Genomic DNA, 57,671 nt, shown 5'->3' with positions numbered 1-57,671 from the left:
CAGCAACGCCGATCTGCTGATTGCCCAGGCGCTGGCTTTCAAGCCCAATGTGGTGGTTATCGCCCGCGAAGATCTGTACGAGCAGGTACGCGACGCGCTGCAGCACGAGGACATCAAAGTATACGCAGGTGCCAATGCGCTGAACTCGGTGGTGGAAATGAGCACTGTGGACATGGTGCTGACCGCTATGGTAGGCTATGCCGGTCTGCAGCCAACCATCCGCGCCATACAGGCAGGCAAGCAGATCGCGCTGGCCAATAAGGAAACGCTGGTGGTGGCAGGACAGCTGATCACAGAACTGGCCCGCGAAAAGGGTGTTAACATTTACCCGGTTGATTCGGAGCACAGCGCTATTTTCCAGTGCCTGGCAGGCGAATTCCACAACCCGATCGAGAAGATTATACTTACCGCTTCCGGCGGGCCTTTCCGTGGACGAAAAGCGGAAGAGCTGCGACTGGTAACAAAGGCGCAGGCCCTCAAGCACCCGAACTGGGACATGGGCGCCAAGATCACCATCGACTCAGCCAGCCTGATGAACAAGGGCTTAGAAGTGATCGAGGCGAAATGGCTGTTTGGGCTGCGTAATGACCAGATCGAAGTGGTGGTGCATCCGCAGTCTATCATCCACTCGTTGGTGCAGTTCGAGGATGGCTCTATTAAGGCGCAGCTTGGCCTGCCCGATATGAAACTTCCGATACAGTACGCGCTGGGCTACCCGCAGCGCCTGAAGTCCGATTTTCCCCGTTTTAATTTCCTGGATTACCCGCAGCTAACGTTCGAGCAGCCCGACCTGAAAACATTCCGTAACCTGCAACTGGCTTACAATGCCATGGAACAAGGCGGCAACATGCCGTGCATTCTGAATGCAGCTAACGAAGTAGCTGTCAGCGCGTTTCTTCGAGACGAGGTCGGATTTCTGGAGATGTCTGACATCATTGAGAGCTGTATGGCAAAAGTTATGTATATTGCGAATCCTTCTTACAACGACTATGTTGATACAGATAGAGAAGCCCGGTTACGCGCATTGGAATTAGTAAAGTAATGTGAGCATGAACAGGCTGCAAGGGAAAACCTGTGCAGCAGACAAACCTTAAAGTATAAAATATTAAATTTTTTTGATGGATATTGTAGTAATGGTGGGCCAGCTCATTCTGGGCCTTACGATTTTAGTAGGTTTGCATGAATTGGGCCACATGCTGACGGCGAAATGGTTCGGGATGCGGGTTGAGAAGTACGCGATCGGTTTTCCGCCGAAGCTTTTCAGCAAAAAGATAGGCGAAACTGAATACATGCTGGGCCTTATTCCGCTGGGAGGTTTCGTGAAGATTTCCGGTATGGTGGATGAGTCCATGGATACAGAGGCGCTGAAGGAAGAGCCGAAGCCATGGGAGTTCCGCGCCAAGCCAGCCTGGCAGCGCCTGATCGTGATGATGGGCGGTATCATTGTGAACGTGATCACGGGTATTGTGATCTACATTGCGCTTACCTATAACTATGGCGAAAGCTACCTGCCTGCCAGCGAAGCAAAGTATGGCGTAGTGGCCAACGAGATAGGTCAGGAAATTGGCTTCCAGACCGGTGATAAAGTGGTGGCTGTAAATGGCAAGCAACTGGAGAAGTTCGAGGATGTATACTCCATGGACATGCTGCTGGGCCGCGACTCTTACTATACGGTAGAGCGCAACGGGGAGCGTGTGGATATCAAAGTGCCGGCTAACCTGATGGACCGAGTGGCCGACAACAAGGAGCGTATGTTCTTTGTGCAGCCGCGCGAGCCGTTTAAGGTAGGAGAAGTGGTGCCGAATAGCGCTGCTGCCGAAGCCGGCCTGAAAACAGGCGACCTTATTACATCAGTAAATGGACAGGAGGTTAAGTTCTTCCATGAGTTCCAGAAAGCATTGCAGGCAAATGCCGCTAAAACAGTAGCCATGCACGTGGAACGCGATGGCAAGCCTGTTGAGCTGAAAGCAGAAGTAACGCCGGAAGGCACCATCGGTTTCCGTCCACAGCCTCTGTTACAGTACGCTACCCGCGACTACAGCATCGGAGAGGCAATTCCGCTGGGAACAGAGCAGGCTTTTGGCGTGATCACAGCAAACCTGAAAGGCTTTGGCAAGATCTTCCGGGGCGAGGTGTCGGCTTCTAAATCGCTGAGCGGCCCGATTGGTATTGCTCAGATCTTCGGCGATACCTTTAGCTGGTATAAATTCTGGTCTATTACAGCGATGCTGTCGATGGTGCTGGCCTTTATGAACTTCCTGCCGATACCGGCGCTGGATGGTGGCCACGTTGTATTTTTAACTTATGAAATGATCAGCGGGCGTAAACCTTCTGATAACTTTTTGGAAAATGCCCAGAAAGTAGGTATGGTGTTATTGTTAGGCTTAATGGCTTTTGCTATATTTAACGATGTGTTCAAGATAATCTTCTAACCAAAGATTCCGCCATGGCAACCATCGTAAAGTATGCTTTTTCCATTATCGCCCTTTTTATACTAAGTATAGCTCACAGAGCCGAAGCTGCGCCTGCAGGTTCGGCTCTGCTTTTATATACGAGCCAGCAAACTGCTGATTCTGACAGCGTGTACGTAGTGCAGCAGGGCGAAACCTTCTATGGGCTTTCCAGGAGGTTTGGTGTGCCTGTCGATTCGCTTCAGAAGTGGAATGGAACGCAGCTGCAGACAGGCCAGACGCTGTACCTGGTGAGCCCGGCCAAACGCAAAGCCACAGCTTCTAAGGCTACGGTCGCGGCAGAAACTTCCACAGCAGCGGCCTCTGCTAAACCTGCCACAACTACGCCTGCTGCAAAGCCTGAAGCAAGTGCACCGGTAAAAACACAGGCTAAACCGGTTGCGACAACACCATCCAAAGCAGCTCAGGCGGTTGCTTCTTTAAATGAAAGTACGTCTGCCTCGGCCACTAAAGTACCTTCTACTATCGAGGGCAAAACCAAGCAGCGCATCCTGGTGGTGCCTTTCGATCCGTACCTATACTTTTCTGACGCCGACGACGAGATCGCCCGCAAATCGAAGATACCCCGCCAGAACGTGCGCCAGGTATTCCGCGGAAGACTTAACGCCCTGCTCTCTCCGGAAGGGTATGAATCCATTAACCTGCTTGGTGGCGTGTACCGCGACAGCGTAAACGAACTACGCACCCTGTACAAATCGCTCAGCTATAGCTACCAGGATAACAAGCCATCGCGCTACAACAACCAGCCTACAGTAAAGAGCGAGGAGCGCAGCAATGCCCTTGCGTGGGTGCAACGGCAAAAAGATAAGATCAACCTGAAAACCGGGCAACTTGCAACTGTGCCGGTAGCGCAGGACGAAAACAAACATTATGGGGTGAAGGTGAAGAACCCGGAGTTCTTTAACCACTTCAACGGGCAGTATGGCATCGACTATTACGTGTTCATCAACCAGTTTGAAGTAAAAACCAACTACGAGCATTGCCTCGACCGGGCTGCCATGAACTATGAGCGCGATTTTCTGGTTCACTATTCGATCTATGACAGCAAAGGAGAACTGGTGTCCGGAAATAAAGTGAAGGTGCCGTACCACTCCAATATCAATGATGTGCAGCGTATCGTGAGCGACAACATGCCAGATATGGCACAGCGTGTGCTCGCCGACCTGCCACCTGCCGGAAAATAAGTATGAAGTATAAAAGTATAATTCTGGTGCTGGCGCTTTCTCTGACAAGCCTTTTTGTCAGCGCCCACGATTACCACACCAGCATCACGGATGTGAGCTACAACCCGCGCACCAAGTCGCTGGAGGTGGCTGTGAAAGTATTTACCGATGACCTCGAGGACGCGCTCTCACGGCGTAACAAGCGCAAGATCACCTACAGCAAATCAGGAGAGGTGCAGAGGTTCCTGGCCGATTACCTGCAGAGCTCGCTTACGTTTGAGGTGGCGCAGGGCAAACCGCTGAAGCATACGTTTGTGGGAGCCGAAGAAGATGCCGACGTTATCTGGGCTTATGTGGAAGTGCCGCTGCAAGCTACCGCTCTTTCCCAGCTTTACGTGCGTAACGCAGTACTCACAGAACTCTTCAGTGACCAGATGAACATTGTCAACATCAACTACAAAGGCAAAGTCAACAGCACGCTGTTCCAGAAAGACGATGGTGTGAAGAAGATCAGCTTTTAGGAGTTCAAGTATAGAATCGCAAAGTATAAAGTATAAAACCAGCTCTGTTAGGGGCTGGTTTTATACTTTATAGCTGGTACTTGAGTGATTGTTCGCCCTTGCTGCGTGTTTTCACCAGCAAGCATAACGGCTGAAGTAAAGTATAAAAGGGAAAGGTTGACAAGGCCAGAAGTATAGAGCTTTTTTTATTCTGCTGAAAGCCTGTTTAACCGGGGCTGAAGTACCCAATAGCCAATGATCGAAAACCACATCAGAAAGAACTCACCCGCGTAATCGCTGAATTTTGCTTCCCTACCTAATTCTACTGATTTCATGGTTTTAGCTGCAAACCGCATACCCATGAATATGAAGATCATCGACAACAGGTGAAATACAAGGATTACTGTTCCAAACGACACCATACTTGTGCTATCGCTTATACCGCTGGAAAAAGTGATCATGTATAAGCTTAATGCTGAAATATAAATTAAAGGAGTGGCAAAGTATAGCCTAAATCTTGCTGCGTTCAGGTTTACAGATACAGGTAGTTTATGATTAAGCTCTGTAGCAATTGCCCAGATCCATCCAAAGTTTCCAAAAGTAAAGAGAATCATTATTACTGGAAAAGTCAGGAACATTAACTCAGGTTGAGAAAATGTCAAGATATTTACCACTATCGGGAGCCCCCATGTTATAAGAAATAGCTGCCAGTGCTTAAGTCTGAGGAAAAGCTTCATTAATTTTTAATTAAGGGTTTGTCTAGACCTCATACAGATACCACTCTTTATGTATTTCCATTAAGTATACATTGGTCAAGTATAAACCTTATCAACATTTTCCCAGCCTTACTTCAATCCCCGCTCAGGCCTGTCCGGTTTTATCAACCTAAACTCTACGCGGCGGTTGATGCGGCGGTCTTCTTCGGTTTTTTCGGAGCGTAGGGGTTTGCTGCTGCCGTAGCCAACCGCGTCGATGCGGCCCTGCGGTATGTTTACTTTCCTTTCGATGTAGCTCCTGATCGCATCGGCCCGGTCTTGTGAGAGGGCCAGGTTAAACTCCTGGTCGCCGGCGCTGTCGGTGTGGCCTGCTATCTCCAGCCGGTAGGTCGGGTGGTCGATCAGGAAGAGCGCCACTTCGTCCAGGATCGGCTGCATGTCCGGTTTTATGGTAGATTCATTCTGATCGAATTCAATGTTTTTGAACACCATCGGTATGCTGTAGTCAATCACTGTGGTCCGTATCTGGAAGGTGGTGTCCTGCTCCAACGAAAGCTCCCGCTCAATGGTGAAAAAGTCGGGGCTCTGGATGATCATCATATAACGAGTCTGGTCAATGAGATCAAACTCAAAGGACCCGTCTGGGCGGATATACTTGGAGGATATTTCGATGCCGTTCTCCAGGTCGATGATGGAAATGATGCCCGATAGTGGCTTGCGTGTTACAGTATCTTTCACGGTCCCTTCTACTTTGGTCACGGCCAGCGGGTGTGCTTCCATGGGCAGCGGGAAGGAGTATAGGTCCAGGTTTTTGATATCGTTCTCTTCAGATCGGGCGTAGTACAGGTTCTTCGAACTGGCATCGATGGTGAAGTAATACTCGCTGCCCCGGCCGTTTACCAGCGGACCTATGTTGCGCGGCTCCTGCCAGTGGCCGTTCACGCGGTAAGTCTTGTAGATGTCGAAATCGCCGAAGTTGTACAGCTGGCCTCTGGAGCTGAAGTAGAGCACCTGGTATTTCGGATGGAAGAAGGGGCTCACCTCACTTTCGCGTGTATTTACCACCGGCCCCATGTTCTGTGCCTTCGACCATTCGCCGTTGCGGAGCTTGGTTGTATAGTATATGTCTGAAAGGCCAAAACCGCCCAGGCGGTCAGAGGCAAAGTATAACGTGTCTTCCTTGCTCGAAAACGTAGGTTGCGAATCCCAGCCTTTGCTGTTGACTTTAGCGCCCAGGTTTTTGATGTTGCCCCATTTGCCGTCTTCCTGCATGGTGGCCACGTACAGGTCGCAGTTGCCCATTCCGTCAGGAGAGAAGCAGCGTGCAAAGTATAGCGTTTTGCCGTCGCGGCTCAGGCAGGCAGATCCTTCGTTGTACAGGCTGTTGATGGGCTTGCCAAAAGATTGCGCCTCCTGCCAGAAACCGTCAACCTGCTTGGAATAGAACAGGTCCTCGTTCTGGCGCTCGTTCAATCCTGGCTGTATGTTGCGCTTGGAGGTGAAGATGAACGTTTCCTCCTCCGAGTTTATAGTTGGCCCGTAATCTTCGTACGGCGAGTTGATGGAGGTACCCATGTTCAGGTACACTCCTTTGGGCGGCTGAAACGTGGAAATAGACTTGCGGTACTCGACCAGCTCGTAATAATAGTGCAGCGGCACGTAATAGTCTTTGCTGTTCTGTTCCAGCGAATCGTAGTATGACTGAACCCGTCGAACATCGGTGCGGTGGTGCTTCAGCACGAGGCGGTAAAGGGCTTTGGCGTGTTCCAGCTTGCCTTGGCGCTCATACAGCTGGCCCAGTCGCCAGAGCAGCTGCGTATCTTTGTAAAAGTTATCAATCCCGAAGTTGCTCACATACGCTTCGAGCAAGGGTAGCGCCTGTTTGTACTGCTTGCGCTTCTCGAGTTTCTGAATAGCCGACAGCTTTTTTTTGTCGCGGTAGTAGGCTATTTTGTTTATATTAGGGAAGTCGAGGTGGAGCTCCGGATTTGGTGCCTTCTTGCGTGCTTTTAACCCGGAAGCAGCTTTGAGCGGGATATGCTTGTATTGCCCGTAGCCTGTAAAAGGAAGCAGGAAGAAAAGGAAAAGATACCCGATCAGGTACGTTCGTTTCATCGGCCCAATTTAGTTTACCTGAGTTTCAAAGATATCTATTTTATGCTATATTTTTGTGACGATTTCTTAATCAGGAGATAAATTTTTAAGTATAACAGCTGCAAAGGCTGCTTAAATAAGACAAAAGCGGAGTGAAAGAAGGGTTGGCACAGGTCTTGACAATACTACACGAATACAGAAATTTGCCCGCTTCGGAGGCAGTTTCTGTCAATATGGCACGAACTCATATTATGAACTATACATTGAAGAACTTTCTACACCAACTTTTACTCAGCGGCTCTGCTGAGGGCGATTCTGATGACCTGATTCCGATCATTACCACAGATGCCGAAGATGAGCTGACACCGGAGGAACTGCCCGAAGAACTGCCTATACTGGCTGTCAGAAACACGGTGCTGTTCCCGGGGGTAGTGTTGCCTATAACCGTTAGCCGCAAAAAATCGGTAAGGCTGGTGCGCAAAGCCCATAAGGGAGATAAGATTGTAGGGGTGGTTGCACAGAAGAATGTAAACAGCGACGACCCATCTGCCGAAGACCTGTTTAATGTAGGAACAGTTGCCAAGATCCTGAAGATGCTGGTGCTGCCCGACGGAAACACCACCATCATCATACAGGGGCAGAGCCGCTTTACAATTGATGAGGTTACGCAGGAAGACCCTTACCTGATGGCCAAGATCAGCTACTGTGCCGAAACGTTCCCGAACAAAAAGAGCAAAGAGGTAAAGGCGCTGGTGCAGTCGCTGAAAGATGCGGCGGCCAAAATGCTGAAGCTGAACCCGGAGATACCACAGGAAGCACAGGTGGCCCTCGATAACATCGACAGCCCGAGCTTCCTGACACACTTCCTGTCGTCGAACCTGAACGTGGAGGTGGCGCAGAAACAAAAACTGCTGGAGGTGAACGATGGTGCGGAGCGTGGTACGCAGTTGCTCGAGATCATGCTGCGCGAAATACAGCTATTGGAGCTGAAGCAGGAGATCCATACCAAAGTACATACCGACATCGATCAGCAGCAGCGCGACTATTTCCTGCGCCAGCAGATCAAAGTGTTGCAGGACGAACTGGGCCAGGAAGGGCCGGACCAGGAAATCGAGCGTTTCCGTGAGCGTGCCCTAAAGAAAAAATGGCCGGAGCAGGTAGCCAAGCATTTCAACAAAGAGATGGAACGACTGGCGCGCCTGAACCCGCAGGCAGCCGAATACCCGGTTGCGGTTAACTACCTGGAGTTCCTGCTCGACCTGCCCTGGAACGAGTACACTAAAGATAACTTCAACCTGAAGCGTACCAAGAAGATCCTCGACGCCGACCATTATGGCCTGGAGAAGGTGAAGGAACGCATATTGGAGTACCTGGCCGTGCTGAAGCTGAAGAACGATATGAAGGCGCCGATCCTTTGCCTGTACGGACCTCCGGGAGTTGGTAAAACCTCGCTGGGCCGTTCCATTGCCAAAGCACTGGGCCGTAACTACGTCAGGATGTCACTGGGTGGGGTGCGCGACGAGGCTGAGATACGTGGCCACCGCCGTACCTATGTGGGCGCTATGCCGGGCAAGATCATTACCCAGATCAAAAAAGTAGGATCTGCCAACCCGGTCATCATACTGGATGAGATCGATAAACTGGCTTCTGATTTCCGCGGTGATCCGTCTTCGGCTTTGCTGGAGGTGCTGGACCCGGAACAAAACCATACGTTCATGGACAATTACCTGGACGTGGAGTATGACCTCTCGAAGGTGTTGTTCATTGCAACGGCTAACTCCCTTGATACCATTCAGCCAGCCCTGCGCGACCGTATGGAGATCATCGAGCTGACAGGCTATACTTTAGAGGAGAAGACAGAAATTGCAAAGCGCCACCTGGTGCCGAAGCAGGTAAGCGAGCACGGCTTGAAAGAAGAGGATGTGAAGATCCCGAAAGCAACGCTCCACAAGGTGATCGAAGACTATACCCGCGAATCGGGGGTACGAAACCTGGAGCGGAAAATCGGGCAACTGGTACGCCAGACAGCCAAGCTGAAGGCGATGGAGGAGGAATTTGAGCCAACCATCAAGCCGGAAGATGCGGTGAAGATCCTTGGTCCGGAAACCTTCGACAAAGAAATTTACCAAGACATCGATACAGCAGGCGTTGTCACAGGCCTGGCCTGGACATCGGTTGGTGGCGACATCCTGTTCATCGAAAGTATACTGAGTAGAGGCAAAGGCAAACTAACGTTGTCAGGCCAGCTGGGCGATGTAATGAAAGAGTCAGCGATGACGGCTATTTCATACCTGAAGGCGCATGCCAACCTGCTCGATATTGATTACCGCCTGTTCGACCAGTACGATCTGCACATCCACTTCCCGGAAGGCGCGGTGCCGAAAGATGGTCCGTCGGCGGGTATTGCCATCTTTACTTCCATAGCCTCGGTGTTTACGCAGCGCAAAGTACGCTCACGCCTGGCCATGACCGGCGAGATCACGCTGCGCGGCAAGGTGCTTCCGGTTGGAGGTATCAAAGAGAAGATCCTGGCGGCCAAACGTGCCGGTATTACCGACATCATCCTTTGTCAGAAAAACCGCAAAGACATCAGCGAGATACCAGACCAGTACATCAAAGGCCTGAAGATACATTATGTAGACCGGGTAGACGAGGTGATCCAGATCGCTTTGCTGAAAGAGAAAGTGAAGAACCCGCTCGATCTGCGTGTGACGGAAAGTGTAATTGTGAATGATTGATTGAGCGAATGAGTGAATGTTATTCTGGCATTTCGAGCTTAGTGAGAAATCTGAAATACTGCGTAACCATGAATGTCCCAGATTTCTCACTAAGCTCGAAATGACAGATAGTACAAGAAAGCTCAATCATCAATATAAAATATTCACTCAATCACTCATCCGCTCATTCAATATTGCCCCATGAAAAAAGCCGTGGCTCTTGTACTTGGATCTTTGCTGGGCATTTCGCTTACGGCACAGGCACAAGTAGGAGGGCAGCGGGGCTTTCTTTTTCTGGAGTTGCCTGCTAATGCGAAGCTTGCTGCATTGGGTGGTGTAAATGTGAGTGCCGGAGCGCATGATGTGAACATGGTAGCCGCTAACCCGGCGCTGCTGAACCCGGACATGGACAACCAGCTGTCGCTGAGCTATACAGGTTACCTGGCAGACATCAAACAGAGCAACGTAGCCTATGCTTTTAACCATGAGAAGTATGGGCGCTGGGCGGCAAGTATAAATTACCTCAACTACGGTGACTTTGTGCAGCGCGACGCTACCGGCCTGGAGGAGGGGACGTTTTCAGTAAACGACTATACTTTTAACCTGAGCCACGCCCGCCAGGCAGAGGCTTTTACCATAGGGGCAACGGCCAAAGTGGCTGTATCAAGTATGGCGGGCAACAAGGCAGTGGGTGTGTTGGCTGATGTGGGCGGTGCTTTCAAACATCCGGAAAAAGACCTTACGGTAGGGCTGGCGTTTAAGAACATCGGCTACCAGGTGAAGGCTTATGACGGGGCAGAGCGGCAGGCTATGCCTTTCGATGCGCAGCTGGGAGTGAGTTACAAACCGGAGCACATGCCGCTGCGGCTTTCCCTTACGGCGCACCACCTCTACCAGTTCGACATCGTGTACCTTGACCCGAACGAAAAAGGCAGGTTGGACGAGAACGGCAACGAGATAAAAGAAGAGAAAAAACTGGGCGACAAGATAGCACGGCATTTTGCTGTCGGGGCAGAATTCCTGTTCAGCAAAAACTTTCAGGCCCGTGCGGGGTATAATCATTTGCGGAGAAAAGAACTCCGACTCGACACCAACTCAGGCGGTGCTGGCTTCTCGTTAGGGCTGATGCTGCGGGTGCGGGCTTTCGAACTGAACTATGGAAGCGCCTTTTATCACCCTTCGGGCGCCAGCCACTACGTAACCGTGAGCACCAGCACGCAGACTTTCCTGAAAAAGAAGAGCAGCTAATAAAGTATAGGCTGCAGCGTTTTAAGTATAGCTGTGGCAACCAAATTTCTGATTTTAAACATAACAAGTTAAAATGTTAGATTCAATCGAATACTTAACACCGGCCCAGATTGTAGAGGAGCTGGATAAATATATCATTGGGCAGAAGGATGCCAAACGCAACGTGGCCATTGCCTTGCGTAACCGCTGGCGCCGCATGAATGCTGACGAAAGCATCCGGAAGGAGATTGTGCCCAACAACATCCTAATGATCGGGGCTACAGGTGTGGGTAAAACAGAAATTGCCCGCCGTTTGGCTAAGATCGCTGATGCGCCTTTTACCAAAGTGGAGGCATCTAAGTTTACCGAAGTTGGCTACGTAGGCCGCGACGTGGAAAGTATGGTACGCGACCTGGTGGAGCAGGCCGTGAACATGGTGAAGACCCGTAAAAAAGAAGAGGTAAAGCAAAAAGCAGCCGAAGTGGTGGAAGACATCATCCTCGATGCCCTGATCCCGCCAATCCAAGGCCGTGCTTCAACGCCATACTCTACTACTGCGGATTCGAATGCCATGCCGGATAACGATTACGAACTCAATGAGCGTACGCGCGAGAAGTTCCGCGATAAGATCCGCAACGGCGAACTGGAAGATCGTAAAATCGAGATCAAGGTACAGCAGAGCAGCATGCCCGGCGTAGGCGTGATGGGTCCTGGCATGGACGAGGCTTCCATGATGAACATCCAGGAAATGATCAGCGGCATGATGCCGAAGAAAACCAAGAAGCGCAAAGTTACCATTGCCGAAGCCAGAAAGATCCTGTTGGAAGAAGAAGCAGCCAAGCTCATCGACATGGACGAGGTAAAAGAAGAAGCAATCCATAAAGCTGAAAACTCCGGCGTGATTTTTATTGATGAGATCGACAAAGTGGCCAGCTCCAGCAAAAAAGGCGGTGGCGGACCTGACGTAAGTCGCGAAGGCGTGCAGCGCGACCTGCTGCCGATCGTAGAAGGCTCGACGGTAAATACAAAGTATGGCATCATCAACACCGACCATATTCTGTTTATTGCTGCCGGTGCGTTTCACGTGGCCAAGCCATCCGATCTGATTCCGGAGCTACAGGGCCGTTTCCCGATCCGCGTGGAGCTGCAAAGCCTGACAAAAGAGGATTTTTACCAGATTCTGAAATTCCCGAAAAATGCGCTGACAAAGCAATATGTGGCTCTGTTGGCAGCAGAAGGCGTGGAGCTTTCGTTTGCCGATGAGGCCCTGGATGAGATTGCAGCCATTGCCTACGAAGTAAATGCTGAGATCGAGAACATTGGCGCCCGTCGCCTGCATACGGTCATGAGCCGCCTGCTTAACGACATCCTGTTTGATGTTCCGGACAAGATCAGTGCCAATGCCAAGATCGTGGTAACCCGTGAAATGGTGCTGGAGCGTCTGTCCGATATGGTCCGCAACCGCGACCTGAGCCAATACATTTTGTAGTTAGAGAGTTAGAGGGGGTAGAAAGTTAGAGCGTTTCTGGCAAGTATAAACTGGTGCGGAAATTATTTCTGTAACTCAGAATAAAGGTGAGTCTGCGACTTGCGAGACTGGAAAGCTGGTGTTTCTGTGAAAGCAGGAGCACCAGCTTTTTTGTTTAGAAAAGCTCTGGCAGAAGGAGCAAGTATAAGCACAACCCAAAACTATTTCGACCTGAGTTAAAAGCACCACTTTTTAACTTTCTAAACTTCTAATTTTCTAACTATCCTTTGCTTTGGCAGGGGCGCCATCTTTCTTTTTGCGGTTCCCGTAGTAATCTATACTTTAAGAGAAGCTCAGAAAGGCGATGGTAGCAGAAGGCTTTCATATTCTCTTCCATTCGTAATTCGTAATTTATAATTCGTAATTAAACAGATGGACTACTACTTCATAACCGGGGCCAGCAAAGGGATTGGCAAAGCAATAGCCGAAGAACTACTGAAAGATGAAAACAACTGCGTGATCGGTGTATGCAGGAGCAGCAGCATTCAGCACAAGAACTACCGCCACCAGCCTTTGGATTTCTCAGACATACCTGCCGTAGAGCATAACCTGCATAAAGTATTTTTGCCTTACAAAGATGCCGGGCGCCTTGTGCTGATAAACAATGCCGGTGTAGTTGGGGATATCGGGTATGTAGGAGAGGGCATGCCAAACGAGCGTTTCGAGTTTGTATTTGATGTGAATGTGATTGTGCCAGCCATGCTCATGAACACCTTTCTGCAGGTATACCAACCGCTGCAGGTACCCAAAGTGATCGTGAACATCAGTTCCGGAGCGGGTAAGTACCCGGTAGACGGCTGGGCTGCTTATTGCGCCTCCAAAGCGGCGTTGGACATGCTGTCGCTGACCGTGCAGCAGGAGCAGGACCTGCGGGGTTCTTCTGTACGAGTGTTTGCATTGTCACCAGGAGTTGTGGATACAGGTATGCAGGAGCATATCCGGGAGTCGGATGCGGGGCGGTTCAGCAATGTAGAGCGTTTCCGGGAGTATAAAGAAAAAGGGGAACTGGCTTCCCCGGAAGAGGTAGGACGTAAGATTGTGGATTTCCTGAACAGAACCAACGAGTACGACGAAGTGATCGTGTCGGTACGGGATATGAATTAAGAGCTATAGGTACATCGTAAACAGTAATGCCCGGCCAAATGGTCGGGCATTACTGTTTAGAGGGCTTTGTGCTTAAAATAGGTATATGGCTAAGTAAAATTGAGGAGATGAGGTACTGGTTGTTAAAACATTGACTCAGAAAGAGATACTGCTAAACAAAATTTGCTAATTTGTTATAGTTATGCTAACTTGATATAGCTATCTTATTTGTGTTTGTCTATAGTTCAGTAACTTATGAAAAATCCCCTTTGTCCCCGATGTAGTGCCTTGCAGGTGGTGAAAAGCGGCGTCACAAACGACAGGCAGCGTTACCGATGCAAAAAATGTGGCTATTACTTTACGGTAAACAAGCTCGGGAAGGGGATAGACAACTACTATGTAACGAAGGCGCTGCAGCTCTATATAGAAGGCATCAGCTACCGGGAGATAGAGCGGATTCTGGGCGTGAGTCATGTATCGGTGATGAACTGGGTGAAGAAGTATAAAGTAAAGGCTCCTGAACAAACCGAGTACCATCCTACCTATAAGATCCTGAACCACGCCGAATTAATAGAATACATCAAAAACGGCGGCAATCTTAAAGGTGCCGGCATGATGATCACAGAACTGGGCGATAAGTACATGATGATCAACTGGAAACGGTTCAAAGACTAGCGTAAAGTTATGAGTGCTGAGTTGTGAGTTGGTGCAAATACACCTTCATGTTGGTTTACCTTACTTTAGCTCTCTCCTAAATACATGAGAGGGAGTTCTATCAGTCGTTATGTTATCTCGAAAGGAGAGATCTGGTATAGCCTAAGTATAAACCCACCCCTGCGTCCCTCCGAGGAGGGGAATTTCTGCTCTTGCCACTTTGCAAGTATAAGTTTTATGGCTACTGTGGTCCAACCACCCCCAACCCCTCCTTGTCTAAGGAGGGGAGCTCGGACGTTGCTTTATTTACAGGTATGAGTTTCATTGCTGCAGGTATAACACGGACAGGTCGCCACCTGTCCCTACAATGGGTTCCAGTTGCATAGCCGCTTACGAAGCAGTGTTGTTTCCAGTCCTAGGGTTGAGCGCCTTTGATTTGTTGCGGTGCTGAGCGACAGCGAAGCAGCCTGCAGGCGCAGCCGATGGCAGCTTCAAATCAACAGCGCGATACCCGAGGACGAGGCCCCGCGGCCGTGAGCGCACCAATAGGAACTATGGAAGTGTAAGTGAGTAAGACTGAGGAACAGAGGCTGCTACGAAGCAACAGGCTTGCCGACAATAAGTATAGATTCCCGATCTGCTCGAAATGACAAGAGAGTATATGCTTTCTCACAGCTATGCGGGCCTTAGGCCTGTATCTCAAGTTTGCCCCTTTTATCCCACCTCTTAGCTCCAAACCAGTATATCTTTTCTTCACTCCATTTCAAACGGTTAGTACCTGGTATTGACCAAGTATACCATCTTACCAAATATATACAGCGTTTTACCTGTTTTTGTAATTTATACATAATATAGATTAAGAAACGAGGAAACAGCTGGCCTCTTCACTAACCTTTTAACATCCTGTAAGTCAATGAAAAAACTGTTACTAATAGTAGCGGCAGGGCTGGTGCTTTGCTGCACAGGAGGAGGTGCGTTGGCACAGGGCTCCACAGAGTACGGCGCAGGCATAAAATTGCCTGTTAACGAGGATGGTACACATTATATCCGCTTTATAACGTGGCATCAGGTGTGGATGCGCTATAATGAAAACAACAGTGGTTCTATCCGAAACAGGGAGTTACAGGACAATACCTTCGATTTTGGCCTGAGACGCTCCCGCTTCCTGACCTATTCCCAGATCTCGCCCCGATTCCTGGTGCTGCTGCACTTTGGTATCAACAACCAGAATGCCGTGAGCGGTGGCATTAACCCGACATTGGATGGTAAAAAGCCCCAACTCTTCATTCACGATGCCTGGACTGAGTACAAAATATTCGAAAACTACTTATCTATAGGAGCTGGCCTGCACTACTGGAATGGCATTTCACGCATGACGAACGCCAGCACCCTTAACTTTATGGCCATCGATGCACCGATCATCAACTGGCCTACCATCGATGCCATTGACCAGTTTGCCCGCATGCTGGGTGTGTATGCCAAAGGTAAAATCGGCAAGCTTGATTACCGGGTAGCAGTAAACGATCCGTTTGTTACCAACACAGCCGCTACTGAACCTACAGTGGCAGCCAATTACAATCCGGAGAACAACAACAAAGTATACCAGGGTTATTTCAACTACCAGTTCCTGGAGCAGGAGTCGAACCTGCTGCCTTACATGGTGGGTACCTACTTAGGCTCTAAAAGGGTGTTCAACATTGGTGCCGGCTTCCTGCACAACACTGATGGTGCCTGGCGCGCAGATATTAACACCATTACTTCTGACACCACTACCGTTAAATCCGACATCGATCTGTTTGGCGTAGATGCCTTCCTGGATCTGCCAATAAACAAAGAAGCCGGTACTGCCCTTACCGCCTATGGGGTGTACTATAACTATGATTTTGGCAGAAACAATGTGCGAAACATCGGCATCATGAATCCTGCCACCGCTGGCGGATCACTGCGCGGCAATGCTTACCCAACCGTTGGCACCGGCGATATCGGCTATGCCCAGGTGGGCTACCTGCTGCCTAAAAACCTGGTCAGCGAGAAAGTACGACTACAACCATACGGTGCCTTTAGCTATGGCAGCTTTGAAGGCCTCCGCGACAGTGGCGGCGATAAAGTGCCAGTAAAGGTGCTCGATATTGGTGCTAATATCCTCATGGAAGCCCACCACTCCAAAGTTACCATCAACTACCGCAACCGGCCGGATTTCACTAATCCCAACAACCTAAAATACAGGCCGGAGATCACACTGCAGACAATGATTTATCTCTAACATAACCTTAAACACTTAACCTTTACATCATGGAAAATAACAAAGCAAGAATGCAGGAATACTGGCAACGCAACGTCCGGATTCTGTTCACACTTCTGGGACTTTGGTTTGCAGTATCCTACCTCTTTGGCATACTACTCGTGGACCAACTGAACAGCATACAGTTTGGCGGCTTTAAGCTTGGCTTCTGGTTTGCGCAGCAGGGCGCCATCTACTTTTTTGTGCTGATCATCTTCATCTATGTATGGCTGATGAACAAGCTCGACAGAGAATTTGATGTACACGAAGATTAATCAACCCACCATTTAAAGTATAACATCATGAGCATTCTAGCTTGGACATATCTGATCGTGGGCCTCAGTTTCGCCCTGTATATTGGTATCGCGATCTGGTCGCGTGCCGGATCAACAAAAGAATTCTACGTGGCCGGTGGTGGCGTAAGTCCGCTGGCAAACGGTATGGCTACGGCCGCCGACTGGATGTCGGCTGCATCGTTCATCTCCATGGCAGGTCTTATCTCGTTTATGGGCTATGACGGTTCGGTATACCTGATGGGCTGGACAGGTGGGTATGTGTTGCTTGCCCTGCTGCTGGCGCCTTACCTGCGTAAGTTTGGTAAGTTTACTGTTCCGGATTTCGTAGGCGAGCGCTACTACTCCAGAACAGCCCGCCTGGTAGCTGTTATCTGCGCCATCTTTATCTCCTTTACCTATGTGGCCGGGCAGATGCGTGGTGTAGGTATCGTGTTCTCCCGTTTCCTGGAAGTGCAGATCGAGACCGGTGTGATCATTGGTATGATCATCGTGCTGTTCTATGCCGTGCTCGGCGGCATGAAAGGTATAACCTATACGCAGGTGGCACAGTATTGCGTGCTGATCTTTGCCTACATGGTACCGGCGATCTTCATTTCCATACTGCTTACCGGTAACCCAATTCCGCAGATTGGTTTTGGTAGCGAGTTGAAGGAGGGTGGTTACCTGCTCGATAAGCTGGATGGCATGCTTGGCGAACTGGGCTTTGCAGCTTATACCGATGGTACAAAATCAACGATAGACGTCTTCTTTATCACGGCTGCGCTTATGGTAGGTACGGCAGGTCTGCCACACGTAATTGTGCGTTTCTTTACCGTACCAAGAGTGAAAGACGCCCGCATATCAGCTGGGTATGCTCTCATCTTTATCGCCATACTTTATACTACAGCTCCTGCCGTAGGCGCCTTTGGTATGTATAACATGCTGAACACTACCAGTAACCGTGAAATAGCTTCGCTGCCGCAGTGGGTAGCCAACTGGCAGAAAACAAAGCTGATCGGGTATGACGATAAGAACGGTGATGGCCGCATACAGTATGTGAAAGACCCTGCCGTAAACGAACTGACCATCGACAAGGACATTATGGTGCTGGCTAACCCTGAGATTGCACAGCTGCCAAACTGGGTAATAGCCCTGGTGGCAGCGGGTGGTCTGGCAGCAGCGCTTTCTACTGCGGCTGGTCTGTTGCTGGTAATCTCAACCTCCATCTCACACGACCTGCTCAAGATGTCGTTTATGCCGGATATTTCAGAGAAGCAGGAACTGATCGCTGCCCGAATTGCAGCTGCAGCAGCAGTAGTAGTTGCCGGTTACTTTGGTATCAACCCGCCGGGTTTTGTGGCCGAGGTGGTGGCGTTTGCCTTTGGTCTGGCAGCGGCTTCGTTCTTCCCGGTTATCATTATGGGTATCTTCTCCAAGTCCATGAACAAGCAAGGCGCCATCTGGGGTATGATAGTGGGCCTGGTGTTTACTATTGCGTACATCTCATACTTTAAGTTCATCAACCCTGAGGCCAATAAACCTGAAAACTGGCTGTTCGGTATTTCTCCGGAAGGTATCGGTACACTGGGTATGGTACTGAATTTTATTGTATCTTTTGTGATATCCCGCATGACACCGCCGCCACCTGTTCATATCCAGGATCTGATCGAGGACATCCGCATACCGCGAGGAGCCGGCGAGGCAGCAGTGCATCATTAATTGACTGAATTGTTAAATTGTTGGATGGTAGCTTCTGTGAAATTATGGAAGCAACCATTCAACTCTCTAACGCTTTAACTCTCTAACTTTCAACATGCGCGACAGGGTAAAAGGCAGACGGTTGTTTTTCATCAGTGTCCTGTTTATGGTGCTGCTGAATTTTCCGGCGCTCTCCATCTTCAATAAAGGAAGTATGGTTGCCGGGGTGCCCGTGCTGTACCTGTACCTGACAGTGGTGTGGTTGGTTTGCATTGCGGCCATTGGTTATTTTATTTCCAGGCAGGAGCCCAAAAGATCAAGAAAGTAAAGCAGGCGCATGAATTACTGGGTTGTTATCGGTGTATCGTTCTGCTACCTGGCACTGCTGTTCGGGCTGGCCTCGTGGGCAGAGAAACGATCGGCTGCGGGCAGGAGCCTGGTGAGCAATCCGTATATCTATGCCTTGTCGATGGCTGTGTATTGCACCGCCTGGACCTACTATGGTTCGGTAGGGCGGGCAGCAACAGGCGGCTTAAGCTACCTGGCCATCTACATTGGCCCGACACTGATGGCGCCGCTCTGGTGGGTGGTGCTGCGCAAGATCATCCGCATCTGCAAAGTACAGCGCATCACCACCATAGCTGATTTTATTTCCTCGCGCTATGGTAAAAACCTCCTGCTGGGCAGCGTGGTCACCATCATTTGTGTGCTGGGTATCATCCCGTACATTTCCATACAGCTCAAGGCAATTGCCGGAAGTATGGACATTCTGACTGGTACCGAGGTGGCGTCAACAGGTTCTTTGTTTGCTGATTCTTCCTTCTTTATTGCCATTGGCCTGGGCTTGTTTACCATTGTGTATGGCACGCGCCACGTAGAAGCAACCGAACGGCACGAAGGTATGGTAACTGCCATTGCTTTCGAATCGCTGTTTAAGCTGGTGGTGTTTGTGGCGGCAGGCATTTTTGTGACCTATGGCGTCTTCAATGGTTTTGGCGATATCATGCACCAGGCCAGCAGGCTTCCCAACTTTCAGCAACTGATGACCTTTGAAGCGGAGAGCGGGTATGCGCAGTGGTTCTGGATGGTGGTGCTTTCGATGCTGGCGATCCTTTTTCTGCCGCGCCAGTTCCAGGTAGCGGTTGTCGAGAACGTAAACGAGCAGCACCTGAACAAAGCCATGTGGCTGTTCCCGCTATACCTGTTCGTTATCAATGTTTTTGTACTGCCGGTAGCTTTCGGCGGAAACCTGCTTTTTGAAACCACCGCAGTAGATGCCGATATGTTTGTTCTGGCCATTCCGCTGAGTGAAGGTAAAAATCTGCTGGCCTTGCTGGTGTACCTGGGCGGATACTCGGCTGCCACCAGTATGGTGATCGTAGCCACCATTGCCCTGAGCGTGATGATGAGCAACAACCTAATCATGCCGTTGCTGTTAGGTGTGCCGGTACTTAAAAACAAGTACCAGGAAAAAATCACTACCATACTTCTGTACAGCCGCCGCCTTTGCATTTTGCTGGTGCTGCTGCTGGCCTATCTGTACTACAAGGGTGTAGCCGAACACTATAGCCTGGTAGAGGTAGGGCTGGTATCGTTTGCTGCCGTGGCCCAGTTCGCTCCGGCTATCATTGGTGGCATTTTCTGGAAAGAAGGTACCCACAGCGGGGCTATGGCAGGCATTGTGGCCGGGGCTATACTTTGGTTTTATACTTTGGTGGTGCCATCCATCGTAGGGGTGGGGATGCTTCCTGCTTCCATACTTACTGAAGGCCCCTGGGACATTGCTTTGCTGAAACCCTTCGAGCTTTTCGGCCTGCAGGGCTTAGATTATATTTCGCATGCCATGTTTTGGAGCATGTTCTTCAATGTGAGTTTATACATTGGCGTATCGCTGCTGAGCAGGCAAACATCGCAGGAGCGCAACCAGGCAGAGGTTTTTGTAGACATCTTCCGCTACTCTACGGTATTTGAAAGCTCTATTGTCTGGAAAGGGACTGCTTACATACCGGATATTAAAACATTGCTGGTAAACTTTTTAGGAGAGCGCCGTGCCGAAATTGCTATGAAAAACTTTCATCGAAAATACCCGGGGCTGGTGGATGAGACCGGAAAAGCCGATCCGAAACTGGTAAACTATGCCGAGAAACTGCTGGCCGGTGTGATCGGCTCTTCTTCGGCACGCATCATGGTTTCGTCGGTGGCGAAAGAGGAGGAGATAAGTATAGACGAGGTGCTGCATATTCTGCACGAATCGCAGCAACTGATCTCGATGAATAACGAACTGCGGCGCAAATCGATGGAGCTGCGGAAGGCAACCGAGCAATTGCGCAGTGCCAACGAGCGCCTCAAGCAGTTGGATGAGCTGAAAGATGAATTTCTTTCAACCGTTACCCACGAACTGCGCACGCCGCTTACGTCGATTCGCGCCTTGTCCGAGATTCTGTACGATAACCCTGAGATGGAACAGGAGGATCGGGAGCATTTCCTGCACACGATTGTGAAGGAGTCGGAGCGCCTGAGCCGCCTGATCACGCACGTGCTGGACCTGGAGCGCTTTGAGTCGGGTAAGCAGAAACTGAACCTTGCTCCAGTGCAGATGCAGGAGGTAATTGCAGAATCGGTGGAGGCGCTGGAGCAGCTGGTGCAGGAGAAAAACATTGACCTGGTAGTGGATGTGCAGCAAAACTTACCGCTGGTGCAGGCCGACCGCGACCGCCTGATCCAGGTGATGGTGAACCTGATCTCCAACGCTATCAAGTTCTGCAATCCTGTACAGGGTAAGATCATCATCTCCGGTTATTTTATCGATGGCGACGTGAAAGTGAATGTGGTGGACAACGGCAAAGGCATTGATCCGGAGTTTCACAAGCAGATCTTCGACAAGTTTTACCAGGCCCGCAACCAGACGATCCGCAAGCCGGAAGGGAGCGGGCTGGGGCTGGCCATCAGCAAAAAGATTATTGAATCGCACCAGGGGAGGATGTGGGTAGAAAGCGAGTCAGGCAAAGGTGCCAGGTTTTCGTTTGTGCTGCCGGTAAAAGTAACAGCGCCGGCTACGGTATAGAATTATGACTAAGAGTAAAGAGAAACTGAAAGTGTTGGTAGTGGATGACGAACCAAGTATACTCATGCCACTTGAATTTCTGATGCGCAAAAATGGCTACCAGGTTTTTATTGCACGCAACGGTACCGAGGCCATCGACAGCGTAAACAAAGAGCTGCCCAACGTGGTGGTGCTCGATATTATGATGCCCGATGTAGACGGTTATGAAGTTTGCCGCCACATCCGTACAAAAGATGGAATGAACGACGCGAAGGTGATTTTCCTGAGTGCCAAGACGAAGGAAGCGGATATTAAAAAAGGCTACGAAGTAGGGGCCGACCTCTACATACCCAAGCCGTTTTCCACACGCTTCCTGATGGATAAGATAAAAGAGTTATCGGAGAGCTGACCTAAAACTTAAAAAGGAATACTATGGAGACCAAAACCAAATCCTTCAGCCCGTATGCCGAAGCCTACAACAGAAGTATAACCGATCCGGAAGGCTTCTGGGGAGAACAGGCCGGGCAAATTGCCTGGTACGAAAAGCCGCAGCAGGTCCTGACCACAGACGAGAAAGGATTCTACCGCTGGTTTAAAGGAGGCAAGCTGAACACCGCTTACCTGGCCCTGGATTACCACGTGGAAAACGGCCGGGCCGATCAGACCGCCTTGATCTACGATTCTCCGGTCACAGACACCATCCGCAAGTATACCTACCGCGAATTCCGCGACTTGGTAGCCCGCTTTGCTGGTGCCCTGCGCAGCCTTGGGGTAGGCAAAGGCGATACGGTGGTAATCTACATGCCCGTGATTCCGGAGGCGGTGATTGCCATGCTGGCCTGTGCGCGATTGGGTGCCATACATTCCGTGGTGTTTGGGGGCTTTGCGCCACACGAGCTGTCGGTGCGCGTAGATGATGCCAAGCCGAAGGTCGTAATCTCTGCCTCCTGTGGTATTGAATTCGACAAGCATATCCCGTACAAACCGCTGCTCGACAAGGGCCTCAGCGACAGCAAGCATAAGCCACAACATGCCGTCATCCTGCAGCGCCCCTATGTGCATGCTGACATGCTGCCGGGCCGCGACCTCGACTACATGGAGCTGCTGCAAAATGCCGAGCCTGTCGATTGCGTACCCGTTGATGCGCACGACCCGCTGTACATACTTTATACTTCCGGCACTACGGGTAAACCAAAGGGTATTGTGCGTGACAACGGCGGCCATGCCGTGGCGCTGAAGTATAGCATGAAAGCTGTTTATGGAGTTGATTCCGGAGATGTGTTCTGGGCGGCTTCGGACGTGGGCTGGGCCGTAGGCCACTCATACCTGGTGTATGCGCCGCTCATCCATGGCTGCGCTACTGTGCTGTTCGAGGGCAAGCCGGTACGTACCCCGGATGCCGGCACCTTCTGGCGCATTATCCAGGAGCATGAGGTGAAGGTGCTGTTCACGGCGCCAACTGCCATTCGCGCTATCAAAAAAGAAGATCCCGACGGAAAGTATAAACAAAAGTATAACTTGCCATCGCTGAAATACCTGTTCCTGGCCGGCGAGCGCTGCGACCCTGCCACCTATTACTGGGCCAAGGACCTGCTGAAAGTACCGGTAATCGACCACTGGTGGCAGACCGAATCCGGTTGGCCAATGGTAGCGAACATGGTGGGGCTGGAGCGCCATACTTCCAAAGCGGGCTCTGCCGGAAAACCGGTTTGCGGCTACCAGGTAGAGATCCTGAACGAAGAAGGGCAGGAACTGATCGCAAATCAGGAAGGGTATGTAGCGGTGCGGCTGCCGTTGCCTCCGGGCTGCCTGCCAACGCTGTGGCAAGACGACGAGCGCTTCTTTAAATCATATCTGGAGCGCTTCCCGGGCTACTACATGACAGGCGACGGCGGTTATATCGACGAAGATGGTTACGTGTACATCATGGGCCGCATCGACGATGTGATCAACGTTTCAGGCCACCGGCTTTCTACCGGCGAGATGGAGGAAATGGTATCTTCGCATCCGGCAGTGGCCGAGTGTGCTGTGATCGGTATCGCCGACGAACTGCGCGGCCAGCGGCCTATAGGGCTGGTGGTGCTGAAAGACGGCCAGACGATCAGCGAAGCCGAGATCGAACAGGACCTGGTAAGTATGATTCGGGAGAAGATCGGCGCGGTAGCCTATTTCCGAAATGCCCTGATCGTAAAGCGCCTGCCCAAGACCCGATCCGGCAAGATACTGCGCAAGATCATGCGCAACATCGCCGATGGCGACCATTATGCCATACCGTCCACTATCGACGATCCGGCTATACTTACTGAAATACACGATTGCCTGAGAGACCGGAACATCGGGAATGCCTTTTTACATAAAAACCTTAACACAAACTAAACTTACTCAGAGTCATGATAAACAATCAGATCAAAACTTTTGAAGAATATCAGCAAGCATATAAGCGTAGCGTAGAGGATCCGGAAGGATTCTGGAGTGATATAGCCAGCACTTTTACCTGGCATAAAAAATGGAATACTACGCTGGAGTGGAATTTTGAGGAGCCTAACGTGAAGTGGTTTAAAGGCGGAAAACTGAACATTACGGAAAACTGCCTGGACCGCCACCTGAAAACCCGCGGCAACAAACTGGCCCTGATCTGGGAGCCTAACGATCCGAAGGAGCGTTTTGTGCGCTATACGTACCGCGAGCTGCACGAGAAAGTATGCCAGTTTGCCAACGTGCTGAAAAAGAATGGCGTGCAGAAAGGCGACCGTGTGTGCATTTACATGCCCATGATTCCGGAGCTGGCCTTTGCCGTGCTGGCCTGCGCACGTATCGGTGCGATCCACTCCGTAATTTTTGCCGGTTTCTCTGCTGTAAGTATGGCCGACCGGATCAACGATGCCGGTGCCAAAATGGTACTTACTTCGGATGGATTGAACCGTGGTTCCAAGCAGATTCCGGTAAAACGTGTGGTGGATGAGGCGCTGCAGACTTGCCCATCCGTAGAAAAAGTGATTGTGGTAGAGCGCCTGGGCTGGGCCGTGAACATGGTGGAAGGCCGCGACGTGTGGTACCACGATGAGGTGAAGGATGTGAGTAAGGAATGTCCTGCCGAGGAAATGGACGCTGAAGACATGTTGTTCATACTTTATACGTCGGGCTCGACGGGCAAGCCAAAAGGAGTGGTACATACCTGTGGCGGCTACATGGTGTATGCGCAGTATACGTTCATGAACGTGTTCCAGTACGAAGAAAGCGACGTGTACTGGTGTACGGCCGACATCGGCTGGATCACTGGCCATACTTACCTGCTGTACGGACCGCTGTTATCCGGTGCTACTACGCTGATGTTCGAGGGCGTGCCAACGTATCCGGATATGGGCCGCTTTTGGCAGATTTGCGATAAGTTCGGTGTCTCTATTTTCTACACCGCCCCAACTGCCATCCGTTCGCTGATGAGCGGCGATATCGACAACGTGCTTTCCTACAGTCTGGACTCGCTGAAGGTGCTGGGCTCCGTAGGCGAACCGATAAACGAGGAGGCCTGGCACTGGTACCATACCCACGTGGGCAAGGAGCGTTGCCCGCTGGTAGATACCTGGTGGCAGACCGAAACTGCTGGTATCATGATCTCGTCGCTGGCGAACGTTACACCAATCAAGCCTGCCCATGCGGCCTTCCCGCTGCCGGGTATACAACCTATCCTGGTTGATGCCGAAGGCAAGGAGATCACCGAAAATGAAGTGGAAGGCTACCTGTGCATGAAATTTCCTTGGCCGGGCATCATCCGCACTACTTACGGCGACCACGAACGCTGCCGCCTGAGCTACTTCTCTACTTACAAAGGTTTATACTTTACCGGCGACGGAGCCAAACGCGACGAGAACGGCCTGTACCGCATCATCGGCCGTGTGGACGACGTGATCAACGTCTCCGGCCACCGTTTCGGCACTGCCGAGATCGAAGATGCCATCAACCATAACGTGCACGTGGTAGAGTCGGCTGTGGTGGGTTTTCCGCATGACATCAAAGGACAAGGCATCTATGCCTTTGTGATCTGCAAAGAAAAACCTGAACGCGAAGATTACCTGCGTGCCGAGATCATCGAAACCGTAGTGGAAAAGATCGGTAAGATTGCCAAGCCGGACAAGATTCAGATCGTCAGTGGTTTGCCGAAGACCCGTTCCGGTAAGATCATGCGTCGCATCCTGCGCAAAGTAGCTGAAGGCGACACATCCAACCTGGGTGATACTTCCACTTTGCTTGATCCGGAAGTAGTGGACGAGATCAAGGCGGGTGCTTTGTAATGTAAAGGATTGTAAGTTTAGTTGATAGCGTAAAGTCCTGCGGCACCTGCCGCAGGACTTTTGCTTTTTTATACTTGACGGTAAAAAGAGAGCCAGCAGGCAATGCCTGCTGGCTCTCGGTATATATTGGTAGATATATGCCTGCTTAAGCGGCTGCTCCCAGGCGCAGGTTGCGGTCCTGGAGCAGAGGCTGCACCTTGTCCTGAAGGCGGGTAGTCACGAACGAGTTCTGCAGGTATGCTGGTAGTTGCTGCACAAACTCTTCGTACTGCTGCAAGCCCATGGCCTGTGCCACGTAGCACTCGTGTATGCCGTTCAGGTAGCTCACGATCTCCAGCAACGACTGGTGGAACAGCTTGAAATCAATCTCTGACTGCACAAAGCGCTCGATCTCGCGGTGGCTGGAGGAAATACGCAACCTCGACAGCAGGTCGAAGAGCGTGGTATAGCCAACACGCCAGGTTAGCTGCTGCCAGTGCTGCGGACCGAATTTAGTCAGCACCTCGCCGGTGCGGCTGCTGCGGATGGCTGTGGTCGGGTTAGCCTGCAACTGCTGCCTTACCGCTTTTGCTTTCATGCGGCGGGTAGTGCGCAGAAACTGCCCGATCTGTGCCTGTGCCTCCAGTTCTTTTCCTGCTATCTGCAGGCCCGGCTTATAATGCGCCAACGGCAAACGGTTCACATTGAAGTCGTCGTAGTGGCCAGACGCATAAAAACTCATCGCCTGCGGGTATGCATTCTTCACCACCAGGCGGCCTGCCTCCCGCATAACTAGTGCTTCGTTGCTGGACCTGACATTGCGCGTGTACAGGAAGGCCTGCAGCGAAGCAAATACCGCATAGTATGCCTGCGGGAAGGTCCAGTGCAGCGCATTCTTGATATAGTCGGTATCGCCCAGCTCAGCGGTGGCACGCAACGCATATTCGGTGCTCCAGCTGTTCAGCAGCAATTGCTTCACCGCTTCCACATCCTGCTCCGATAGCTCAGGCGGTGTTTCGCGGAAGAAAGCAAGCTGCTCCAGACCTGTTCCATCAAAATGGTTGATGTGGTAGCTGATGGCAAAGAAGTAGTTCAGGAACACCTGTGCCGGAATGGATTTCTGCCATTCTTTATCGACCGGTTTCTGCTCTTCGGGGTATATCGAAAATACGTTTTCTTCTTCTCTCTCTTTCATGTATACACAACATTTTCAGCAGCTTATCAGTTGCAAAAACAGCTGTTAAAATCGATAAAATGTTGATTATATTTTGTTGATAATCAATAAGTTACAATTGATAAGAGAAAAAATTTTCAGGCAAATGAACTGCCTCATAAACAGGTGCTTAGCGAACAGAATTCAGCGCCTGTTTCTGTCGAATCACTAAGTATAAATAACACCAATAGCACTTGAGCACAGGCAAAACATACACCTCAAAATAAGAGTATTAGGGGAGGGAAAGTATACACTACAGGTATGGACATTTCTTACATTCTGAATGAGCTAGGCGAGGACCGGGAGCAGTACTTTAACGCCGTTGCGCCTCCTATTATCCAGACCAGCAATTTTGCATGCAACACAGTAGCCAAGCTGCGCGATATGCTGCAGCACGAGGCGGAAGTGCATTTTTATACCCGTGGCAACAACCCGACAGTTACCATGCTGGAGCAGAAGATCGCGGCGCTGGAAGGAGCCGAGCATGCTATCGCCTTCGGCAGCGGCATTGCGGCGGTATCGGCGGCGGTGCTTTCGCAGGTAAAAGCCGGCGACCACATCGTTTGCGTAAAGAAACCCTATTCCTGGACCAATGCGCTGATGCGTAAATTTCTGCCCCGTTTCGGAGTAGAAGTAACCATGGTAGACGGCACCAATCCGGAGAACTACAGAAATGCCATTCAGCCGAATACCCGGGTTTTATACCTGGAAAGCCCCAATTCCTTTACGTTCGAGCTGCAGGACATTGCCGCCGTGGTGGCCATTGCTCGCGAGCACAGCCTGATCACCATCATCGATAACAGCTTTGCCACGCCGCTGTACCAGCACCCGATCGCGATGGGCGTAGACATAGTAGTACATTCAGCTACCAAGTATATCGGCGGACATTCGGATGTGATGGGAGGCATTATCTGCGCCAAACGGGAGGTGGTGAATAGAATATTCGAAGGAGAGTTTATGACCTTGGGAGCTATACTTTCGCCGCACGATGCCTGGCTGCTGTTGCGCGGGTTGCGTACCTTGCCAGTGCGTATGGAGCGCATAGCGGCTACCACAAGGCAGGTGGTGGCGTACCTGGAGCAGCACCCGAAGGTAGAGCAGATCCTGTTCCCTTTTATACCTTCACATCCGCAGTATGAACTGGCCAGAAAGCAGATGCGCAACAACACAGGCCAGTTCTCCATTGTTTTAAAAACAAATCAGATCGAGCAGGTGGACCTGTTCTGCGACAGCCTGCAGCACTTTTTAATGGCAGCCTCCTGGGGCGGGCACGAGTCGCTGATCTACCCGGTGTCGGCTTCCTATTCCTCAGGCAACTATAAATCCTCGCTGCCTTTCAACCTGATTCGTTTTTACATTGGCCTGGAAGAATCGGATTATCTCATCAAAGATCTGGAGCAGGCTTTTGCCAAAATCTGATTTACTCCCGGCTTTTAAGTGCAGAGTTTATACTTGTACCCAATCGGGTATAAAGTATAAATATTTACTATATTTAATGATTTCATAATATAAGATTACCTACATCTTTGTAGCTTTGTGCATGCATTCCTACGCTATCGTTTGTATGCCCGAAGCAGATGTAACCCAGCACGTTGTGCTTCGATCTTTCCTGAAAATCAATTCCAAATTAATAACCCGTACGTATGTTTAAACATTTACAAAAGCGTTTTGCGCTTGTGGTGCTTGGCTCATGCCTTTTTGGCAGCAGCAGTGCATGGGCGCAATCAAACCCGCAGCCGCAGAGCCTGCCCTACACCCAGGACTTCTCGGATCTGCCGCATGCTGCCACTGCCTATCCAGATGGCTGGCAGGGATGGTTGCTGAGCACCAGTCCCGGCTCCAGCTTCCGGACAACTGCTCCGACTGCAGACAGAGCCATGCTGGCAAACAGCACCTCCACTACCACCAACGGTGCTGTGCACAACTACAACGGCAAGATCGGCTTCCTGAACAGCGGTAGCGTGGACCTGAGCGTAGCATTTGCCATTAATACCCTGCAGAAATCTACGGTTAACGTGTCTTTCGACATGATGACCCTGCGTAACCCGTACGACGGCGGCACCAATACCCGTATCAACGAGGTGGTGCTGCAGTACCGCATTGGTACCAGCGGCGCTTTCACGAACGTGGAAGGCACCGAATACCGCAACAACGAGGTGAAATTCACGACCAGCGGTAATACCGAACCTCAGAAAGTAGAAACTTTTACTATTACACTGCCGGAAGAAGCGAACAACCAGGAAGTGGTGCAGCTGCGCTGGGCCAGCCGCCAGATCAGCGGCGGTGGCTCCAGACCAAGTTTTGCAGTGGATAACGTGGAGGTGAAGAGCCTGAGCGACAGCAAACAGCCGAGTGTGCTGGTGCCTGCCTCCCTGGCATTCGGCGACGTGGTGCTGAATCAGACAACCGTTACTTCCTACAACCTTACCACGGCTAACGTTACAGGCTCGCTGCAACTGACTGCTACCGGTGGGTTTACGCTGTCGAAAGCAGCGACCACTGGCTTTGCGAGCAGCCTGAGCTTCACTGCCGCCGAGCTGGAGGCTAATCCAACGGTGTATGTACAAGTTACTCCGGCCACTGCTGGCGACCTTACCGGCACTATCACCCACTCCGGAGCTGGCATTGCGCCTGTGGTAACCGAAGTGACAGCTACGGCGGTTAGCCCGTTTGCACAGAACTTCAACAACTGCGGTACTTCGCTTCCAGGCGGCTGGAAAGCCTACAGCGTTGCAGGTGACCAGAACTGGGCCTGCACGACATTTGGCAGAGAAACTGAAGAAAGCCCGCGCAACAGCGCCGTGCAGATAAACGGCTACAGCGGTGGCTCCCGCGATAACCAGGACTGGCTGATCTCGCCGTCGCTGAACCTGACGGACTTTAACATTGCTGCCCTTTCTTTCTGGACCAGAACCGCTTTCAAAGGTCCGGGCATGAAGCTGATGGTTTCTACTAATTACGACGGTGTAAGCGCTCCGGCAACCGCTGCCTGGACTGAGCTGAACGGTGATTTCCCGGCCACGGCTTCGGATGTATGGAAGCAGTCGGTAGTAGACCTTTCTGACTATAAAGGTGCTTCGGTGCATGTTGCCTTTGTTTATACTTCAGAAGCTGTTGTAGACGGTTCTGCCCGCTGGACAGTAGATGATTTCGCTGTAGAGAACGTAAACCAGCTGCTGGTGGTAAGCGACTTCAACTATGACTTTGGTGTAGTGGAAGTGCCAAATGCTTCTGCGCCGCAGGCCTTTACCTTTAAAGCGGCCGGCTTCAACGAGGCACTTACGCTAACGGCTTCTGCCGGCTTCGAACTTTCGAAAGACGGTAGAACTTATACTTCAGCACTTACTTATACTTCAGCCGAAGCTAGTGCACAGAACACCGTTTCTGTTCGCTTCAAGCCAGGCACAACGGCCCTTAAGATTGCCGGCAACATCACCTTTACCAGCGGCGAATTCTCTGTGGTAAAAGGCAGCCTGCTTGGTTCGTCTCTACCGAAGAGCAGCACGCTGGACATTGTGACCTGGAACACCGAATGGTTTGGGGCTGACAAAGACGACAGAGGTGCTGAGCTTGGTCCGGAAGATGAAGAGCTGCAGTTCCAGAACGCCAAAAAACTACTACAGGACCTGAACGCTGATATCTTTGCCTTCCAGGAAGTAGCCAACGACGAAGCCATTGCCAAACTGGTGAGCGAGCTGAACGGCTACGATTTCGTGAAGTCGGATGTGACGTCTTATTCATGGGACCCAAGCCGCAACCTGGTGCCGCAGAAACTGGTGATCGCCTACAAAAAGGACGTGGTGAAGATCAAGAGCCAGAAGGTACTGCTGCAGAAACTGTATAACGATGTAATTGCCGGTACTGCTACACTGCCAAACTACCCAAGCTCACAGACCAGCTTCTGGGCCAGCGGCCGTCTGCCATACATGGTAGAAGTGGAAGCTACCATGAACGGCGTAACGCAGCGCCTGCACCTGGTTAACCTGCACACCAGAGCCAATTCAGGCACGAACGTGGCGCCTTACAACCAGCGCAAGTATGACATCCAGGTATTGAAAGATAGCCTTACAGCGCAATACCCGGACATCAACCTGGTGATGATGGGCGACATGAACGACGACGTGGATGTATCGGTGGTAAACAATTTGCCGTCTACGCTGGCGCCGTTTGTAGTAGACAACAACTACAGAGCCCTGACCTATGATTTGAGTGTGGCTGGTCAGTATACCTATGCTTCCGGTTCTTTCAGAAGCTTCCTCGACCACATCATCATTTCCAAGTCTCTGAACGATGAGTATGTAGAGGAGTCTATCCAGATCGAGAACGGTTTGGTAAACAGCATCCCGAGCTACAGAGCGACTACTTCCGACCATGCACCGGTTTCGGCCCGTTTCAGCTTTACCGGTACACCTGCCGTTACGTTCTCTGAAGCTTATGTAGCCAAAGCAGAAGACGCGGGTACTTTCTCTGTGAACCTGACATTGTCTGAGCCACAGGCGAAGCCACACACGGTATATTTTACGGTAGAAGAGAATGCGACAGCAACTGCCGCTGACTACAGTACAGTGCCTGCTGCTGCTAACAACGTTTTCATGGTAACCATACCAGCCAACGCTACTACCACTTCTTTTGATGTGACACTGGTAGATGACAAACTGGTAGAGCCAACCGAGCAGGTAACGTTCTCGATCAATGGCGTGAGCACGGATCTGGGTATCGGCGCTGCACGTAACTTCACGCTGGCCATCCGTGAGAACGACATCCCGGTAGGTGTTGCCAACGGTCAGGAGCTGGCTTTCCGTGTGTACCCTAACCCGACACGCGGTAACAACGCCAACCTGATGTTGCCTGAGACGATCAGCACCCTCGAAACTATCTCACTGACTGTTCTGACATCAGAAGGCAACAAGTTATTTGAGCTAACGGGCGATCAGCAGAGCGTGCAGGAGCAACTGAACGCACGTACGGCTACCCTGCGCAACGGCATGTACATCCTGAAGATGGTTGCAGGCAACGAAGTATACCAGACCCGCATGGTGAAGAACTAATCTATAGAATTTATACTTTGAAAACGGCCTGCCATACTTGTGGCAGGCCGTTTTGCTTTTACTGGTTTTTATACTTGATGAGCGATGTAAGTATAACCTGTTACAGAAGTATGCGGTAAAGGAAAAAGGACAAAAGAGAACGCTATGACAGACAAACCGCATATCATCAACAACATACATGCTGCTACCCTGATCGGGGCAGGACTGGCTGGTTACTTCCTGAACAAGAGCAGACCAAAAACAGCGCTTATACCACCGGCTGTGGGAGGTTCGCTGCTGCTTTTAAGTAATGGCCTGAAGAAAGGAAACAAATCCGTAGCACATGCTGCTGTGGTGGCAACTGCTGCTTTGATGGCACAGACCACCCGCATGTTCCTGCAGGCCGCCATGCCGGACGAGGAAACAACCGCTAAACTCGGAAAAGAGGCCCTGCAACGTCGCTCGCTGCTCTTCGGCCTGATGAGCGCCACCGGGCTGGCTGCCGTGAGCATTTATGTAGCAGGCTTTATCGAAAAGCGAAGAAGAGGCTATTAAGATCAGAAACAAAGTATAAACCAAAGAGGCGCAGCTATAGTAGCTGCGCCTCTTTGGTTTAAAGTATAAAGTATAGCTTAGAAGCCCATGGCCACGTCGTCTCCGCGAGGGTCGGCGCCGCCTTCCATGGTGCCATCCGGTCGTACCAGGATGGCATCGATACGGCCAAAGCGGCCACGTTCTTTCAGCTTGTAGCCTTTGCCGGTAAGTATGGCACGCACTTCCTGTGAGATCGCATTGGGTTCGTGCTGTATCTCGTCAGGCAGCCACTGGTGGTGGAAGCGCGGCGCGGCTACTGCTTCCTGCATGGTCATGTCGTGTTCTATCACGTTCAGGATGGCCTGGAAAACCTGTGTGATGATCGTAGAACCACCCGGTGTACCTACTACCATATACAGTTTGTTGTCCTTCTCCACGATGGTCGGGGTCATGGCACTGAGCATGCGCTTGCCTGGTCCAATGGCATTGGCTGCGCCACCAACCAGGCCATACATGTTTGGCACACCCGGTTTCACACTAAAATCGTCCATCTCGTTGTTGAGCAGGAAGCCAGCGTCCTGCACTACTACCTTAGAGCCATAGCTGCCGTTGATGGTGGTGGTCACCGAAACCGCATTACCAGCCTGGTCCACAATGCTGAAATGGGTGGTTTGCTCTGATTCGTGGAAAGCAAACTCTCCGGCTTTCACAGCAGAAGAAGGCGTGGCATGCTCGAGGCTGACATCGGACATTCGGGCCTTCAGGTAATCGGGCTGCAGCAGTTCTTTAACCGGCACCTTTACAAAATCCGGGTCACCCAGGTAGGTAGCGCGGTCGGCGTATACGCGTCTTTCGGCTTCTGTCATTACCTGTATGGTGTTGGGCTGTTGCCAGCCATACTTCTTCAGATCGTAAGGTGCTACCATGTTCAGGAGCTGCAGCAAGGCCACCCCACCGCTGGAAGGCGGTCCCATCGAAATGATCTTGTAATCTTTGTAGGTACCCACTACCGGGGTGCGCCAAACCGAAGTATAGTTTTTCAGATCCTGTTTGGTGATGATGCCGCCGCCTGCCTGCATTTCCTGCACGATCAGGTCTGCTGTTTCGCCGGCGTAAAAGCCGTCGCGGCCTTTGTCGCGGATGCGCTCCAGGGTACGGGCCAGATCAGGGTGGAAGAGCGTGTCACCGGCTTTCCACTCGGTTTGCTTTACCAGGTAAGGCAGGTGCTTGTTATACTTTACAAAGTCTTCTTTATTGTTGTTGAGGCCGGCGGCTTCTTTGGCTGTAAATATAACACCTCGTTTGGCCAGGTCTATGGCTGGCTGCACCACATCACGCCATGGCAACGAGCCCATTTTCTGGTGCAGTTTCACCATGCCGTCTACAGCGCCCGGAACACCGGCTGCCAGGTGCCCCAATTTGCTCAGGTCGTCGATCGGGTTGCCGGCCTCGTCGAGGTACATGTCTTTGTGCGCTGCGCCAGGAGCCATTTCCCGGAAGTCTAAACTGCCTATTTCGCCGGTGTTGTGCCGGTACACCACAAAGCCGCCCCCGCCAATGTTACCAGCTGCCGGAAAGCAGACGGCCAAGGCAAACTGCGTAGCCACGGTGGCATCGTAGGCGTTCCCGCCTTTTCTGAGGATCTCCAGGCCAATACGCGAGGCATCCGGGTAAGCGGAAACCACCATGGCCTTCGAGGCGGTAGTGCCTGTTTTTTGGGCGGCCTTTTCAGGACCCCGGGCACATCCTGTTGCCAGAAACAATACAAGTATAGCCAGCCAGAGACCATTGCTCTGGGCGCGGCCATACTTTAGAAGTAAACTGTGTGTCATGTCAAGTATAAAAGGTGAGGAGGGAAGATACAAAAAACGCCGGTTATGTGTCATAACCGGCGTTCAGAATCAATCAGATTTTATGTTTTACTTCACCTTGATATCGTTGTTGATGGCAGCAACGGCTTCCTCTACATAAATATCCTGCTGAAGCGATTTCATGAATTCTTTGTTTCTGGCAGCTTTGGCAGTGTCGCCGTTGATGGCTTTCAGATCATCGCTCAGGCGCTGTACTTTCAGCACCGGTACTTCCTTCTGAGCTTCTTCCATACGCTTGGCCTCAGCTTCTGCTTTTTTCTCTTCTGCCAGGTAGGTTGTAAGTTTAAGCGAACGAACCGTGTTGTCTGCCTGGCGCTTCAAACGTGCACCACTTTCCTTGATCAGGCTAAAGCTCTTATTGCCTGCAATGCGGGCCCGGCTGCTTGCCTGTACCTGCGGTATGTTCAGAGCACCGTTCATCCACAGTTTGTAACGTGCCGGAGAAATCTCATCAAACGGTAACGGATACTCCTGCTCTTTTTCACCAAACTCAAGGAAGCTGTAGGCATCCGGCAGTTCTACATCCGGTTTCACGCCACGCAGCTGGGTTGTGCCACCGTTAATGCGGTAGAACTTCTGTGTTGTCAGCTTCAGGGCGCCAAATGGTTTATAGGCGTTAAATTGCGCTGGCAGTGCTTCGTCAAGCTCGAAGAACTGCTGTACGGTACCTTTACCAAAGGTAGGCGTACCCATGATCACGGCACGCTTATAGTCTTGCATGGCAGCAGCCAGGATCTCAGATGCGGAGGCACTGTTGGCGTTTACGAGTATAACCAGCGGGCCGCCGTACTGTACCTGCGGATCACGGTCGTCGAGCACCACGGCTTTGCCGGACGCTGTTTTCACCTGTACGATAGGGCCTTGTTCGATAAACAGACCTGCCATTTCCACAGCGTCGCTCAAAGAGCCACCACCGTTATTTCGTAAATCAAGGATCAGGCCCTGCATACCGGCAGCTTTCAGCCTTTCCACCTCTTTTTTCACGTCAGCACCACTGTTGCGGCCGCCTTTGCGCTCAAAATCGGCATAGAAACCAGGTAATTTAATGTAACCGATCTTCTGTTTGTCGTCGATCATGGCAGACTGCGCATAGGTTTCTTCGAACACGATCAGATCGCGGATGATCGGGATCACCTTCGTGCTGCCATCCGGCTTTTTAACCGTCAGGCGTACTTCTGTGCCTTTTTTACCTCTGATCAGCTGAATGGCATCGTCCAGGCGCATGCCTTCCACTACTACCGGTTCGTCGCTGCCCTGGGCTACCTTTACAATGGCGTCGCCTGGCTTCAGGTCACCCTGCATGTAAGATGGGCTACCCGGCACAATCTCCGCTACTTTTATCTGGCCATCCTTCTCCTGAAGCGAAGCCCCTATACCTTCCAGACGGCCTGTAAACTCGATATCAAAGTTCGACTTGTCTTTTGGAGGGAAGTAACCAGTGTGCGGGTCATACACATTGGCAATGGCGTTGATGTAGGTAGAGCGGCGGTCGTCTCGGTTAACTTTATCCAGACGCACGTAAAGGTCATCGTACATTTTAAGTACTTTCTGACGCGCTTCGGCTTCCATCTTCTCGAATGACTTTGTTTCTTTTTTCTCGCCTTTTGCAGCCGCTTTTTCCTGCTCTTCCTGCATGTCAGCCAGGCGCACCAGGGTTTGGTACTTCAGCTGCTTGCGCCATTCTTCTTTCAGCGCGTTCTTGTCTTTGGCATACTTCAGCTTCTCGCCGTCGAGCTCAATGCTTTCTTCTTTTTCGAAATCAAAAGGCTTGGCCAGTATCTCTTTGTAGTACGCCTGCGACTCCTTCGTACGCTTCTCGATCAGATCGGCAGAGGCGTCGAAGAACTCAAAAGAACCTGCTCTTAACTGGTCGTCGAGCGTGGTCTCGTATTTACGCAGCGCAGCTACGTCCGACTCGAGCAGAAACTTTTTATTATAATCCAGCCGCTCAAGGTACAGGTTGAATGCTTTTTTAGAGAAAGCATCGTCTACCTTTTCCGGGCTGTAGTGTCCTGTGCTCAGGCCCTGCATCAGAGCCTTGATCAGTATTTCGTTCTTTCCTTCCGGGGTGCTGTTTTTACTGTAAAGTATAAACGAGCCCGTTAGCAGGACAACAGCAAGTACCGACAGTATGATTTTTATTCTGGTTGTCAAGGATAGCATCTAGTTTATTCAGTTGGACTATAGAATTAATACGCAAAAGTAATGCCGCATATTATCTGGCAGTAAACATCACTCATGCCAGGGTGTAATGTACTATAAAAAGTAATTAAATCACAGCCTGTGGCAGCATGGTATACGTGCGTTGTAACTTATGTACGTGTTAATACTTTGATTATAATAACTGTATAGCTCGTTTTTTCGTTTCCGATACGATAACAAATCTATAACTGTGGAAACTAACAATCAGAGAGCGGTAGATGTTTTGCAGGAACTCACCGAGTTCGTGCACGACCGCATAAAAGGTTATTAGTATGCCGCAAAAGAGTACAAACCCGGTAAACCAGTCGTATTACCGCGAGCTTTCCAACCAGAGCAGAAGCTATTCCATTGAGCTGAACAGCATCATCAGCCGCTATGGTGGCAGCACCGAACGTGACACAACGACAAAGGGCAAATTTTACCGCCAGTTGATGTACTTGAAAGCTACCCTGACCGGTTCTGATGAGGATGCAATCATTGGCTCTAGTTTTTACGGCGAGGAATAGGCACAGAAAGCCTATGCCGATGCCCTGAGCAGCAACGACCTGCCACAGGATATGCGCCAGATTGTAGAGAAGCAGAAAAATGCATCTTTGGCAAAGCTGGAGCGGCTTCGCCAAATGAAAACCACAACAGGAAACCAGTAGGCTTGTTGCCATGTTGATGCAAAAGGGTTACCACAGAAGGTAACCCTTTTGCATTGCATTGAGTTTAGCAATGCCATTGGCAATAAGAGAAGGTAATTATGAAGAATATACTTTTTTTTGGTGACAGTCTGACAGCAGGTTACGGCCTACCGGCGTCACAAGCTTATACTTCCGTAATTGAAAAGCAACTGGAGGAGGGCAGCTATAAGAACTATAAAGTAATAAATGCTGGGCTGAGCGGCGACACAACGGCTGGTGGCGTGCACCGCCTGGACCGCTGGCTGCATCAGCCGATCGATATTTTTGTGCTGGCGCTTGGGGCCAACGACGGGCTGCGGGGCATACCTGCCCGCGAAACCTCCCAAAACCTGCAGGAGATCATTAACAAGGTAAAGCATGCACACCCCGAAACAAAGATCATCCTGGCAGGCATGGAAATACCGGACATTGTGCCGGGGCGTTATGCGGCAGAATTCCGGGTGCTTTTCCGCGAACTGGCCATCAAGAATAACATTGCGTTTATACCCTTCCTGCTGGAAGGCGTAGCGGGTATGCGCCATCTGAACCTGCCGGATGGAGTGCACCCGAACGCAGAAGGACAGAAGATACTGGCCAAACATGTATGGACGGTATTGAAAGACATGCTGGAAGTATAACGGGTTCAAACAAAAAAGGCGGCTCATACTTGAGCCGCCTTTTTTGTTTGCTTTTGCCGCTTAGGTTCTGTTGCGCATGTCCAGGCGGAAACGCATGGCCTCTTCCATCTGTGCCCGCATTTCTTTTAAGTTGTTACGCGCCCAAAGGGTAAAACCTGAGGCGGTCGCCTCTTTTACATCTTTGAGTTTATCGTCGTATTCTTTTACGGCTTCCTGGTGGGCATCCACCACGGTGTCCCAATAGGCTTTGTCAAACTTTTCCGGATCGGTGTCGCGGAGTTCCTGCACACGCTCCATCTGGTCGTTTTCCATGGTTTGCGGCAACGTTACACGGTATTGTTTTGCCAGTTCCTGCAGTTCTTTTTGCCGGGTTGTATAGATGTCTACCATGCGCTGGCCATACTGGCGCACCTGGTCTGAGCTGCCTTTTTCTACGGCAAGTTTGCCAAGCTCCATCTGCAGCATACCTGCGTTGGCTGCAAAGGTCATCAGCTCTTTTTTGTCTTCTGTCAGTGTGGTGTCGGTTGGTGCTGCTACAGCGGTTCCGGTGGTGTCTTCGGTTGTTACCTCGGTGCTGCTCTGTTCTTCGTTAGCTTCGCTGCTTTTATTGTCGCATGCTGTAAAAGCCAGTGCGCTAAGAAAGCAGCAAGATGCTATCCATAGTTTTTTCATAGTCTTATCGGTTATTTTTCCTAAGCATACGAAACTAAGGCAATTTGTTTTCTATTTAGCTCTGCTGGCGTGCCGGCAAGCTGTTTTGAAAAGGTATAAAACAAAAAGGCCTGGTCTGCTTTAGGGCAGGCCAGGCCTTTCTGATTATTTAGAAGCTTCGCTTAGTAGTAAATCTGCTCACCACGATGCTTCTGGAAGTGCTGCTCGAAATAACGGGCATCTTCGGATGTTCTTGGCTTGAAGCCCAAAACAATGTTACCTTCCTTCACACCAGATTCATATACTCTGGCGCGCTCTTCCGGAATACCGGCACCCACCAGTGCTCCGATCAGGCCACCTGTTAAGCCACCAGCACCTGCGCCGGCAAGACCAGCCGCTAACGGGCCAGCCACTACCAGGCCAAGGCCCGGAATAGCAATCGATGTACCGATGGCGGCAACTGCACCCACGATGGCACCTAATGTACCACCAATGGCTGAACCAGCACCTGCGCCTTCCAAAGATTTGTTACCCAGTTCAGTATCTCCCTTTCTGTTAACATCATCGCCGAAGTGACGCTTACGTCCTTCATCTGACATTACCACGTTGATATCGTCTTTGTCGTAACCTCTTGCACGAAGCTCTTCATATGCGCGTTCCGCACTGTCTCTGTCGCGGAACATAGCGGTCATCATGCCTGCATTATCTTTTCTGTCCATCATAGCTTTAAGTTTGTTTTATTAATATGCTTCAGATAAAATTTTGATCATCTAATCTGATTTGCCAATATCCTGGCAGATTAAATATAACGCGAACCATACTGAAGGGTTACGGTAAGGAGTACGCTAAATAGGGAAGAAGCAAAAGTAAAAGGCCCACCTGGAGGGTGGGCCTTAGCTGTATTGGTGAAGTTTATACTTTGTGCTGTTGCAGAAAGCCTGCCGGTTAATTATAAACCTTAACTACAAACACATAATCCTTCATTTTCTTGAGCTGTTGTGTTCTGCTGTTGCCTGCCAATGCATTGCTTTTTGGTAAGGTAAGTGGCAGCATGTTGGCCGTTGCAGCAGGCATATCGGTTATCATTTGCAACAGGTAAGCTGATTTAACGGCAAATGCAGCGCCTTCCTGGCCGGCCTGCTTGCCGCTGATCACCCCAATGATGTTGCCCTTGTCGTCGAGCAAGGGACCGCCGCTGTTGCCCGGGTTAAGCGGAATGGAGATCTGGTAAGAAGTCGTATCCCCTTCGAAACCGGAGGCAGAGCTAAGCGAGCCTTCGCCGAAAACGATGTCTTCACGCGGGTAACCCAAAGTATAAACGCGCTCTCCCAGGTCAGATGGGTTGGTTTTGAACGTATAAGGAAGCTTGCCAAAACCGCCGAAAGAAGGGTCGTCCACTTTCAGGATGCTTAAGTCGTGCTCCTGGCTGCGGTATACTTCTTTTACTTTATACTTGAGGCCGGCTTTGTTTTCTATCAGCACAGAATCGGCACCTTCGGTAACGTGCGAGCTGGTTACAATGTAGCCGTCAGCAGAAACGGCAAAGCCGGTGCCGCTAAAACGTGCCGGGCGGGGTGCCACAGCAGCAGCCTCCGCATTGCTGATTCCTTTTATGATGGCTCTTTGCTCTTGCTTGATCTTCTCCATTTCGCGGCGAAGCTCAATGTAGCGGGCAGTTTGCTGGCGAACCGGCGCTTTCAGCTGTTGTACGCTCCAGAGCGTGCCGAATACAGATAGCAACGATACACTGGCTGCCACGGCAACAGTTTGTGCATGGCGTTTCCAGAATACCTGCCATGGCGCTGGTGTAGCCGTAACCTTAATGGGTTCTGCTTCTGCCTCCATTTCGGCATGGATGCGGTTGAGTTGTTGCTTCAGCGATTTACGCTGGCCATACTGGTGCATGGCTTTCAGCAACTGCTCGTGTTCGCGCACCTTCTCGGCCAAGCGCAGATCGGTGTTTATCAGCGCTTCAAACGCTGCTTTTTCCTCTGCCGCCATTCCTCCGCTGAGATAGCGCTCAATTTGCCCGTAAATGCCGTAATTAAACATCTCTTTTCTCCTTAACCTTTCACAAGGTGTATTTTACTATGGTTATCTGCCTTATACTTCTGGTTTATAGGCAGCAAAAAATATCTTTTTTAAGCGTTGCAGGCACTTATACTTCTGGTTCTTGGCTGTGTCGGTGTTGGTATAGCCAAACTTCTCGGTTATGTCCTGCATGTTCTGAGTCCGGAAATAATAATCTTCCAGCAGCGAGCGGCAGGGTTCTCCTAACTGCGACAAAGCATCTGCCATTACATTGAACTGCCGCTCGTTTTCCTCGTGCCGGGGTATATCTTCTTCCAGCCCCAGGAAATTATCAGAGTCCTCAACCTTTACCATGTAACGGCCTTTTTCGGCAAGCTTTTTCAGCCAAAGCCTTCTGCAAACCGAGTACAGGTATGTTTTGATCTGGCAGGTCAGCTCCAGGCTATTGTCCCGGATCTTCTCATAGAACACGATCACGCCTTCCTGGTAAATGTCCTTGGCCTCGTCTTCGGTTCCGTTGTTGTTCAGAATAAAATGAGAGATCATCGGGAAATAGAGTTTGTACAGGTGCGCTAATGCCCTGTTGTCATCATTCCGGATGCCATCCACTATCGCCTCATCCGTCTCATACAAACTCTTCTTCATTCCGTTCTTGTTTTAATACCGGGAGATGTGTTTTGTAACCCGCTGAAAATTATTTTTTATTTTTTTTAAAATGCCGGGTTACCTATTTCGGTTTTCGGTATGAACGTTCAAAATCGAAATCAAAACACTTAATCACAAACACAAAAATGAAAAATTTATTCAAATTCGCTTTCGTTGCTTTCGCTCTTACTGCTTTCACTGCTTGCAACAACGAGCCAGCTGCAACTGAAACTGAGGCTACTACAACTGAAGAAACTACTGTAACTGAAGAAACTACAGTTGACACTGCTGCTACTGCTCCAGTAGACACTACTGCTGCTGCTGCTGACACTGCTGCTTCTGCTCAGTAATTAGATTCAGAACTACAGCATTAAGATTATAGTTCTAAAAGCACACACAAGCGCCCTGCACCTGTTGCAGGGCGCTTGTGTTTTATAAGCCCGACCTGCAACTTAAGTAAGTATACACTTTACTACAGCAGGAAACAGCCAGCAGGTATAAATAATAAAGGCAGCCCTAACAGCTGCCTTTATTATTTATACCTGGTAGTGCTTATCGTTTTGCCTTTTTGCGGCGCTCCATTTCTTTTCTGATCAGGGTAAACTCGCGGCTGCTCTGGCCGGCAATGGCGGTGTTTTCGTTTGCACGGCGCAGCAGGTACGGCATTACGGCCTCTACCGGACCATACGGTACATACTTGGCCACATTGTAACCGGCATGCGACAGGTTGTAAGACAGGTTATCGCTCATGCCAAACAGTTGGGCAAAGTATACGCGCTCGTCGTTAGGGGCAATTCCTTTTTCGTCCATCAACTCCATCAGCAGGTAACAGCTGTTGTCGTTGTGCGTACCGGCGCAAATGGCGATTCTGTCAATATGATCCATGCAGAAGCGCAGGGCATTGTCGAAAAGGTCATCCGAAGCATTCTTGTTCGGGTTGATCGGGCTGGCATACCCCTGGTCCTGGGCACGCTTGCGCTCTTTTTCCATGTAAGCGCCCCGCACCAGTTTGCCACCCAGGTAGTAGCCGCGCTCCAGAGCGTTCTGGTAATCGCGTTTGATCACGTCGAGGCGGTCGTGGCGGTAAAGTTGGTAAGTATTGTAGACGATGGCTTTCTCTTTGTTGTAGAGCTCCATCATCTCGTAGGTCAGGTTATCAATGGTTTCCTGGATCCAGCTTTCCTCGGCATCTACAAATACGCGCACATTATAGTCATAACAACGCTTGCAGATCGCATTCACGCGGTCGCGGCCACGCTCGAAAGCAGCCCGCTCGTTAGCCGAAAGCTCCTGGCGCGACTGTACTTTTTCCAGTAATTTGATATCGATCAGGCCGGTTACTTTGAACACCGAGAACGGAATATGCGGGTTGCCTTTGGCCTTATCTACGGTGCGGAGCAGTTCGTCGCGGGTAGCGTCGAAGCTCTTCTCGTTGCCTTCACCTTCAACCGAGTAATCCAGGATGGTGCCGATGTTATACTTTGCCAGTTCCTGAATGGCGCGCTCCGATTCTTCTATCGTTTCGCCACCACAAAAATGATTGAAGATGGTGGGCTTGATGATGAACTTAACCGGCAGGTGCAGGCTAAGCGCTGTATTCAGCAAACTTCCTCCTACTTTCACAAACGTGTTGCTGTTCATAGACTTGAACAACAAATACATCTTGTAAAGCTCAGTGTCTGATTTAGAAGAGAAGGCGACAGCGGTGTCGTCGAATGATACGTTGGTAACCGGGTTCATGTAAGTCGTATTTGCACTGCAAAGATAGTGTATCGGCTAAAGTTAACAACCATATTACGGCATAGTTATAGGATAAATCAGCCGGCAGAAATGCCTGGCAGGTATAATAAACTCCTGCACATACTTTGCTGTTGTATTTGGGTTAACTTTGCAACAAGTTTATCAGGTAATGAAATTCAATACAAAAGATACTTATTTCTCAGACCTGCTCTCGGAACGCGGTAAGCCACTGGTTATTGCCGGGCCCTGCAGTGCGGAAAGCGAGGCACAGGTAATGCAAACAGCAGAGGCCCTGCAGCAACAGCACGTGCACCTGTTTCGGGCCGGTATCTGGAAGCCACGCTCAAGGCCAAACTCTTTTGAAGGCATCGGGCTGGAGGGGCTGCAATGGCTGGGCCGCGTAAAGCGCGAACTGGGCCTGCGCGTAACCACAGAAGTGGCCAACACCCGGCATGTGGAAGAAGCCCTGAAACAAGGCATTGATGTGCTCTGGATAGGAGCCCGCACCACTGTAAACCCTTTTGCCGTGCAGGAAATTGCCGATGCCCTGCAGGGGGCCAAGGTGCCGGTCATGGTTAAAAACCCGGTTAACCCGGACCTGGCACTATGGATCGGGTCGATCGAGCGCATTTACAATTCCGGCATCACCGATGTGGCGGCCATTCACCGGGGTTTTTCTTCTTACCAGAAAACAAAGTATAGAAATGCACCGGTCTGGCAGATACCGATCGAGCTGAAAGCGCAGTATCAGGGTTTGCCGGTTATCGTGGATCCAAGCCACATAGCCGGTAACCGCGACCTGATCTTCCCGGTGTCTCAGAAAGCCCTGGACCTTGGGTATGATGGTGTGATGATCGAAACGCACCCGACGCCTGAGTTTGCCCTGAGCGATGCCGAACAGCAGGTAACCCCGGCTAGGCTGGCCGAAATTCTGAGTAACCTACAGGTGCGTAAAACCAACTACGACGACGCCGAACTGGTAAACCGTGCCGAAGAGCTGCGCCTGCAGATCGATGCGGCTGACCATGAGATAATCGCCGCGTTGGCTAAGCGCATGGCGCTGGTAGAGCAGATCGGGGAGTATAAAAAACTCAACAACGTGCAGGTGCTGCAACTCGAGCGCTGGAAAGAGATCTTTAAGACACGTGCCGACTGGGCATCTGAAGTTGGTATAAACCCGACCTTTGTCGAAGAGCTTTACAAACTGATTCACGTGGAATCCATCCGGAAACAGACGGAAGTGATGAAGAAAGAAGTATAAAACAAAAGGAGAAGCTAGCTGAGCTTCTCCTTTTGTTTTATACTTCCCTGGAGGCGTTGGTTTATACTATGCTCTTGCTGCAACCGCTTTCTCATTGGTTTTCCGGTTGAGCCGGCTCTCGGCAAACACTACCAGGAACATCAGCAGCCCGGCTGCAAGCGAGATTGCCAGGTCCTGTAAACTCAGTGGCTCTAATCCGAAGAACGTTTCAAGGAATGGGGTATAAATGGCGACCAGCTGCAGCAAAAATGTAAGTGTGGCCATCATTACAAACAAAGGATTAGACTTGTAGGAGAAAGGGGAATGACCATACGCTCTCAGGCCAATGGCATTGCCTATCTGCATGAAGCCGATGGTGGCGAAGATCATGGTCTGCCAGCTTGTATCTTCCGGGTTGGCCCGATCAAAGTAATATGCTCCTATTCCTAGCGTAACGGCGGCAATCAGAAGGCCGGTCCAGGAAACGTACACCAGATCGCTTTTCGTTAATACAGACTGCTCCGGGTGGCGGGGAGGCCGCTCCATGGTATCTGCTTCGGCAGGTTCCGTGCCCAGGCCTAAGCCCATCAAGCCGTCGGTAAGCAGGTTGAGCCAGAGGAGTTGCAACGGACTTAACGCAATAGGTATCCCGATCAGAGGCGCACATAACATCACCAGCACCTTGCCCAGGTTACCTCCCAGTGAAAACTTAATGAACCGGATCAGGTTGTCGTAAATCACACGGCCTTCTTCTACGGCGGCTACTATGGTGGCAAAATTGTCGTCTAGCAATACCATGTCGGAGGCTTCTTTGGCTACATCGGTACCCGTGATGCCCATGGCCACCCCGATGTCGGCTGTTTTCAGAGCAGGGGAGTCGTTTACGCCATCGCCGGTCATGGCTACTACTTCGCCTTTATGCTGTAGCTTTTCCACGATGCGCAGTTTATCTTCCGGCGATACACGGGCATAAATAGATACCCGCGACACGACCTCCTCGAGTTCCGCCTCCGACATGTCGTTCAGCATCTCGCCGGTAACGGCTTCGGCGTTATCTGTAATGTGCAGCTCTTTGGCAATGGCGGCAGCTGTCAGGGGGTGGTCGCCTGTTATCATGATCGGCCGGATGCCGGCTGTACGGCAAGTGGCAACCGCTGACTTTACGGCTGCCCGGGGCGGGTCAATGATCCCCATCATACCCACAAAAGTTAGCTTTTCTTCCAGAGATCTGCCGTTGTTATGAGGCTCCTGAAGCTCCCGGTAAGCAATACCCAGCACCCGCATTCCGTTCTGGGCAAACTGGTTGTTTACCTGGAGCAACCTGTCGTGCCACTCGGGGGTCATCTGCTCTGTACGGCCGTCCAGCCATACCTGGTCCGAAATCTTCAGCAAACTATCGACAGCGCCCTTGGTGCAGGCAATATAGCCAGAGCGGGAAAAATGTCTGAGCGCAGGAAGCTGCGAACCATCACCTGCTATCTGGTGCACAGTGGTCATGCGTTTGCGGGTAGAGTCGAAGGGCTCTTCGTGGACGCGCGGCAGTTGCTTCTCCAGCGCTTCCTTCTGCAAACCGGCGCGGCTGGCAGCCAGCAACAGGGCACCCTCTGTCGGGTCGCCGATCACCTGTAGCTCCTCGCCGTCGCTGGCTTTTAAAACACTGTCGTTGCACAGCATTCCGATAATAAGCGCCACCGCAGCTTTTTCAGGTACTGCTATACGTCCCTGTTGGTCTGCGTTGGCTGTAAAATCAATCTCTTCGTCGGGCAGGCCAATGGCAGTGACTGTCATCCGGTTTTCGGTCAGGGTACCGGTTTTGTCAGAGCAGATGATCGTAACAGAGCCTAATGTTTCAACGGCAGGAAGCTTGCGCATCAGGGCATGGCGTTTCAGCATGCGTTGCGCCCCGATAGCCAGCGTAATGGTAACTACGGCCGGTAAGCCCTCCGGCACCACGGCAACTGCAAGGCTCACGGCGGTAAGGAACATCTCATCCAGCGGCTCACCTATCAACAGCCCGATAACCATCATTAAGGCAGCTGCCACAAAACCAAGTATGGCCAGTAGTTTCCCAAGCTGGTCAAGCTGCTGTTGCAGCGGAGTTTGCTTGGATTCCACCTCCTGCAGCAGGTCTGCGATCTTGCCCAGCTCGGTTTTCATGCCGGTGCCGACCACTACGGCAGCACCGCGCCCATAGGCGACGTTTGTGCCCATGTAAAGCATGTTCTTGCGGTCGCCGAGGGGCAGGTTATCTTCAGAGAATGCTCCGGTTTCTTTTTCTACCGCCTCCGACTCGCCGGTGAGGGCGGCCTCCTGTACACGTAGGTTCGCGCTTTCCAGTACCCGCATATCGGCAGGTACTACGTTGCCGGCTTCCAGCAGCACCACATCGCCCGGAACCAGATCACGCGCCGATAGTTCCTGCACCTGCCCGTTGCGGCGGGCTCTGATGGTAGGCACCACCATACGCTTCAGTGCGGCCATCGCTTTTTCGGCCCGATATTCCTGCACAAATCCCAGTACTCCGAACAGCACCACAATGGCCAAAATGGCGATCGTCTCAATGTTTTTTCCTAAGAAAGCGGATATGATGGCGGCCACAATCAGGATCAGCACCATGGTTTGGGTGAACTGTTCCCAAAGCATCCGGAGCGGGCTTTTGCCGCCACGTTCCTGCAGTTCGTTGTAGCCATATTGTTTCAGACGGTCACCAGCATCATCGTTGCTGATGCCCTTTTCTGACGAGTTCAGGCTTTTAAGAACTTCGTTGACAGGTTGTGTATGCCAGCTACTCATTGCTTATCGGGTTAGAATTGGTTTTTATAGCGTATATCGGATCATGCGTAGTATCTTATGATAGCCGCAGCGTAAGGTATAGCACGTTGATTATAAGATTTATAGTTCATTGGTAACTATATTGTTACGATTAAGTTTGAATTTGATTATGATCCGGAAGGCTTGCCTTGGGAAATAACTTTGCTGCAGGCGGCCTCATCGCGTATCTTTGTATGTAAGTGAAAACTGCAGAGAAGAGATTATACCCGATGCTGCCTTCACCAAAATCAATTTAAGAGGATATAGCGTTTGCTTCCTGAGACGTGAGCGAACGTAAACTGAAAGCATGAATACCGTACACATTGGCGCGGATGCCCTGCCCCAACTTGCCGAACTCCTGCAGAACCGCGCGTTCAGCAAAATAGCCGTGCTGGTAGATGAAAATACCCTGCACCATTGCTATCCGCAGCTGAAACCATACTTGCCTGAGCATGAACTTATACAGATACAAAGCGGCGAGGAGCACAAAACGCTGCAAACCTGCGAATATATCTGGCAGCGCATGACCGAACTGAACCTGGACCGCTGGTCGGTGTTGGTGAACCTGGGCGGCGGCGTGATCGGCGACATGGGTGGCTTTTGTGCAGCGTTGTTCAAGCGTGGTTTATACTTTGTGCAGGTGCCTACTACGCTCCTGGCGCAGGTGGATGCGAGTGTAGGTGGCAAAACCGGTGTAGATTTCCACGGGCTCAAGAACCACATCGGTGTATACCAGGAACCGCAGGCAGTGTTTATTGATCCAGCGTTTTTACAAACGCTATCCCCACGTCAGGTTAAATCCGGGTATGCCGAGATCATCAAGCATTGGCTCATCTCCGATGTGGAGGCTTCCCGGACACAACGTCATATCGGGCTCTTAACAGAAGATTGGGAAGAACTCATCCGCCATTCAGTAAGTATAAAATCTGCCGTGGTGGAAGCAGATCCGTTGGAGGGTGGCTATCGCAAAGTGCTCAATTTCGGCCATACCGTTGGCCATGCGGTGGAAAGTTACCTGTTGGAGCAACCCGGACGGGAATTGCTGCACGGCGAGGCCATTGCTGTAGGTATGTTGTGCGAAGCTTATTTGTCGGTGAAGCACGAGCTGCTCACGCAGGAGGAACTGGACAAGATCGAAACGTTTCTGGTGTCGGTGTACGAGAAGGTGCGGTTAAGTGAAGATGAGATCAGAACGATCGCACAGCTCGCCCTGCAGGATAAAAAGAACACGCGCTCTACCATCAATTGTACGCTGTTAAACGGTATAGGCAAAGCAGTATACGACCAACCCATTACCTTACAGGAAATTCAGGAATCACTACGTTACTACCAGTTGCTATGACAAACACCGTTACCCTCTCGCATCCAACAGGAGTCCTGAATGGAAGTATAAAACTGCCGGCTTCTAAAAGCGAGGCCAACCGCGCGCTCATCATTGCGGCGCTGTCGGGCCAAGAATCGGAGCTGCATAATTTATCTGAAGCAAACGATACCCAGCTGCTGCAACGCCTGCTGAAAAGCAACGATGAAACGATAGACGCCGAAGACGCCGGCACGGTAATGCGCTTCTTAACAGCTTACTATGCCGTAACAGGGCAGCAAAAAACACTCACCGGCACCGAACGCATGTGCCAGCGGCCCATCAAAGTGCTGGTAGAAGCCTTGCGCGAACTGGGCGCTAGTATAGATTACCTCAGAGAAGAAGGATACCCTCCGCTGAAGATCAACGGCTTTCAGGGGAATGGCAACAACAAACTAAGCGTACGCAGCGACATCAGCAGCCAGTACATCTCAGCCCTGCTGATGATTGCGCCGATGCTGCCGGAAGGCATGGTGCTGGAGCTGGAAGGAAAGATCAGCTCAAGACCATACATCGAGATGACGCTCTCGCTGATGAAACATTTCGGGGTTGAGGCGACTTTTGAGGAAAATACCATCACAGTGCCGCACCAGCAGTACAAAGCAGCCTCGTTTACGGTAGAATCGGATTGGTCGGCGGCAAGCTACTGGTACAGTATGGTGGCACTGGCCCGGGAAGCAGACATCACCCTGCTCGGTCTGAGAGAAAACTCCTACCAGGGCGATAAGGCTATTGTCGACATTATGGACCGGCTGGGCGTTTATACTGCCTTTACTGAAGAAGGCGTGAGGCTGACAAAAAAGCACCAGGAGAAGTCCCTGCTTTATGATTTTTCAAACTGCCCGGACCTGGCACAGACGATCGTTGCCCTTTGCACCGGACTTGGGGTAACGCTGGAAATGACCGGTGTGGAAAGCCTGCGCATCAAAGAAACGGACCGTATACAGGCCCTGCAGATCGAGGTGCTGGGGATGAATACTTCGCTGGAAGAAATCACGCCGGGCGTGTTCCGCATGAAACCAGGCTTGCTCAACAAGCACGAGCTTTGCTTCCGCACGTACCAGGACCACCGCATGGCCATGGCCTTTGCCCCTTTGGCATTGCTTGCACCGGTGCAGATCCAGGAGCCCAGCGTGGTGCGTAAATCTTATCCGCGTTTCTGGGAAGACCTGGAGAAGGTGGGGTTTAGTGTAATTACGAATGAATAATTATGAATTACATTTCTTTAAACTCAACATGTCGCAAGTTTAGCGGCAGCGTAACTTGTGACGGAGTATGAGGCAAGTTTGGAACTTGCTTTCTGCGATAGCAGAAAAGTATACGTTTGCATATGTATACTTCCGAATTTGTTACCCAAAGTATAACTTTAGTCTCCGCAGCCTTTGCTTCTCCGAAGCAAAGCAGTTGCAAACTGCTGCCATAGTAGCCACAAGTTACGCTGCCGCTAAACCTGCGGCATTATTTGCCAGCTATACTATACATTCGTTCCTGCTTTACCTCCTCTATAAGCTGTTCCAGGTACTTTGGCGCCTGTAACAACCTGCTGCCGTACCAACTGAACATCTCGCCATCCACCACTTTTATACTTGCCTGCGGGCATAACTCCCGGAATTCGGCAATATTTTTCTTTTTAAAGGGGTAAGGCTCCGATGACAAAAGTATAAGCTGCGGATTAGCATGCTGCAACTGCTCCGGCGATACTTCCGGGTAGCGGGCGGTATGGGCAAACACATTGGCAAAGCCACAGCGCTGCAGCATGTGATCGATGATGTTGTGGCTGCCTACGGCCATGTAAGGCTTGCGCCAGATAAAGTAGGCGGTAGCTATACTTGGCTGCACCGGCTGTAGTTGCTCAAAACCGGATTTTATACTTTGTACAAGCGCCACTGCTTTTGCTTCAGTGCCGGTCAATAGGCCTACCTGTTGCATCATCTCCAAAGCATCCTCCAAAGTATAAATATCGCTCATCCATACCCTATACTTAGCCTGCAGTTGCTCTATGCCTTCCTTATAGTTTTCCTCCTTATTGCCGATGATCAGATCCGGCTGTAGCTGATCTATCACCTCAAATTTGAAATTTTTGGTGCCGCCAATGATCGTTTTCTGTTTAACCTGCTCCTTAGGGTGAATGCAGAATTTGGTCAAACCCACCACACGATCTCCCAGACCCAGATCGAAGAGCAGCTCAGTTTGCGATGGCACCAATGATACTATGCGCTGCGGGCTTTGCTGCAGCATGATCTGGTGACCCATCTGGTCGGTGAAGGTTTTGGGGAAGCTCATGTTCAAAAATAAGGAATTTGCACAGGCCATTAAAACAAAAACCTCACAGGTACAGAAGACGCTGTGAGGTTTTTCACCTGGCTAAAAGTGAAATCTTATTTCAGGTAACGGAAGTCCTGCTTGTCTTCGATCTTAAGCAGTGTTTCGTAAATCAGTTTGGTTACGTTCTCCACGTCATCCTTGTGCACGGTTTCCACGGTGGTGTGCATGTATTTCAGCGGAAGCGAGATCAGGGCAGAAGCCACACCTGCATTCGAGTAGGCAAAGGCATCGGTGTCGGTGCCAGTGGCACGCGAAACAGCCGAGCGCTGGAACGGAATATCCTTTTCTTTAGCGGTATTGATGATCAGGTCGCGCACGTTGTTTTGAACTGCCGGACCATAAGCGATCACCGGGCCTTTGCCACAGTGAATGTCGCCGCTGTTCTTTTTGTCATACATCGGCGATTGCGTGTCATGCGTTACGTCAGTTATGATGGCTACATCCGGTTTGATGCGATGCGCGATCATTTCAGCACCGCGCAGACCGATCTCTTCCTGCACAGCATTTACAACGTAAAGGCCGAACGGTAAATTGTGTTTTCGCTCGTGGATCATGCGGGCCACTTCGGCAATCATGAAGCCACCGATACGGTTATCAAGGGCGCGGCCTACATAGAACTTGTTGTTCATTACCGTGAACTCGTCCTCGAAAGTAGCCACACAACCTACGTGTATGCCCATTTCTTCCACTTCGTCGCGGCTGCTGGCGCCGCAATCCAGGAATACGGTTTCTATGGTAGGGGCTTTGTCGTTCTCTACTTTGCGCACGTGGATGGCCGGCCAGCCAAATACCGCTTTCACAATACCCTTTGAAGTATAAATGTTCACACGCTTGGAGGGTGCAATCAGGGCATCAGAGCCGCCATTACGCTTCAGGTAAATGTAGCCTTCCGGGGTAATGTAATTTACAAACCAGGAGATCTCATCGGCATGCGCCTCGATCACAACTTTGTATTCTGCCTCCGGGTTAATTACGCCTACTACAGTGCCGTAAGTGTCTACAAAATAATCGTCGATGTATGGCTTTACATACTCCAGCCACATTTTCTGGCCTTCTACCTCAAAGCCGGTAGGAGAGGAGTTGTTCAGGTATTTCTGCAGGAATTCAAAAGATTCTTGTCTCATCAATGTCAGTTAACAATTACCAATAAAAAGTTATCACATGATAACGGGTCAAAGCAAGGTTTGTTTAACAGCGCCTTGCTCACTGTTAAATGCTTACTGTTTACTGTTACAACGGAATATTGCCGTGCTTCTTGCGTGGCAGTTGTACTGCCTTATTTTCCAGCATCTTGAACGCCTTGATCAGCTTGGCGCGTGTTTCAGATGGCATGATCACCTCATCAATAAAGCCACGGTGTGCGGCGCGGTAAGGTGTAGCAAACTTCTCTTTATACTCCTGCACCTTCTCTGAAAGCTTTGCTTCCGGATCTTCGGCCATCGCGATTTCACGCTTGAAAATGATCTCGGCAGCGCCCTGCGCACCCATTACGGCGATCTCGGCAGTTGGCCAGGCATAGTTCATGTCGGCACCAATGTGCTTGGAGTTCATCACGTCGTAAGCGCCACCATATGCCTTGCGCGTAATAACCGTAATACGTGGCACAGTAGCCTCGCAGAAAGCATACAGCAGTTTGGCACCGTTGGTAATGATGCCACGCCACTCCTGGTCGGTACCTGGCAAAAAGCCCGGCACATCTTCCAGCACAAGCAATGGTACGTTAAAGCTGTCGCAGAAACGTACGAAGCGGGCAGCCTTGGTGCTGGCGTTTATATCCAGTACACCGGCAAGTACGGCAGGCTGGTTGCCCACAATGCCAATGCTGCGGCCACCCAAGCGGGCAAAACCTACCACAATGTTCTCCCCGAAGTTCTTGTGCACCTCAAAGAAAGAATCTGTATCGATGATGCCCTCTATCACCTCACGGATGTCGTAGGGTTGGTTCGGGTTTTCCGGTACAATGGTGTTCAGCACTTCGCGTGTTTCGTCGGCAGCCGGCTGGTAGGGCAGGGATGGAGGCAACTCCTCGCAATTCTGCGGGATGTAGCTCAACAGTGTTTTGATGTAGTTGATACATTCAACCTCGTTGGCGCAGGAGAAGTGGGTAACACCGCTCTTGGTGCTGTGCGTGCTGGCACCACCCAGTTCTTCCGACGTAACGTTCTCATGTGTAACGGTCTTCACCACGTTCGGGCCTGTCACAAACATGTAAGAGGTGTTTTCCACCATCATGATAAAGTCGGTGATGGCCGGAGAGTATACGGCACCGCCCGCGCATGGCCCCATTATAGCAGAGATCTGCGGGATAACGCCGGAAGCCAGTGTGTTACGATAGAAAATATCGGCATAGCCACCTAGCGATACCACACCTTCCTGGATGCGGGCACCGCCCGAGTCGTTCAGACCAATAACCGGAGCCCCGTTCTTCATGGCTAGCTCCATGATCTTCACGATCTTTTCGGCATGTGTTTCAGAAAGAGAACCTCCCAGTACAGTGAAGTCCTGTGAGAAAACATAGACCAAACGGCCATTGATGGTACCATAGCCAGTTACCACGCCATCGCCCAGGTAATACTGCTTGTCCAGACCGAAGTCTTTGGAGCGATGCATCACAAACTTACCGATCTCCTCAAAAGAATCCTCGTCCATTAAAAGGTGGATGCGCTCGCGTGCAGTTAACTTACCTTTCTGGTGCTGAGCTTCTATTCTGTCTTGCCCGCCGCCCAGCAGCGCTTCTGCGTTTTTGCGCTCCAGCGTTGCGATCTGGCTTTGTCTGATTTCTCCTGCCATGTATACTTTGTATTACAGTCGTGTGTAGATCAAAATGATTTGTTTTCAAATTTAAAAACTATGCGGCGAAATCCTTTATGAATGTATTATTTTTTAGATATGTGCAAGCAGGCTGTTGGGGTACAAGTATAAAACCAGCAAAAAATAAGGGCTGCCCCGGTCAGGGCAGCCCTTATTTTTATACTTAGAACAAGTTATTCTTTCGTTTTGTCAGAATCCGACGACTTGGTAGGCTCTGTCTCTTCCTCGTCAGAGGCAGAGGTTTTGCCTTTCTTGCCGTTGCTCTTCTTGGAAGCGAAGGTCAGTTGCTCTTTTCCTTCCTCGTAGTCAACCTGCAGGGTATCGCCTTGCGCTACTTCGGCTTTCAGTATCTCTTCCGCAATCGGATCTTCGATATACTTCTGAATAGCGCGGTTCAGCGGACGGGCGCCATACTTCGGATCATACCCTTTCTCGGCAACAAAGTCCTTCGCCTTGTCTGTCAGCTCGATCTTGTAACCAAGTGTTTCAATACGCTTGAACAGCTTGCTGAGCGAGATCTCGATGATCTTGTGCATGTCCTCACGGTTAAGTGAGTTGAACACGATCACGTCGTCCAGACGGTTCAGGAACTCAGGCGAGAACGTTTTCTTCAGCGCACTGGCAATGGTTCCTTTCATGATATCGTCCACGTTCTCGGCGCGTGTCTTCGACATGAAACCGATACCGGCACCAAAGTCCTGCAGGTCGCGGGCACCGATGTTAGACGTCATGATGATGATCGTGTTACGGAAGTCAACCTTGCGGCCTAATCCGTCTGTCAGAATACCATCGTCCAGCACCTGCAGCAGCAGGTTGTATACATCCGGGTGCGCTTTCTCGATCTCGTCGAGCAACACCACAGAGTATGGCTTGCGGCGGATCTTCTCGGTCAGCTGACCACCTTCTTCGTAACCTACATAGCCTGGAGGCGCTCCCACTAAGCGAGATACGCTGAATTTCTCCATGTACTCACTCATGTCGATACGTACTAGGGCGTCTTCCTTATCGAACAGGTAGGTAGCCAGTACTTTGGCAAGCTCTGTTTTACCAACACCGGTTGGGCCCAGGAACACGAACGAACCAATCGGCTTCTTCGGATCTTTCAGGCCAACACGCGTACGCTGGATCGCTTTCACCAGCTGCTTGATGGCTTTTTCCTGACCAATCACTTTTCCGCTCAGTTCTTCGGCCATGTTCAACAGCTTCTGACCTTCGTTCTGGGCGATACGCTTCACAGGAATGCCTGTCATCATGGCAATAACTTCTGCCACATTTTCCTCTTTTACTGTGTAGCGCTTTTTCTTGGTCTCTTCTTCCCAGTTCTTTTTCGCTGTATCGAGCTGGTCGATGAGTTTTTTCTCTTTATCGCGCAGTTGTGCAGCCTCTTCATACTTCTGGCTCTTCACCACGCGGTTTTTCTCTACCTTGATGTTCTCGATCTGCTCTTCCAACTTCAGGATATCCTCAGGCACCACGATGTTGTTGATGTGCACACGCGCACCCGCTTCATCCAGTACGTCGATAGCCTTATCTGGCAGGAAGCGGTCGCTCATGTAACGATCAGAAAGCTTCACGCAGGCCTCAATAGCCTTATCAGTATAGTTTACGTGGTGGTGATCCTGGTACTTGTCTTTGATGTTGTTCAGGATCTCGATCGTTTCTTCCGGAGTAGTCGGATCTACCATTACCACCTGGAAACGACGGGCCAGGGCACCATCTTTCTCGATGTACTGGCGGTACTCATCCAGTGTAGTAGCACCGATGCATTGGATCTCGCCACGGGCAAGCGCAGGCTTGAACATGTTAGAGGCATCCAGCGAACCAGAAGCGCCACCGGCACCTACGATGGTGTGCAGCTCATCGATGAACAGGATCACGTCCGGAGATTTTTCCAGCTCGTTCATTACGGCCTTCATACGCTCCTCGAACTGGCCACGGTACTTGGTACCAGCCACCAGCGATGCCAGGTCCAGGGTTACCACACGCTTGTTAAAGAGCACGCGGCTCACCTTTTTCTGGATGATGCGCAGGGCAAGACCTTCGGCAATGGCAGTTTTACCAACACCAGGCTCACCGATCAGGATCGGGTTGTTTTTCTTGCGACGGCTCAGGATCTGGGCCACACGCTCAATTTCTTTTTCACGGCCCACAATCGGGTCCAGCTTGTCTTCTTCTGCCAGTTTGGTCAGGTCACGGCCAAAGTTGTCAAGCACCGGAGTGCGCGACTTTTCACCAGGCTTTTTGCTGGTGCTGCTGCCGGAACGGGACGAGCTGCCAAACAGTTTGTCTGAATCATCTGAATCATCCGTATCAGACGACGCAAGCGGATTATTGCTATGATAATCCAGAGAGTCTCTTATTGCTTCGTAGTTCACGTTAAATTTGGCTAATATTTGTGAAGAAATATTGTCTTCATCCCGCAGGATGGATAATAGGAGGTGTTCTGTGCCAATGATATCACTCTTGAAGATCTTTGCCTCCAGGTAAGTGATCTTCAGCACCTTCTCCGTTTGCTTGGTAAGCGGGATACTGCCAGTAATATTATTGTTCTGCGTAGCTGTATTGCGTGTAGCTTGTTCTAAAGCGTACTTTAATTCATCTATCGAAACACCCAGCTTTTTGAGCAGGGCAATGGCGGTACCTTCTCCTTCCCGGATCATGCCCAGCACCAGGTGTTCGGTACCGATGTAATCATGACCAAGTCGGATAGCTTCCTCACGGCTGAGCGAGATTACCTCCTTCACTCGGTTTGAGAATTTAGCTTCCATGTATACTCTATAAATCTAAAAAAAGTCAAAGTTTGATAATTGGTTGAGGCAAACAGGAGATGCCTTGATTTTAAAACACGCTGTGTAATACAATTGTTCAAACGTGCAGCAGCAGCCTTACTGTAAATACGAAAGCGACTCAGGTCCCTGTGTAAACAACAAGTCAATTATACTTAGCTCTTGTACAAATTGTTTGCCAAACACTTGAGTATAGGGTTTTACGTGCAAAATGTCAGGAATGATTTTAGGATGTACCTTATTTCTCAGGTCCAGGACATTTTCGGCAGTCGTTTCTTTATAAGATGTGGTGAACTCAAGGGGTTTATTCAGCTTCAGGAACTTCAGGTAAAGTCGTAACAGGCTAACGTTCAGGTCGAACAAATATTTTGGCTGCTGTTCATACACATCGCGGATATAGTCGCTATAAAATTCAAAATAAGGTGCCCGCCCGTAGGCAGCCTGTATCGTGCGCCAGTGTACGTTGTGCCATTTCTGGCTGTAGTCGATCTCAATTTCGGTAATATGCGTCTTGTCTTTGCTGTTGCCCCGGAGCACCGGTATGCTCAGCGGCATAACCCCGTGCGCGGTCAGTACCTGGCACCGGTTGCGGTAGCTCTGCTTTACGTAGTTTTCGTGTTGCTCCACCAGTATACTATCGGCCTGCAGCGCGTGCCGGAAGTACTGCAACGGTGGGTTATACATTGTTTCGGTAAGAAGGATCAAGCTTGGTTAATTATGAATTAGAAATTATGAATGGAAGTAGCCATACCGGAATGCTTTGGCTGCAGATGTTCCTTTTGCTAATAAAATCTAAATAGTTTAAATGAAAAAGATTTCACGCTATTTTATTGCTACGATGGGTGCTGCTGCTATGTGTTGTAAGCTTCGTTGTAAGTCTAAAATATATATGCGGGACTACCTGGCTCAATTTCTAATTCATAATTCATAATTTCTAATTCTATTAGGTTGTACCTTTGCAACTGCTCTTGTGCAGATGAAGAAAAGTATAAACATCCCTCTGTTGTATTACCCGCTTTGGCTGCTGCTCAAAGGTTTGTCTTTGTTGCCACTGCGTGTACTATACGTGCTCTCCGAATTTTTATTCCTGATCATATACTATGGGATCGGCTACCGTAAAAAAGTAACGATGCAAAACCTGCGCAATTCTTTCCCGGAGAAAAACGAACAGGAAATACACCAGATAGCGAAAGACTTTTACCACCAGCTGACAGATGTGATTGTGGAAATTCTGAAGTTGGTAACCATAAGCAGAGAAGAGCTAAAGCGCCGGCTTGTTTTTGCTAACCAGGAAGTGCTGGATGACTTTGTGCAACAAGGCAAGCCTGTTATAACCATGGGCTCGCACTCGGGTAACTGGGAGTGGATACTTTCAGCAGGGGCAGTGCAGTTTGATTTTCCGG

General features: G+C 50.6%; 43 protein-coding genes (2 of these 43 cut by a window edge). 27 read left to right on the top strand and 16 right to left on the bottom strand.

What is annotated here, in order from left to right:
• The 4 genes from MJ611_RS01625 to MJ611_RS01610 form a co-directional block, all read left to right on the top strand.
• Window positions 1–1,042, top strand: partial view of a 1-deoxy-D-xylulose-5-phosphate reductoisomerase gene (locus tag MJ611_RS01625; RefSeq protein WP_250427616.1) — the 3' portion only. Its footprint begins 107 nt before the window's first position; the window shows 1,042 of its 1,149 coding nt (coding positions 108–1,149); its start codon lies beyond the left edge, outside the window; it ends in the stop codon at window positions 1,040–1,042.
• A 76-nt stretch (window positions 1,043–1,118) separates the two neighbouring features.
• Window positions 1,119–2,432, top strand: coding sequence for an RIP metalloprotease RseP (rseP, locus tag MJ611_RS01620; protein WP_250427615.1), 1,314 nt, complete (start codon window positions 1,119–1,121; stop codon window positions 2,430–2,432).
• Between the two features lie 14 nt (window positions 2,433–2,446).
• A complete protein-coding gene (locus MJ611_RS01615; protein ID WP_250427614.1) occupies window positions 2,447–3,655 on the top strand; it encodes a LysM peptidoglycan-binding domain-containing protein in 1,209 nt (402 codons plus the stop codon).
• 2 nt (window positions 3,656–3,657) lie between these two features.
• Window positions 3,658–4,155, top strand: coding sequence for a DUF6702 family protein (locus MJ611_RS01610; RefSeq protein ID WP_250427613.1), 498 nt, complete (start codon window positions 3,658–3,660; stop codon window positions 4,153–4,155).
• A 185-nt stretch (window positions 4,156–4,340) separates the two neighbouring features.
• Here the strand turns inward: MJ611_RS01610 and MJ611_RS01605 are convergent, their stop codons facing one another.
• Window positions 4,341–4,595: a hypothetical protein gene (locus tag MJ611_RS01605; RefSeq protein WP_250427612.1), complete on the bottom strand. Its 255-nt coding sequence runs from the start codon at window positions 4,593–4,595 to the stop codon at window positions 4,341–4,343.
• Window positions 4,596–4,979: 384 nt separating this feature from the next.
• The gene (locus tag MJ611_RS01600) at window positions 4,980–6,965 is read right to left on the bottom strand and encodes an OmpA family protein (RefSeq protein WP_250427611.1); all 1,986 of its coding nucleotides are present in this window, start codon (window positions 6,963–6,965) and stop codon (window positions 4,980–4,982) included.
• A gap of 230 nt (window positions 6,966–7,195) precedes the next feature.
• Between MJ611_RS01600 and lon the strand changes: the two genes are divergently transcribed.
• The 13 genes from lon (at window position 7,196) to acs (ending at window position 25,739) form a co-directional block, all read left to right on the top strand.
• Window positions 7,196–9,682, top strand: a complete 2,487-nt coding sequence (gene lon / locus MJ611_RS01595) for an endopeptidase La (protein WP_250427610.1) — start codon at window positions 7,196–7,198, stop codon at window positions 9,680–9,682.
• Between the two features lie 192 nt (window positions 9,683–9,874).
• Window positions 9,875–10,909: a type IX secretion system protein PorQ gene (porQ, locus tag MJ611_RS01590; protein WP_250427609.1), complete on the top strand. Its 1,035-nt coding sequence runs from the start codon at window positions 9,875–9,877 to the stop codon at window positions 10,907–10,909.
• A gap of 73 nt (window positions 10,910–10,982) precedes the next feature.
• Window positions 10,983–12,377, top strand: a complete 1,395-nt coding sequence (hslU, locus tag MJ611_RS01585; protein WP_250427607.1) for an ATP-dependent protease ATPase subunit HslU — start codon at window positions 10,983–10,985, stop codon at window positions 12,375–12,377.
• A gap of 411 nt (window positions 12,378–12,788) precedes the next feature.
• Entirely contained in the window at window positions 12,789–13,520 is a 732-nt protein-coding gene (locus tag MJ611_RS01580) for an SDR family NAD(P)-dependent oxidoreductase (RefSeq protein WP_250427605.1), read from the top strand.
• Between the two features lie 234 nt (window positions 13,521–13,754).
• A complete protein-coding gene (locus MJ611_RS01575; protein ID WP_250427603.1) occupies window positions 13,755–14,174 on the top strand; it encodes an IS1/IS1595 family N-terminal zinc-binding domain-containing protein in 420 nt (139 codons plus the stop codon).
• Window positions 14,175–15,066: 892 nt separating this feature from the next.
• Window positions 15,067–16,416: a hypothetical protein gene (locus MJ611_RS01570; RefSeq protein WP_250427602.1), complete on the top strand. Its 1,350-nt coding sequence runs from the start codon at window positions 15,067–15,069 to the stop codon at window positions 16,414–16,416.
• 29 nt (window positions 16,417–16,445) lie between these two features.
• Window positions 16,446–16,709 (top strand): DUF4212 domain-containing protein, encoded by a 264-nt coding sequence (locus tag MJ611_RS01565; RefSeq protein ID WP_250427601.1) that lies wholly within the window; start codon window positions 16,446–16,448, stop codon window positions 16,707–16,709.
• Window positions 16,710–16,736: 27 nt separating this feature from the next.
• Entirely contained in the window at window positions 16,737–18,428 is a 1,692-nt protein-coding gene (locus MJ611_RS01560; protein ID WP_250427599.1) for a sodium:solute symporter family protein, read from the top strand.
• A gap of 94 nt (window positions 18,429–18,522) precedes the next feature.
• Window positions 18,523–18,735: a hypothetical protein gene (locus MJ611_RS01555; RefSeq protein WP_250427598.1), complete on the top strand. Its 213-nt coding sequence runs from the start codon at window positions 18,523–18,525 to the stop codon at window positions 18,733–18,735.
• Between the two features lie 9 nt (window positions 18,736–18,744).
• Window positions 18,745–21,471, top strand: a complete 2,727-nt coding sequence (locus tag MJ611_RS01550; protein ID WP_250427596.1) for a sensor histidine kinase — start codon at window positions 18,745–18,747, stop codon at window positions 21,469–21,471.
• Window positions 21,472–21,475: 4 nt separating this feature from the next.
• Entirely contained in the window at window positions 21,476–21,859 is a 384-nt protein-coding gene (locus MJ611_RS01545; RefSeq protein WP_250427594.1) for a response regulator transcription factor, read from the top strand.
• A gap of 23 nt (window positions 21,860–21,882) precedes the next feature.
• A complete protein-coding gene (locus MJ611_RS01540; protein ID WP_250427593.1) occupies window positions 21,883–23,826 on the top strand; it encodes a propionyl-CoA synthetase in 1,944 nt (647 codons plus the stop codon).
• Between the two features lie 14 nt (window positions 23,827–23,840).
• Window positions 23,841–25,739, top strand: a complete 1,899-nt coding sequence (gene acs, locus MJ611_RS01535) for an acetate--CoA ligase (protein ID WP_250427592.1) — start codon at window positions 23,841–23,843, stop codon at window positions 25,737–25,739.
• Window positions 25,740–25,884: 145 nt separating this feature from the next.
• On the opposite strand, the gene MJ611_RS01530 is transcribed toward acs, so the two are convergent.
• Window positions 25,885–26,913, bottom strand: a complete 1,029-nt coding sequence (locus MJ611_RS01530) for a hypothetical protein (RefSeq protein WP_250427591.1) — start codon at window positions 26,911–26,913, stop codon at window positions 25,885–25,887.
• A 279-nt stretch (window positions 26,914–27,192) separates the two neighbouring features.
• On the opposite strand from MJ611_RS01530, the gene MJ611_RS01525 reads away from it, so the two are divergent.
• From MJ611_RS01525 to MJ611_RS01515, 3 genes are all read left to right on the top strand, one after another.
• A complete protein-coding gene (locus tag MJ611_RS01525) occupies window positions 27,193–28,350 on the top strand; it encodes a trans-sulfuration enzyme family protein (RefSeq protein WP_250427590.1) in 1,158 nt (385 codons plus the stop codon).
• 224 nt (window positions 28,351–28,574) lie between these two features.
• Window positions 28,575–31,979, top strand: coding sequence for a T9SS-dependent choice-of-anchor J family protein (locus MJ611_RS01520; protein WP_250427589.1), 3,405 nt, complete (start codon window positions 28,575–28,577; stop codon window positions 31,977–31,979).
• 144 nt (window positions 31,980–32,123) lie between these two features.
• Window positions 32,124–32,513 (top strand): hypothetical protein, encoded by a 390-nt coding sequence (locus MJ611_RS01515; RefSeq protein ID WP_250427588.1) that lies wholly within the window; start codon window positions 32,124–32,126, stop codon window positions 32,511–32,513.
• 77 nt (window positions 32,514–32,590) lie between these two features.
• Here the strand turns inward: MJ611_RS01515 and ggt are convergent, their stop codons facing one another.
• On the bottom strand, window positions 32,591–34,324 hold the full coding sequence (ggt, locus tag MJ611_RS01510) for a gamma-glutamyltransferase (RefSeq protein WP_377495614.1): 1,734 nt from the start codon (window positions 34,322–34,324) through the stop codon (window positions 32,591–32,593).
• A gap of 87 nt (window positions 34,325–34,411) precedes the next feature.
• On the bottom strand, window positions 34,412–36,526 hold the full coding sequence (locus MJ611_RS01505; protein WP_250427587.1) for a carboxy terminal-processing peptidase: 2,115 nt from the start codon (window positions 36,524–36,526) through the stop codon (window positions 34,412–34,414).
• 311 nt (window positions 36,527–36,837) lie between these two features.
• Between MJ611_RS01505 and MJ611_RS01500 the strand changes: the two genes are divergently transcribed.
• On the top strand, window positions 36,838–37,071 hold the full coding sequence (locus MJ611_RS01500) for a DUF2383 domain-containing protein (protein ID WP_250427586.1): 234 nt from the start codon (window positions 36,838–36,840) through the stop codon (window positions 37,069–37,071).
• 239 nt (window positions 37,072–37,310) lie between these two features.
• Entirely contained in the window at window positions 37,311–37,868 is a 558-nt protein-coding gene (locus MJ611_RS01495) for an arylesterase (protein WP_250427585.1), read from the top strand.
• Window positions 37,869–37,928: 60 nt separating this feature from the next.
• Here the strand turns inward: MJ611_RS01495 and MJ611_RS01490 are convergent, their stop codons facing one another.
• The 4 genes from MJ611_RS01490 to MJ611_RS01475 all read right to left on the bottom strand — a co-directional run bounded on the left by MJ611_RS01490 (window position 37,929) and on the right by MJ611_RS01475 (window position 41,195).
• Entirely contained in the window at window positions 37,929–38,540 is a 612-nt protein-coding gene (locus MJ611_RS01490) for a DUF4142 domain-containing protein (protein ID WP_250427584.1), read from the bottom strand.
• A gap of 161 nt (window positions 38,541–38,701) precedes the next feature.
• Entirely contained in the window at window positions 38,702–39,238 is a 537-nt protein-coding gene (locus MJ611_RS01485; protein WP_250428757.1) for a hypothetical protein, read from the bottom strand.
• A gap of 226 nt (window positions 39,239–39,464) precedes the next feature.
• On the bottom strand, window positions 39,465–40,571 hold the full coding sequence (locus MJ611_RS01480; protein ID WP_250427583.1) for a S1 family peptidase: 1,107 nt from the start codon (window positions 40,569–40,571) through the stop codon (window positions 39,465–39,467).
• 51 nt (window positions 40,572–40,622) lie between these two features.
• Window positions 40,623–41,195: an RNA polymerase sigma factor gene (locus tag MJ611_RS01475; RefSeq protein WP_250427582.1), complete on the bottom strand. Its 573-nt coding sequence runs from the start codon at window positions 41,193–41,195 to the stop codon at window positions 40,623–40,625.
• Window positions 41,196–41,341: 146 nt separating this feature from the next.
• Here MJ611_RS01475 and MJ611_RS01470 point away from each other — a divergent pair, with 146 nt between their 5' ends.
• A complete protein-coding gene (locus tag MJ611_RS01470) occupies window positions 41,342–41,545 on the top strand; it encodes a hypothetical protein (RefSeq protein ID WP_250427581.1) in 204 nt (67 codons plus the stop codon).
• A 202-nt stretch (window positions 41,546–41,747) separates the two neighbouring features.
• Here the strand turns inward: MJ611_RS01470 and MJ611_RS01465 are convergent, their stop codons facing one another.
• Window positions 41,748–42,935: a proline dehydrogenase family protein gene (locus tag MJ611_RS01465; RefSeq protein ID WP_250427580.1), complete on the bottom strand. Its 1,188-nt coding sequence runs from the start codon at window positions 42,933–42,935 to the stop codon at window positions 41,748–41,750.
• Between the two features lie 169 nt (window positions 42,936–43,104).
• Between MJ611_RS01465 and MJ611_RS01460 the strand changes: the two genes are divergently transcribed.
• A complete protein-coding gene (locus MJ611_RS01460; protein ID WP_250427579.1) occupies window positions 43,105–44,196 on the top strand; it encodes a bifunctional 3-deoxy-7-phosphoheptulonate synthase/chorismate mutase type II in 1,092 nt (363 codons plus the stop codon).
• A gap of 66 nt (window positions 44,197–44,262) precedes the next feature.
• Here MJ611_RS01460 and MJ611_RS01455 read toward each other — a convergent pair whose 3' ends face one another.
• Complete coding sequence (locus MJ611_RS01455; protein ID WP_250427578.1) at window positions 44,263–46,968, bottom strand: cation-translocating P-type ATPase; 2,706 nt, start codon at window positions 46,966–46,968, stop codon at window positions 44,263–44,265.
• 325 nt (window positions 46,969–47,293) lie between these two features.
• Between MJ611_RS01455 and aroB the strand changes: the two genes are divergently transcribed.
• Entirely contained in the window at window positions 47,294–48,328 is a 1,035-nt protein-coding gene (gene aroB / locus MJ611_RS01450) for a 3-dehydroquinate synthase (RefSeq protein WP_250427577.1), read from the top strand.
• Window positions 48,325–49,554 carry a 3-phosphoshikimate 1-carboxyvinyltransferase gene (locus tag MJ611_RS01445; protein WP_250427576.1) on the top strand — a complete coding sequence of 410 codons (1,230 nt, stop codon included), beginning with the start codon at window positions 48,325–48,327 and terminating at the stop codon, window positions 49,552–49,554. Before aroB ends, MJ611_RS01445 begins: the two co-directional genes overlap by 4 nt.
• A gap of 250 nt (window positions 49,555–49,804) precedes the next feature.
• Here the strand turns inward: MJ611_RS01445 and MJ611_RS01440 are convergent, their stop codons facing one another.
• The 5 genes from MJ611_RS01440 to MJ611_RS01420 all read right to left on the bottom strand — a co-directional run bounded on the left by MJ611_RS01440 (window position 49,805) and on the right by MJ611_RS01420 (window position 56,952).
• Window positions 49,805–50,629, bottom strand: coding sequence for a helical backbone metal receptor (locus tag MJ611_RS01440; RefSeq protein ID WP_250427575.1), 825 nt, complete (start codon window positions 50,627–50,629; stop codon window positions 49,805–49,807).
• A 95-nt stretch (window positions 50,630–50,724) separates the two neighbouring features.
• Window positions 50,725–51,795 (bottom strand): M42 family metallopeptidase, encoded by a 1,071-nt coding sequence (locus tag MJ611_RS01435; protein WP_250427574.1) that lies wholly within the window; start codon window positions 51,793–51,795, stop codon window positions 50,725–50,727.
• A 106-nt stretch (window positions 51,796–51,901) separates the two neighbouring features.
• Window positions 51,902–53,461, bottom strand: a complete 1,560-nt coding sequence (locus tag MJ611_RS01430) for an acyl-CoA carboxylase subunit beta (RefSeq protein WP_250427573.1) — start codon at window positions 53,459–53,461, stop codon at window positions 51,902–51,904.
• 194 nt (window positions 53,462–53,655) lie between these two features.
• Window positions 53,656–56,250 (bottom strand): ATP-dependent Clp protease ATP-binding subunit, encoded by a 2,595-nt coding sequence (locus tag MJ611_RS01425; protein ID WP_250427572.1) that lies wholly within the window; start codon window positions 56,248–56,250, stop codon window positions 53,656–53,658.
• Window positions 56,251–56,367: 117 nt separating this feature from the next.
• On the bottom strand, window positions 56,368–56,952 hold the full coding sequence (locus MJ611_RS01420; protein ID WP_250427571.1) for a WbqC family protein: 585 nt from the start codon (window positions 56,950–56,952) through the stop codon (window positions 56,368–56,370).
• Window positions 56,953–57,244: 292 nt separating this feature from the next.
• Between MJ611_RS01420 and MJ611_RS01415 the strand changes: the two genes are divergently transcribed.
• Window positions 57,245–57,671 carry the 5' end (the start) of a lysophospholipid acyltransferase family protein gene (locus tag MJ611_RS01415; RefSeq protein ID WP_250427570.1) on the top strand. It continues 491 nt past the right edge of the window, so only the first 427 of its 918 coding nucleotides appear in the window; it begins with the start codon at window positions 57,245–57,247; the stop codon falls past the right edge of the window.

The organism is Pontibacter ruber (genome assembly GCF_023630205.1).
In the GTDB taxonomy this organism is placed as follows: Bacteria; Bacteroidota; Bacteroidia; order Cytophagales; family Hymenobacteraceae; genus Pontibacter; species Pontibacter ruber.
The sequence above is the reverse complement of the archived record's forward strand: the minus strand, read 5'-3'. Positions and strand labels throughout refer to the sequence as shown.

Bases quoted from the DNA above. Each gene is read 5' to 3' on its own strand.
- rseP (WP_250427615.1), top strand. From the start codon at position 1,119: ATGGATATTGTAGTAATGGTGGGCCAGCTCATTCTGGGCCTTACGATT.
- MJ611_RS01615 (WP_250427614.1), top strand. From the start codon at position 2,447: ATGGCAACCATCGTAAAGTATGCTTTTTCCATTATCGCCCTTTTTATA.
- MJ611_RS01610 (WP_250427613.1), top strand. From the start codon at position 3,658: ATGAAGTATAAAAGTATAATTCTGGTGCTGGCGCTTTCTCTGACAAGC.
- MJ611_RS01605 (WP_250427612.1), bottom strand. From the start codon at position 4,595: ATGATCACTTTTTCCAGCGGTATAAGCGATAGCACAAGTATGGTGTCG.
- MJ611_RS01600 (WP_250427611.1), bottom strand. From the start codon at position 6,965: ATGAAACGAACGTACCTGATCGGGTATCTTTTCCTTTTCTTCCTGCTT.
- lon (WP_250427610.1), top strand. From the start codon at position 7,196: ATGAACTATACATTGAAGAACTTTCTACACCAACTTTTACTCAGCGGC.
- hslU (WP_250427607.1), top strand. From the start codon at position 10,983: ATGTTAGATTCAATCGAATACTTAACACCGGCCCAGATTGTAGAGGAG.
- MJ611_RS01580 (WP_250427605.1), top strand. From the start codon at position 12,789: ATGGACTACTACTTCATAACCGGGGCCAGCAAAGGGATTGGCAAAGCA.
- MJ611_RS01575 (WP_250427603.1), top strand. From the start codon at position 13,755: ATGAAAAATCCCCTTTGTCCCCGATGTAGTGCCTTGCAGGTGGTGAAA.
- MJ611_RS01570 (WP_250427602.1), top strand. From the start codon at position 15,067: ATGAAAAAACTGTTACTAATAGTAGCGGCAGGGCTGGTGCTTTGCTGC.
- MJ611_RS01565 (WP_250427601.1), top strand. From the start codon at position 16,446: ATGGAAAATAACAAAGCAAGAATGCAGGAATACTGGCAACGCAACGTC.
- MJ611_RS01560 (WP_250427599.1), top strand. From the start codon at position 16,737: ATGAGCATTCTAGCTTGGACATATCTGATCGTGGGCCTCAGTTTCGCC.
- MJ611_RS01555 (WP_250427598.1), top strand. From the start codon at position 18,523: ATGCGCGACAGGGTAAAAGGCAGACGGTTGTTTTTCATCAGTGTCCTG.
- MJ611_RS01550 (WP_250427596.1), top strand. From the start codon at position 18,745: ATGAATTACTGGGTTGTTATCGGTGTATCGTTCTGCTACCTGGCACTG.
- MJ611_RS01545 (WP_250427594.1), top strand. From the start codon at position 21,476: ATGACTAAGAGTAAAGAGAAACTGAAAGTGTTGGTAGTGGATGACGAA.
- MJ611_RS01540 (WP_250427593.1), top strand. From the start codon at position 21,883: ATGGAGACCAAAACCAAATCCTTCAGCCCGTATGCCGAAGCCTACAAC.
- acs (WP_250427592.1), top strand. From the start codon at position 23,841: ATGATAAACAATCAGATCAAAACTTTTGAAGAATATCAGCAAGCATAT.
- MJ611_RS01530 (WP_250427591.1), bottom strand. From the start codon at position 26,913: ATGAAAGAGAGAGAAGAAGAAAACGTATTTTCGATATACCCCGAAGAG.
- MJ611_RS01525 (WP_250427590.1), top strand. From the start codon at position 27,193: ATGGACATTTCTTACATTCTGAATGAGCTAGGCGAGGACCGGGAGCAG.
- MJ611_RS01520 (WP_250427589.1), top strand. From the start codon at position 28,575: ATGTTTAAACATTTACAAAAGCGTTTTGCGCTTGTGGTGCTTGGCTCA.
- MJ611_RS01515 (WP_250427588.1), top strand. From the start codon at position 32,124: ATGACAGACAAACCGCATATCATCAACAACATACATGCTGCTACCCTG.
- ggt (WP_377495614.1), bottom strand. From the start codon at position 34,324: ATGACACACAGTTTACTTCTAAAGTATGGCCGCGCCCAGAGCAATGGT.
- MJ611_RS01505 (WP_250427587.1), bottom strand. From the start codon at position 36,526: ATGCTATCCTTGACAACCAGAATAAAAATCATACTGTCGGTACTTGCT.
- MJ611_RS01500 (WP_250427586.1), top strand. From the start codon at position 36,838: ATGCCGCAAAAGAGTACAAACCCGGTAAACCAGTCGTATTACCGCGAG.
- MJ611_RS01495 (WP_250427585.1), top strand. From the start codon at position 37,311: ATGAAGAATATACTTTTTTTTGGTGACAGTCTGACAGCAGGTTACGGC.
- MJ611_RS01490 (WP_250427584.1), bottom strand. From the start codon at position 38,540: ATGAAAAAACTATGGATAGCATCTTGCTGCTTTCTTAGCGCACTGGCT.
- MJ611_RS01485 (WP_250428757.1), bottom strand. From the start codon at position 39,238: ATGGACAGAAAAGATAATGCAGGCATGATGACCGCTATGTTCCGCGAC.
- MJ611_RS01480 (WP_250427583.1), bottom strand. From the start codon at position 40,571: ATGTTTAATTACGGCATTTACGGGCAAATTGAGCGCTATCTCAGCGGA.
- MJ611_RS01475 (WP_250427582.1), bottom strand. From the start codon at position 41,195: ATGAAGAAGAGTTTGTATGAGACGGATGAGGCGATAGTGGATGGCATC.
- MJ611_RS01470 (WP_250427581.1), top strand. From the start codon at position 41,342: ATGAAAAATTTATTCAAATTCGCTTTCGTTGCTTTCGCTCTTACTGCT.
- MJ611_RS01465 (WP_250427580.1), bottom strand. From the start codon at position 42,935: ATGAACCCGGTTACCAACGTATCATTCGACGACACCGCTGTCGCCTTC.
- MJ611_RS01460 (WP_250427579.1), top strand. From the start codon at position 43,105: ATGAAATTCAATACAAAAGATACTTATTTCTCAGACCTGCTCTCGGAA.
- MJ611_RS01455 (WP_250427578.1), bottom strand. From the start codon at position 46,968: ATGAGTAGCTGGCATACACAACCTGTCAACGAAGTTCTTAAAAGCCTG.
- aroB (WP_250427577.1), top strand. From the start codon at position 47,294: ATGAATACCGTACACATTGGCGCGGATGCCCTGCCCCAACTTGCCGAA.
- MJ611_RS01445 (WP_250427576.1), top strand. From the start codon at position 48,325: ATGACAAACACCGTTACCCTCTCGCATCCAACAGGAGTCCTGAATGGA.
- MJ611_RS01440 (WP_250427575.1), bottom strand. From the start codon at position 50,629: ATGAGCTTCCCCAAAACCTTCACCGACCAGATGGGTCACCAGATCATG.
- MJ611_RS01435 (WP_250427574.1), bottom strand. From the start codon at position 51,795: ATGAGACAAGAATCTTTTGAATTCCTGCAGAAATACCTGAACAACTCC.
- MJ611_RS01430 (WP_250427573.1), bottom strand. From the start codon at position 53,461: ATGGCAGGAGAAATCAGACAAAGCCAGATCGCAACGCTGGAGCGCAAA.
- MJ611_RS01425 (WP_250427572.1), bottom strand. From the start codon at position 56,250: ATGGAAGCTAAATTCTCAAACCGAGTGAAGGAGGTAATCTCGCTCAGC.
- MJ611_RS01420 (WP_250427571.1), bottom strand. From the start codon at position 56,952: ATGTATAACCCACCGTTGCAGTACTTCCGGCACGCGCTGCAGGCCGAT.